Source organism: Blastococcus xanthinilyticus (assembly GCF_008124835.1).
Classification (GTDB): domain Bacteria; phylum Actinomycetota; class Actinomycetes; order Mycobacteriales; family Geodermatophilaceae; genus Blastococcus; species Blastococcus xanthinilyticus.
This window is the reverse complement of record NZ_VNHW01000003.1, coordinates 115,344-173,014: the sequence shown is the minus strand read 5'-3', so window position 1 is coordinate 173,014 and position 57,671 is coordinate 115,344. Positions and strand designations below refer to the sequence as shown.

Below are 57,671 nucleotides of genomic sequence, written 5' to 3'. Positions count from 1 at the left end.
CAGTGTTCACCGGGCATCGGCCGCGGAGCCACAGCTGAGCAGCAGGGCGGACAGCAGCCGGGCGGTCGCCGTCCCGAGGTCGTCGAGCGCCGCGAGCTGCATGCCCGGCAGTGCGCTGGCCGCCAGCGATCGCACGTGATCGCGAGCGAGCTCGTACAGGGAGCTGCGGTCCAGCCGGGGCGCCGCGGCCCGGGCGCCCTGAGCCGTCGTCCCCGACGTGAGCAGGTCCAGCTGGACGACGCTCAGCACCCCGGGCCGGCCGCGGTAGTCGTAGGGCGCCCCCACGTCGACCAGCGCGAGCGCGTCGGCGTCCAGCCGGCGGAGCCGACCGTCCTGCCAGAGCGTCGACCCGGCGCACCCCGGGACGACGAACGCCAACCGATCCGCGGGCCACGCCTGGACGTCGGCGTCCCGCCGGGTCAGCCGCACCGCCGAACCCGCGTACCGGCCGACCTCGGTTCCCGGTGACAGCTCGCAGCACGACCAGCGCGCCTCGACCGAGGCCAGGTCGCCGAGGATGCTCACCCGGCACCGCACCGACTCGGTCAGCCGGTCGACCACCAGGCGCGCCCGCTCCGCGGTGGGCACGCGCCCCGTGTCGAACCCGTGCACGCCCGGCTCCTAGAAGTGCCCGCCCACGGGGACCTCGGTCATCGGTACCGGTGCGTCCCAGCGGTGCGCAGGCTCGGCCGGCACCGGCGCCTGCCGGACGCCGATCAGGTTGCCGAACGGGTCGCGCAGCTGGCACAGCCGCTCCCCCGTGCCGACCGTCGTGGGTCCGCGGTGCACCGCCGCGCCCTGCCCGATCCACTCCTCGGCGACCCGGTCGACGTCCTCGACGTCCCAGTAGGCGACGCAGCCGTCCGGTCCCCCGCTGTTGTACCCGTCCGCCACGTGCAGGGTGAGCCGTGAGCCCCCGAGGTCGAAGCTGACCAGCCGGCGCGACCGCCGTGCCGGAGGGGCGCCGAGCCGCGCGGTGTACCAGGTGGTGGCGGCGGCGAGGTCGGGGACGAAGCAGAAGACGTCGACGACCGGACCGAAGGGTGTGTCCACGGCGCTCCTCGGATCTCGATGACAGGGGAGGTGGGGAGGCAGAGCTCGACGCCCGCCGGGACGGCCCGCCGGGAGCGGGGGGCTCCCGGCGGGTCGTGCCGGTTCAGGCGGTGGTGGCCCGCACGGCCTCGCGGATCAGGTCCGCGACCGCCTTGGGCTGGGCCAGCATCACCAGGTGCGAGGAGTCGACCTCGCTGACCGTCATGCCGGCGCGGGTGTAGCCGAAGCGCTCGACGTCGGGGTTGATGGTGCGGTCGGCGGAGGAGACCAGGCCCCAGGAGGGCTTGGCCTTCCACGCCGCCACCGGTGCCTTCTCGCCGAAGGCGGCACCGGCCAGCGGGCGCTGGGAGACCGCCAGCACCCTGGCGAGGTCCGGGTCGACGCCCTCGGCGAAGACGGCCGGGAACGCCGCGGCGTCGACGTACACGTCGGTGCCGTCCTCCGCCCCCTCGACCGGGTACGGCCGGTAGACCAGGGCGGTGGCCAGGTCGGAGTCGGGGAAGCGCCCCTGCAGCTCACCGAGGCTCTCCCCCTCCTCGAGGGCGTAGCCGGCCAGGTAGACCAGCCCGACGACGTTCTCCTCGACTCCGGCCACGGTGATGACCGCGCCGCCGTAGGAGTGGCCGACGAGCAGAACCGGCCCCTCGATCTGGCGGACGACGGAGGCGATGTAGGCGGAGTCGCCTATCAGGCTGCGGTTGGGAACGGCGGGGACGACGACGTCGAGGCCGTCGCCGAGCAGTTCGGGGACGACGGCGGCGAAGCTGGCCGAGTCGGCGAAGGCGCCGTGCACGAGGACGACGGTGGGGGTGCGGCTCACGGGGTGCTCCTGGGCTGGCAGGTGGATGATCACTCGGCGTGCAGCGCGGTGCGGAGGAAGTCCGCACCCTGGGCGGTGGCGGCCTTCGCCGCGAACGTGTCGCGCAGGCTGTTGACCATCACGAAGTCGTGGATGGTCCCGCCGTAGCGCACCGCCGTCACCGCGACCCCGGCGGCGCGCAGCTTGGCGGCGTAGGCCTCGCCCTCGTCGCGCAGGACGTCGGCCTCACCGGTGATCACCAGGGCCGGGGGCAGCCCGGCGAGGTCCTCGGTGGTGGCCCGCAGCGGGGAGGCGGTGATCTCCGCGCGCTGGGCGGGGTCGGTCGTGTACTGGTCCCAGAACCACGGCATGGCGTCGCGGCGCAACCAGTACCCCTCGGCGAACTGGAGGTACGAGCCGGTGTCGAAGCTCGCGTCGGTGACCGGGTAGTACAGCAGCTGCCCGGCCAGGGCCGGGCCGCCGCGCTCCTTGGCCATCAGCGTGATGGCGATGGACATGTTGCCGCCCACCGAGTCACCGGCGACGGCGATCCGGCTGCCGTCGAGCTCGTGCTCGGCCCCCTTGGCGGCGACCCACTCGAGCGCCGCGTAGATCTCCTCGATCTGGTCCGGGTAGCGGGCCTCCGGGGCGCGCACGTACTCGGTGAACACCGTCGCGACCCCGGCCCTGACGGTCAGCTCGCGGACCAGCCGGTCGTGCGTGTGCGCGTTGCCGAACACCCAGCCGGCGCCGTGGGTGTAGAGCACCACCGGGAGCGGGCCGCTGCTGCCGGCCGGGCGGTAGATGCGGATCGCGACCTCACCGGTCGGGCCGCCGGGGATCGTCAGGTCGGTGACGTCGACGGCCGGCGCCGGGACGTCGCCGTCCTGCACCGAGTCGACGGTGCGGCGCCCCTCCTCGATGGGCAGGTCGAACAGGAACGGGGGCTGGGCGGTCGCGTCGGCGAACTCCTGCGCGGCGGGCTCCAGCACGGGGACGACGTCGGTCATGAGCTTCCTCTTCTCGGGACGGTTCTCGTGGGTGCGCCGGCGTGCGCGGGCACGGCGTGGGGCCGTGCGCGACCGGCCGGTGCGGGGGGTCGCGCCTCGTCGAGCGACATCTCCGAGCCTGGCGGCGCGGATGCGGCGGGGGAACCGTGCCGCCCGGTCCGTGCAGATCCAGCACGGAGCCGTGCACGGGGAGACCGACCTCGACGGTCTCCGCCCGGCCGGCACGGCCGATGCGACGGGGAGGTCCTCCGGTCACTTCGTGGTGTAGGCCTGCTGCCGGATCGTGCCGCCCTCGCACACCGGCCCGAGGGACCACGCGACCGTCACGGCGTCGGTCTCGTCCGGCGGGATCACCGTCAGGGTGGCCGGGCTCGGCTGGCACTCCCCCGACGCCGCGTCGCCGTCACCGGGCACGACGCTCCACTGCAGCTGCGAGACGACCGCCGCGCCGGGGGCCACCGTGACCAGCCCGGGCGCCGGTGTGGGCACCCGCACCTGGTCGGTCGGCAGCGGACGCCCGCTGCCGTCGAGGAGCCCGACCCCGCCGTAGCCCTCGACGCGGCACGCCGACCCGCTGACGTTCGTCAGGGTGAGCGTGGCCGAACGCTGCCCGGCTCCGGCTGCGCCCGACGTCAGCCCGGCGGTCAGCGCCGAGGTGGAGCAGCGCCCGGGGTCGGCTCCGCCCGTGCCCGTGCCGCCGTCGGAACCGGATCCGCCGGGGGCCGTGGACGGGCGCGGATCCGGCGTGTTCCCGGTTCCGCCCGCGGCGGGCACCGAGGTCGTCGCGGCGGGGTCGGACCCGGTGGCCGGGCCGGCCGAGGCGTCGTCGGAGGAGCATGCGGAGGAGCCGAGGAGCACCAGGGCGAGCACGGCACCGGCCGCCCTGGGCCGGCCGGTCGCGTCCGCGGACTTCCGGGCGGCGGGTTCCGTCATGGGGACGGCGTCGGTCATGAGCTTCCTCGTCCCGGGCTGGGGAGGTCCGGTCCTCCCGGGTGCGCCGACGAGCTGCCGGCACGGGCATCGGACCCACGGGCGACCGACCGGTGCGAAGCGGTCGCGCCTCGCCCGGGGGACGTCGCCGAGCCTGGCGGCGCGGATCGGGCGGAGGAACCGCACCGTCCGATCCGTGCAGACCCAGCACGGAGCCGTGCACGGGGAGACCGGCCCTCTCCGCCCATCCCGCGGCGGCAGGACCGACGTGCGGTGCAGCGCCCCGTGCAGCGGGTCAGGAGTGCGCGGCCACCTGCGGATCCGGGCCCGTGCGCCGGGAGGAGGCCAGCACGGTCGTCAGCACCACCGCCGAGGACACGGCCGCGGCGGCCCACACGACGGCAGCCACACCCAGGAACCCCGCGCCCAGCGGGAGCAGCAGGACCACACCGGCGGCGCCCAGCGTCAGCCCGGGGTGGATGACCGGCCGGGACAGCAGCGGGACGTGCACCGCCCACAGGAGCACGAGGAAGGAGCCGACGGGGAGGCAGACAGCGGCGGCGACGGCGCCCGCCGAGACGTCGAGGTGGTGCGCCGTCCACTCGAGCGCCACCTCGAGGCCGGCGCCGACGGCGGCGAGTGCGGCGAAGACGCCGAAGTGCCCGTAGCCCCAGAGGAAGGCCGCGTGACGCCGACGGGCCAGCCCCTCCCCGGCGGGCTCCAGGAAGTAGAGCCACCAGAGCGCGAAGAGCAGGACCAGCGCGGCGACGGCGACCGACACCACCCGCCAGTCCAGGTCACCGCTCTCGACGGCCGCCCGCAGGCCCGTGGATGCGGCGAGGACGCTCTCGCCCAGGATGATGATCGTGAACAGGCCGTACCGCTCGGCGATGTGGTGCGGGTGCCAGTCGGTCCGCCGGTTCGCCTCGGCCCAGCGCGGCACGGCGAGCTCGAGGGCGACGAGGACGAGGAACACCGGCAGGAGCGATCCCTCCGGCAGCACCGCCGTCTCCACGAGGAGGAGCCGGAGCAGCCAGCCCACCTGGACCAGCGAGATCCCGGCGGCGTAGCGGAACGCCGTGGCCCGCCCGTCCGGGTGCTCGATGCCGGCGCGCAGCCACTGGGCGACGAGGCCCAGCCGCATGACGAGGTAGCCCACCGTGATGGCCCGGTAGTCGGCGTGCTCGACCGCCGCCGGCACACCCGCCGCCAGCACCAGCACCCCGGCCATCTGGAGCATCGTCAGCAGCCGGTAGGGGACGTCGTCGGTGTCGTAGGCGGAGGCGAACCAGGTGAAGTTGACCCAGGCCCACCAGATCGTGAAGAAGACCAGCAGGAAAGCGGCCACGGATGGATGCCCCTCGGCGATCCCGTGGGCCAGCTCCAGGGTGAGGCTCGCGATGGCGACGACGAACGTGAGGTCGAAGAGCAGCTCCAACGGGCTGGCGGCCCGGTGCGGCTGGTCCGGTGCCCGCCCGGTCATCGGTATGCGGATGCCTCTGCTCACGGATCCACCGTCGGCCCTCACGCGGTGAGCTTAGGAAGCAGGAACCTCCGCGGACAGCTTTCCTCGCGCGTCATCAGGGCGCGGTGGCGCCCGGGCCGCGGTGACGCGCGACGCTCCGACACGCCATCCGTCCCCCGGGCCCTCGGCGGTGGCGACGGCGCCCGTCGCGACGTCCGCGAGAAGGGCCGCCAGGTCGTCGACGTGCACCAAGGCCCAGGTCTGCGCCGGGTTCGCCCGACGATCGCCGTCCCGGACCGCCTGCGGGCGCGGCGTGTTCCGGACCGACGTCTTGCCGGCGCCCGGGATCGCCGGCGGGCGGGCCAGCACCGTCGTGAGGCCGTCCACCTGCGCCAGCGCCGCGTCGGCGCCGTTCTTGGTGTGGGGGTAGGCGGCCGGTCGCCGGGGAGGTCGAGCGGTCCACTACCGTGCCGTCACCGGGTCGAGAGGCGCGGAGGCGGACGGGCGCGGGGCATGGTCCGCGAGGTTCGCCTCGGTCCCCGGGACCGCAGGGCCTGCCGCCCACCTGCGGGCCGGCGGTGGCCCGACCGACTCTCCGGAGGCTGGAACGACGTGGTCAGCACCTCAGCGCTGTTGGGGATCGCGGCCGTCGAACTGGGACTGGTCCTCACGCCTGGCCCCAACATGGTGTACCTGGTGTCCCGCTCGATCACGCAGGGACGCCGCGCAGGCCTGATCTCCCTGCTGGGCGTCGCGGTCGGCTTCCTCGCCTACCTGGCCGCTGCGGCAGCCGGCCTCGCGGCGGTGTTCGTGGCCGTGCCCGCCGCCTACACCGCCCTCAAGTTCGCCGGTGCCGCCTACCTGCTCTACCTGGCCTGGCAGGCGGTGCGCCAGGGCGGCACGTCGCTGTTCACTCCGAGGGAACTGCCGGCGGACAGCTCCCGCCGCTTGTTCACCATGGGACTCGTCACCAACCTGCTCAACCCCAAGATCGCCGTCCTCTACGTCACGCTGCTGCCGCAGTTCATCGATCCGGACCGCGGCTCGGTGGCCCTGCAGAGCTTGGTGCTGGGCGCCACGCAGATCACGATCGCGCTGACGGTCAACGGCCTCATCGTCGTCTTCGCCGGCGCTCTCGCCGCCTTCCTGACCGTCCGACCTTCGTGGCCGCGCGTGCAGCGTTACCTCATGGGCGGCGTCCTCGGGGCCTTGGCCGTGCACCTCGCCACGGACAGGACCCGTCCCGCCATCTGAGGACCACCAACGCCCCGGGACATGGACATGGCGGTCGGTCGTAGCGGCAGCCCTTGACAGGGCTCGTCGGTAAGTCAAAGCTTACCGTTCGTGGCAGCTAACCAAGCGGACGACAGCTGGGTGGCGCTCGGCGACTCCACCAGACTCGCCATCGTCAAGGTCCTGGCCGAGCGTCCCCGTGCGGTCGGCGAGCTGGCCGCCGAGCTGCCCGTGAGCCGCCCGGCGGTCTCGCAGCACCTCAAGGTGCTCAAGGACGCCGGACTGGTGACCGAGCGCACGGCTGGGACCCGCCGGATCTACCGACTGAACCCCGCGGGCGTGGCCGCGCTGCGCGATCAGCTCGAGACGTTCTGGAACCGCGCCCTGGCCAACTACGCAGACGCCGTCGACGACGCAGAGGAGATCCCATGACCCAGGCAGCGAGCCCCGTGGTCCGCCTGCAGATCATCGTGGAGGCACCGCTCGAGCGGGCCTTCGCCGTGTTCACCGAGAGGTTCGGCGACTTCAAGCCGCCCGAGCACAACCTGCTGGCGTCGGCGATCACCGAAACCGTCTTCGAACCGCGAGTCGGCGGCCACATCTTCGACCGCGGGGCGGACGGCAGCGAGTGCCGGTGGGCCCGCATCCTGACGTACGAGCCACCGCAGCGCGTCGTGTTCAGTTGGGACATCGGACCGCAGTGGCAGGTCGATACCGACCCTGATCACAGCAGCGAGGTCGAGGTGCGATGGATCGCCGAGACCCCTGGACGCACCCGGGTGGAGCTCGAGCACCGCAACCTCGACCGGCACGGTCCCGGCTGGCAGGCCGTCAGCGACGGCATCGCCGACGACGCCGGATGGCCGCTCTACCTCGACCGGTATGCCGCACTCTTCTCCGAGGGCAGTCGCGAAGTGGCGCCCGGGAGCGTGGCCGGCGCATGAACGCGATGGCGATGGCCCGGGGGGAGCGAGTGGACCTGGCGGACTTCCTCGACACGCTCCAGCCGCAGCAGTGGGACGCTCCCACGCTCTGTGCGGGCTGGCGGGTCCGCGACGTCGTCGCCCACGTCGTCAGCTACGAGGAGCACGGCCTGAACGACCTCGTCAAACGGCTGGCACGAGCACGTTTCGCCCCGCACCGACTCAACGACGTCGCCGTCCTCGAGTACAACGAGCGCACTCCGCAGGAGCTGCTGCGGTTCCTGCGCGACCACTCCGAGCCGCGAGGAGTCACCGGCGGTCGAGGCGGCGGCGTCGGTCTGGTCGACGCGCTCATCCACCACCAGGACATCCGACGCCCCCTCGGCATGCCGCGGACGATCCCTGCTGAACGCCTGCTCCACGCCCTGCCGTTCGCGGTGACCGCGCCTCCGCTGCGAGGGTTCTGGACGGCCCGAGGCGTGCGCCTCGTCGCCACCGACCTCGACTGGTCCCGAGGCCGGGGCCCTGAGGCCCGCGGTACGGCCGAAGCGATCCTCATGACCATGGCCGGCCGTCCCGCAGCGGCTCGCGACCTCGACGGCCCCGGCGCCACGATCCTCCAGCGCCGTCTCGGCATCCAGGCCGCTGCGACCCCATCCGCGGCCGCGCCGGAGCAGGGTGGAAGCTCACGACCTCGCCGTCGGCGGGACCCACCGCCTGCACCGTGACGCCGCCGGGTTCACGTCGTCGTCGCCCCCCGGGGCGTCGACCGCCGGCTCAGCACCGGCCGGATGCCGGGTGGGCCCGATCCGCTCCGGCCGCGCTCGACCCGCGACGGCACCTGGCGGCCGGCTCCGTACGGCGCACGAGGCGGTCGACCACCAGGCCCAGCACCACGGCGAAGGCGATCCCCGCCAGCGCTTTCAGCAGTGGCTGATCCTCCACCCAGTGCCCCACCGAGTGCGCCCACCGCCACCGAGTAGGCCCCCCATGACGACGCCCCGAGAGCCGTCAGCGCGACGAACCGGCGCCGCGGAAGCCGGTGGCTCCGGCTGTCAGGTTGACCGCGACCCTGCCGACGGGGATGTATCGCGCCACGAGAACGATGACCGCGCCACGCCGGGCCAGTCCGCCGGCGGCCCACTCCAGCGCTTGCCGCAGCCGGCCACCCCGGCCCTCGACCAACCGGCGGAGACCGGCGCGTCGGCCCAGCGCGTAGCTGAGCTTGTCCCGAGGAGCGCCCCCAGCGCAGCGGTAGGGACCAGCAGCCCCAGCTGCGGGCCGTTGCCCGCCGAGCTGAACGCCGCCACCGCGATCACCACCGACTCGCTCGGCAAGGGCGGGAGCAGCCCATCGAACACCGCGAGCAAGAACACCACCGGCAGCACCGCGTCAGCCGCGCGGACGGGGAGACGGCGTCGCCGCATGCCCCGTCGAGGGGTCAGGACGCGTCTGCGGGCGCCGGCGTCGTCAGGCCCTGCCGCAGCTCGTCCATGGCCTGCGCCAGGCCCACCCGCGGCGCCCAGCCCCACCCGCGGGCGCGGTCGGCCCTCAGCTGGCCGGTCCACACCGGCTCGTCGGTCCACTCCGGGGCGACGCCGACCGCATCGGCCACCGTGCCCAGGTAGTCCCGCCACGTCGCCGGCTCCCCCGCCACGATCACCGGGGTCGTGCTCCCGGCGACCGGGCCCCGCTCCGGGTCCTCGGCGGTCGCGACGGCGCCCGTCGCGACGTCCGCGAGAAAGGCCGCCAGGTCGTCGACGTGCACCCAGGCCCAGGTCTGCGCCGGGTTCGCTCGGCGATCGCCGTCCCGGACAGCCTGCGGGCGCAGCGTGTTCCAGACCGACGTCTCGCCGGCGCCCAGGATCGCCGGCGGGCGGACCAGCACCGTCGTGAGCCCGTCCACCTGCGCCAGCGCCAGGTCGGCGGCGTTCTTGGTGTCGGGGTAGGCGCCGCTGCCGTCGGGCAGGAGCGCGCCGTCCTCGGCGACGTCTCCCAGGCCGGCCGACCGGTCGTACACCCCGGCGGTGGACACGTGCACCAGCCGGGCCACCCCCGCGTCCCGGGCGGCCCGGGCGAGCACCGGGGTGCCCTCGGCGCCCACCCGGTGCTGCACCTCCCGGGGCGAGCCCATCGGGTGGACCGTCGTGACGGCCGCGTCGGCGCCCCGGGTCACCTCGCGGGCGAACGCCTCGTCGGCGAAGTCGCCGACGTGCTCGGTGACCCCGTCGAGCGCCGGCGCGCTGCCGGCTCGGCGGACGACGGCGCGGACCTGCGCCGACCGCTCGACGAGCGCCCGGCACACCGCGGTGCCGACCAGTCCGTTCGCACCGGTCACCACGACGACGGGAGAGGAGGAAGCCATGCCGCCCACCCTGCCAGCGGCGACGCGACGGCGCCCGCTGCATGACCCGCGCCGGGCCCTGGGCGGGGGCCCGACCTCCCCGGCGCCGTCCATCCGGCGCCTGAACGCGACCGGTCGACCGCGAGGAGTAACGGCACGACTCCGGCCGGATTCGGCCCGTCATACCCCGTTGGCCCGCCTTTATCACAGCGCTATACAGCTTCCCGCACCGGGGTGCCGACGAGAGCGGAGATGCGTCGTGACTGCAACCCACGAGCCGCCCGAGCACTTCGACGCCGTGATCGTCGGCAGCGGGTTCGGTGGATCGGTGACCGCCTACCGGCTGGCCTCCGCCGGGCTCCGCGTCTGCGTGCTGGAGCGCGGGAAGACCTACCCTCCCGGCTCCTTCGCGCGCAGCCCGCTGGAGATGCAGCGCAACCTCTGGGACCCCAGCGAGGGCTTGCAGGGCCTGTTCGACGTGTGGTCGTTCCGGGGGCTGGAGGCGGTGGTCTCCAGCGGCCTGGGCGGCGGGTCGTTGATCTACGCCAACGTCCTCATCCGCAAGGACGAACGCTGGTTCGTCGAGGAGAGCCCGCTGCCCGGCGGCGGCTACGAGCACTGGCCGATCAGCCGCGCCGACCTCGACCCGCACTACGACGCCGTGGAGCGGATGCTGCGGGCGCGGCCGTACCCGGTGGGGTCCGAGCCCTACGCGTCGACGCCGAAGACCGTCGCGATGCGGGACGCCGCGCGGCGGCTCGGCCTGGACTGGGACCTGCCGAACCTCGCCGTGAGCTTCGCCGGGAACGGCGGTCCGCCCGTTCCCGGGGAGGCGATCGCGCCGTACGAGTACCCGAACCTGCACGGCCGGCTGCGCACCACCTGCCGGCTGTGCGGGGAGTGCGACATCGGCTGCAACTACGGCAGCAAGAACACCCTCGACCACACGTACCTGTCCGCCGCCGCCCACGCCGGTGCGGTGCTCCGCACCCGCAGCGAGGTCCGCCGCATCGCGCCGTCCGGCGGCGGCTACCGGATCTCCTACGTCACCCACGCCCCCGAGGCCGAGGGACACCGCACCCGGACCGCCCGGTTGCCGGTGACCGAGCTGACCGCGGACCGGCTCGTGCTCGCGGCGGGCGCTCTCGGCACGCCGTTCCTCCTGCTCCGCAACCGGGCCGCGTTCCCGGCGCTGTCGCGGGCTCTGGGCACCCGCTTCAGCGGCAACGGCGACCTGCTCGGTTTCGTGCTGGGCGCCACGCACGCCGACGGCACCCCCCGCCGGATCGAGGGCAGCCGCGGACCGGTCATCACCAGCCGGATCCGGGTCCCCGACGAGACCGACGGCGCGGCCGGCCGCGGCTCCTACGTGGAGGACGCCGGCTACCCCGCCTTCGCCGAGTGGATGGTCGAGGCGGCGGGCGCCCCCGCCGCGGCGGCCCGCATGGCGCGGTTCGCGGCCGGCCGGATCTGGGCCCGGCTCAGCGGCTCCCCGCGCTCCGGCCTCGGGTCCGAGCTGCAGGCGCTGCTCGGCGACGCCGCGTTCTCCGCCGGGTCGCTGCCGCTGCTCGGCATGGGCCGGGACGTCCCGGACGGCGTGCTCTCGCTGCGCCGGGGCCACCTGCAGGTCGACTGGACCAGCGCGACGTCGACCGCCTACTTCGAGGGCGTCCGCGGGGTCATGCGGGACCTCGCGGGCGAGCTCGGCGCCGGGTTCCGGGACAACCCGATCTGGCACCTGCGCCGGCGGGTCATCACGGTCCACCCGCTCGGCGGCGCGCCCATGGGGCGGCACCCGCGGGAGGGCGTCGTCGACTCCTACGGCGAGGTCTTCGGCCACCCGGGCATGTACGTCGCCGACGGCGCGGCGATGCCGGGGCCGGTGGGCGCCAACCCCTCGCTGACCATCGCGGCCTTCGCCGACCGGCTGGCCGACCACCTGCTCGACCAGCACGCGCGGCGCGGCACCGTGGTCCGCTCCACCGCACCGCAGGACGGGCACCGGCCGGCCGCCCCGGCGATCCCCCGGCCGGCACCGGCCCCGGAACGCGCGCCCCGCCTGTGGTTCACCGAGGAGATGAAGGGCTTCGTCGCCCTCGGCGAGGACGACTCCCAGCGCGGGTACGACCGGGGCCGCGCCGAGGGCACCGCCCTGTCCTTCCGGCTGACGATCACCATCGAGGACGTCACCCGGTTCCTCACCGACCCCGACCGGGCCGGCACCGCGGTCGGCCACGTCGACTGCGACGCCCTCGGCGGGCGGCTGCCGGTCGAGCGGGGGATCTTCAACCTCTTCGTGCACACGCCGGCCGACCTCGGGGACACCCGGCGGGCGCGGATGCTCTACCGGCTCCTCCTGCGCGACGGAGCCGGCAACCCGGTGACCCTCTCCGGCGTCAAGGACGTGCACGACGACCCCGGCTGGGACGTCTGGCGGGACACCTCCACCCTCTTCGTCCGCCTGTACGCCGGGCACGCCGAGTCCGACGAGGGCGCTGCCCTGCTCGGCAGCGGGATCATCACCATCCACCTGCCCGACTTCCTGGAGCAGTTGACCACCCTGCGCGCCACCGGCCCCGAGCCCGGTGACGCGGTGCGCGCCCTGCAGGCGTTCGGCTCGGTGTTCCTCGGCGAGCTGTGGACCATCTACGGGCCGCGCGTGCTCGACACCTCCGGGAGCGGGGCGTGACGCTCCCGACCAGGCCGCCCGGGGGCCGCCACGCCTCGGGTGGCTCGTCGACCGAGCGGGTCGCCGGCCTGCTCCACCGGCGCCGCTGGTGGGTACTGGCGGCCTGGGTCGTGCTGCTGGCCGCCTTCGCGGTGATCGGCCGGCCGCTGCCCGGCCTGCTCACCGGCGGCGGCTGGTACGTCGAGGGCTCGCAGTCGCACCAGGCGGTCGAGGAGGTGCGGGAGGGGTTCCTCGCACGTGGCGCCGCCGCGGTCACCGTGCTGGTGCAGGACACCCGGTTCACCGCCGACGACGCCGAGTTCGCCGAGCGCGTGCGCGACGTGACCGCCGACGTCACCGGCCGCGGCGAGCTCGAGGTCAGCGGCGCCTACGGCTGGACGACGCTGGGGAATCCGGCCCGGGAGGCCTTCGTCGGCGAGGACCGGAGCACCGTGCTGACCCTCGTCTCGCTGGACCTGGACGACGGCCGCGCCCGGCAGCTGCTGCCCGAGGTGCAGCAGGAGCTCACCGAGCGCTGGGCCGACGAGGGCCTGCAGGTGTCGCTGGTCGGCTCGGCCTCGTTCTGGGGAGAGGTCACCGAGCTCAGCGAGCAGGGGCTCACCCGGGCCGAGCTGGTCACCCTGCCGCTGATCCTGCTCATCCTGCTGCTGCTGTACCGCAGCGTCGTGGCGTCGGTGGTCTCCCTGGTCGTCGCCGTCACCGGGATCGTCCTGGCCTTCGGGATCCTCACGGTGGTCACGAACTGGCTCGAGCTGTCCGTGTTCGTGCAGAGCGCGGTGACGATGCTGGGGCTGGGCGTCGGGGTGGACTACGCGCTGTTCGTGATCAGCCGCTACACCGCCGAGCTGCACGGCGGCGCGACACCGGTGCGGGCGGTGGCCACGACCCTGCGCACCTCCGGTGAGACGGTGCTCTCCTCGGCGCTGGTCATCGTCCTCGCGATGTCGACGCTGTTCGTGGTGCCGCTGGGCGTCGTCCACTCCATCGCGCTCGGGGCCATGGTCGTCGTCGCCATGGCCGCCCTGACCAGCGTGCTGGTGCTGCCCGCCATCCTGCTGCTGCTGGGCCGGCGGATCGACGCGCTGCGGGTACCGCTCCCCCGCCGCCGGTCCGCGGCGCAGGGCTCGGCCTGGGAGTCCTTCACCCTCCGCATCATGCGGCGGCCGTGGACGGTGCTGCTGGCCAGCGTCGCGGTCCTGGCCGCCGTGGCGTGGCCGGCGCTGCACCTGCAGGTCTTCACCGCCGACGCGCGGATCGTGCCCGAGAGCTCGCCGGTGCGCCAGGGTTACGACCTGCTGCAGGAGCAGTTCGGCGCCGGCGCCGCCTCCCCGGTGTCCGTGGTCGTCCAGAGCCCGGAGCCGCTGGCCGCGACCGACCTCGGCGACGAGCTGACCCGGCTGCAACAGCGGCTCGCGGACCTCGACGGCACCCTCCGCGTCGACTCGGCCCTCGGGGTGCTCGGCCAGGCCGGCTCCGGCGACCCGCTCGCCGCCCTCGACCCCGCGGTGCGCGGCGCGCTGCCGGCGGACGCGCGGGCGACCGTCGACCACTTCGTCTCCGCCGACGGGCGGCGGCTGGTGCTCGACGTCGTCCCCGCCGACCCGGCCGCCAGTGCCCCGACCCGCGAGCTGGTCGGCGAGGTCCGGGCCGCGGCCGCGCAGGCCGTCGAGGGGACGGCGGCCGCGGCGGTCGTCGGCGGCGAGACCGCCGAGGGCGTCGACAGCAACCAGGCGATCACCGACCGGCTGCCCTGGGCGGTCGCGCTCATGCTCGGCGTGATCTTCGTGGTCCTGCTGCTGGCCTTCCGGTCGCTGCTCCTGCCGGTCAAGGCGATCGCGGTCAACCTGCTGTCGGCCGCGGCCGCGTTCGGGCTGCTCGTGCTGGTGTTCCAGGACGGCGTCGGGGCCGGCCTGCTCGGTGTCGAGCCGTCGACGCACCTGCAGAACATCGTCCCGGTGCTGCTGCTGGCGCTGCTGTTCAGCCTGAGCACCGACTACGAGATCTTCCTGCTCAGCCGGGTGCGGGAGGAGTGGCTGGCCACCGGGGACGGCACGGCGAGCGTGGCGCGCGGCGTCGCGCGCACCGGACCGCTGATCTCCGGTGCCGCCGTCCTCATGGTCGCGGTCTTCGGCGCCTTCGCCTTCACGTCGATACTGCCCCTGCAGCAGCTGGGCCTGGGCCTCGCGGTGGCGATCGCCCTGGACGCGACCGTCATCCGGCTGCTGGTGGTGCCGGCCAGCATGCGCCTCATGGGCGCCTGGAACTGGTGGCTGCCCGGCCGGCGGCGCCCCGGCCAGGCGGTCCGGGTCCCGGCCGGCGTCCCCGCCCCGCGGCCGGGACCGGCCGTCGAGACCACCGCCGCCCCACCGACCACGCCGACACCCACGCCGACACCCACGCCGACCACCGCGTCGCCCGCCGACGACACCAGGAGCCCGGTATGACCACCACCGCCGAGCCACCCCGGTCACCCGACCCCGGGCCGGTGGAGCGGGAGACCGTCCCCCGTCCGTCGCAGGACGAGGACCCCGCCGACACCTTCGAGCAGCGGAAGGGCACCCGATGGCTCGAGCCGCGCCTGCTCCTCCAGACGGCGAAGCAGGTGGCGATCAGCGGCGTCCTCGGCCAGTACAACGACAAGCGCGAGCTCATGGGCGGCATCTCCCCCGGCGGCTACCTGGACCTCGGCGGCGCCGGGACCCGCGACGACGACGGCAACCTCTGGCTGGACTACGTCTCCGACCTCGGCGACAGCTTCGAGGCCACGTACTCGGTGGCGGCGCTGCTCTCCCGCCCCACGCTGGACCTCGCGCCGCAGGAGGGCGAGGCCACGACGACCCGGCGGGGCCGGCTCCTGGTGATGGGCGGGGACGAGTGCTACCCCGCGGCGTCGGTCGACGAGTACGAGAACCGGCTGATCGGCCCGTACCGGGCCGCCCTCCCCGGCAAGGAGCCCGACGCGCCCTTCCTGCAGGCCGTGCCCGGCAACCACGACTGGTACGACGGGCTGACCGCGTTCATGCGGACCTTCTGCCAGCGCCGGTGGATCGGCGGCTGGCGGACCCGCCAGGCCCGCAGCTACTTCGCCACCCGGCTGTCGGACCGGTGGTGGCTGTGGGGCATCGACATCCAGTTCGACACCTACCTCGACGAGGCCCAGCTGGCCTACTTCACCGAGATCGCCCGGGAGCTGCAGCCCGGCGACGCGATCCTGCTGTGCACGGCCAAGCCCAGCTGGGTCGCGGCGACCGACGAGGACTGCGAGGCCTACGCGACGCTGGACTTCCTGGAGCGGACGGTCATCCGGCCGCGGGGCGCCGGCGTGCGGCTGGCGCTGACCGGCGACCGGCACCACTACTCCCGGTACGAGGCGGCCGACCTCGCGCAGCGGATCACCGCCGGCGGCGGCGGCGCCTACCTCTCCGCGACGCACCACCTCCCGACGTCCATCCAGGTGCCACCGCCGACCAGCAGGGCGCGCAGCAAGAGCCCGTCCGTGCGGTACACCCAGGGTGCGGTCTACCCGACACCGGAGGACTCCCGGCGGCTCCGGTGGGGCATCCTGCGGCTGCCGTTCACGACCCCGGCCTTCGCCGGGCTGCTCGGCGGCATCTACGCGGTGCTGGCCGTCGCGCTGGGCGCGGCGCTCCGCGAACCGGCGCGCGGACTCCCTGCCGACCTGAGGGCCGTGGACGCCGCGCTGCGCGACGCCGGCTGGGCTCGCCTGGCCGGCGGGCTCGCCGACAGCATCCTGGCTCTGCTGCTCGGCCTCGTCGTCGTCGGCGGCGCGATCGCCTTCACCCAGGACATGGGCCGCTGGCGCGGCCGGACCGTGGGGCTGCTGCACGGCCTGGCGCACCTGGCGCTGGCCGTCTCGGTGATCCGCCTGGCGGTGACGCTGACCGCCGAGGTGCTGGCGGTGCCCGCCCCGTGGTCGCTGGCGCTGGTCGTGCTCCTGGTGTTCGTCGGCGGCGGGATCCTGGCCGCCGAGCTCGTCGCGTGGTACCTGCTGCTGGCCGACCGGGCCCGGCTCAACGTCAACGAGCTGTTCGCCGGCCAGGCGATCCCCGACCGCCGCAACTTCCTGCGCCTGCGCCTGGAGCCCGACGAGACGCTGACCGTCTTCCCCGTCGGGCTGCCCCGGGTGCCCCGCGGGTGGGAGCGCCGGCCGGACTGGCGGGCCGGCGAGCGGGAGCGGTTCCAGCCCGCCGACGGGCAACTGCACCCGTTCCTCATCGAGCCACCCATCCGGATCCCGCGCACCCCGCCGGCCACCGGCGCGGCGACATCGCGGACGGACGAGGCGCACCGGATGGACGAGGCGCAGCGGATGGACGAGGCGCACCGGATGGACGAGGCACTGCCCGGAGGGATGGCATGACCGGCGGCGCGGGCGAGATCCGGTCCTCGGCCGAGCTGCCCGGCTCGGCGGAGCGGGTCTGGCAGGAGCTGACCGCCTTCGCGACGTTCCCCGCCTGGAACCCGTTCATCCGCCGGGCGGAGGGCGCGCTCGTCGTGGGCAGCCGGCTGCGCATCCGGCTGCGGCTCGACGGCCTGCCGGTCCCCTTCCGGCCGACGCTGACGGTGGTCGACCCCCCGTACTCGCTGCGCTGGCTGGCCGCCCAGCCGATCCGGGGCCTGTTCGACGTCGACCGGCGGTTCGAGATCACCCCGCTCGGGCCGGACCGGTGCCGCCTCACCCAGTCCGAGACCGCGACCGGCCTGCTCGCCCCCCTGCTCCTGCCGCTCGGCCGCCGCCCGATCCTGGCCGGCTACCGCGCCTTCGAGGCCGCCCTGCGCACGCGGGTCGCCGCCCCGCCGTCCCGCCCACCCCACCTCCGAGAGGACGCCCCCATGACCGACACCCGCCGCCGCGTGAGCAACGGCCTGCCCCACCAGAGGAGCGACTCCTCGTCGGCGGAGAACCCGCCGCCGATCGCGCCGGCCGGCGGGGCGCCCCTCTGGAAGCGGCGGATCAGCAGCCACGAGACCTTCGCGCACGACAGCATCGACAGCCTCGGCTACGACTGGGAGCGCATCTCCAACCCGACCATGCCGCCGAGGTTCCCCCGGAAGATCTACCTGCCCCAGACCACCGAGGACATCGTCGCCGCGGTCCGCGAGGCCAAGCAGCTCGGCGAGCGGCTGTCGATCCGCAGCAAGGGGCACTCGAGCAACGACCTCGTGCTCACCGAGGGCGGCAGCATGCTGCTCACCGAGAAGCTGGACGGCATCCTCGAGGTCGACCGGGAGGCGATGACCGCGACCATCCAGGCCGGCGCCGTCTCCGCGCAGGTCGACGACCACCTCTCCGAGCTGGGCCTGGGGCTGCCGGTCATCGGCGACCACAACCACATCACCGCCGGCGGCTTCGCGTCCGTGGGCGGGATCAGCCCGGCGTCGCACCGCTTCGGGCTCTTCGTCGACCAGATCGAGCGGCTCCAGTACGTCACCTGGGACGGCGACCTGGTCGCCTGCAGCCGGGAGGAGAACCGCGACGACTTCCACAAGGTGCTGTGCGGGCTGGGCCGGCACGGCGTGATGGCCACCCTCACCGTCCGGCTGATCGAGATCGACAAGTACCGCACCGTCCTGAAGAACCACCAGCAGCACCACTGGGACGTCGAGGCGTTCATCTCGGGGGCCGCGCACGCCATCCGCAACCCCGGGGAGGCGCAGTACGAGCGGGGGGTGTGGATCGACTTCCCGCGCAGGGGCGGCGGGAGCTTCGGGATGGGCCAGTTCTCGGCCTACCACCCCACCGACCAGACCGCGTACGCGAAGGCCCGGGACCGCCTGTCCTACGACGCGCTGCACGGCCTGGGCTACGTCGGCGGCCGGCTCCCGGCCCGGGTCGACCGGGCGCTGAAGCTGGCGGGGATGACCGGCGTCCTGTTCAGCCCGATGTACGCCACGGTCAAGAACGTCGAGTTCTTCACCGACAAGGTGCTCGACTCGACCGTCGGTGACCCGACCCGGATGTTCATCGTCCTGGCGCCGCTGGACCGGTTCGAGCAGCTGTTCCGCGAGACCTACGAGCTGATGCGGCGCTACCGCACCGAGCGGGACTGCTTCACCTTCATCTCGGTGTACGTCAAGAGCATCACCAGCGAGTACCTGGCCACCGGCGGCCGCGGCAACCAGTTCTGCGAGCTGATGTTCTACCAGGGCATGAGCGCCGGGGGCATGGACGAGCAGGTGCTGGAGGAACTGGTCACCGAGCTCGACGACATCTGCATCGCCCACGACGGCTTCCGGTACATGCACACGAAGACGTCGAAGGACCCGGCCCGCCGGGACAAGGTCGACCCCAACGTCCACTGGACCCGGCTCGCCGAGCAGCGGTCCGCCACCACCCAGGAGGAGGTCCTCGGTGCGTGAGATCCCGCTCTACACCCTCGACGGAGTACCGGACGCCGACGTCCGGACCTACTCCTTCTCCACCGGGGACGGCCTGGGCATGGGCCTCCACCGGTTCAGCCGCGGCACGCAGGCGACCGAGTCGGTGCTGATCGTCCACGGGCTGACCACGTCGACGGACATGTTCATCATGCCGGAGCACCGGAACCTGGTGACCTACCTGCTCGACAACGGCTACCGCGACGTCTGGACCATCGACTTCCGGATGAGCAACCGGTACTCGTACAACCTGTTCAGGAACCGCTACACGATGGACGACATCGCGCTGTACGACTTCCCCCCGGCGCTGGAGCTGATGCGGCGGGAGACCGACGGCAAGCCGATCCACGTCATCTCCCACTGCCTGGGCGCGGTGTCGTTCCTGATGAGCCTGTTCGGGGGCGCGGTCGACGGGGTCGCCAGCGTCATCGCCAACAGCGTCGGCCTGACCCCGCGGGTACCGGGCTGGTCGCGGGTGAAGCTGCAGCTGGCGCCGGTGCTGGTGGAGGACGTCATCGGGCTGCCCTACCTCAACCCCCGGTGGTACGCCGACCCGGGCCCGTCGCGCGGCAAGCTCTTCTCGAAGGCCGTCTCGGCGTTCCACGGCGAGTGCGACCAGCCCGACTGCCACATGCTCAGCCTGATGTGGGGCAGCGGCTGGCCGGCGCTCTACAGCCACGAGAAGCTCGCCGACGTGACGCACCGGCGGGGCGGCGACCTCTACGGGGCGACGAGCATGCACTACTACCGGCACGTCAGGAAGATGGTCGCGGCCGGCCGGGCGGTGAAGATGACGCCCGGTGACCCCCGGTACGACCGGCTGCCCGACGACTACCTCGCGAACGCCGCCGCCATCGAGACCCCCGTGCTGCTCGCCACCGGCGACCGCAACAACGTCTTCCGGGACTCGAACATCGTCTGCCACCGGGAGCTGGAGAAGCGGGCGCCGGGCCGGCACGAGCTGGCGGTGCTGCCCGGCTACGGGCACCAGGACCCCTTCATGGGCGAGCACGTGGCCGACGAGGTCTTCCCGACGTTCCTGGACTTCCTCGACCGGCACCGCTCGGCTCCCGGTGCACGCACGACCGACGCACCGCCGATGGCGGTCGCCGGCTGACCGGCCCGCACCCGTGGCCCCACCACGCGTGCGACGGCCCGTCGCCCGCCCGGGCACAGGAGGCTCCGCCCACGGTTCCGGCGCCGCCCTAGGGGCAGAGCCTCCTGGGCCGGGGGTGCTGGGCGGGCGGTACGGTTTCGTGGCGGTCGACACGTCGGGGTAGACCGGCACCCCGGCGGGGTACGGCGTGCCGAACCGGGCGGCCAGCGGAGAGTCGGCCCGACTCAGAGCTGGAAGCTGGACATGACGGGCAACACGACTCATCGCTTCGCCAACACCGCCGTCCTGGCGGTCCAGACGGCGGATGCGTCGCAGGTGATCAGCTCCGACGACTTCGACGAGCGGCTCCGGGAGACCTACCAGCGGGTGGGGCTGCGCGGCGGCCTGCTCGAGCGGCTCGCCGGGATCCGCGAGCGCCGCTGGTGGTCGGAGGGGACGACGTTCGTCGACGGCGCCGCCATGGCCGGGGCCAAGGCGATCAGCGAGAGCGGCGTCGACCCGGCGCGCATCGGGGTGATGATCAACACCTCGGTCAGCCGCAAGCACCTGGAGCCCTCGACCGCCGTCGCCGTGCACCACGAGCTCGGCCTGCCGCGGTCCTGCCAGAACTTCGACGTGACCAACGCCTGCCTCGGCTTCATCAACGGCATGGAGCTGGCCGCGGCGATGCTCGACTCCGGCATGGTCGACTACGCGCTGATCGTGAACGGGGAGGACTCCCGGATCGTGCAGGAGCGCACCATCGACCAGCTGAACCGACCGGAGACCGTGTCGCGCGACGTGCTGGCGCAGTTCGCCACGCTGACGCTGGGCTCCGGCGCCGCCGCGATGGTCCTGGGCCGCGCCGACCGGCATCCGGAGGGACACCGTCTGGTCGGGGCGGTGAGCCGGGCCGGAACCGAGCACCACGAGTTGTGCATCGGCGACAACGACATGATGCGCACCGACCTGAAGGGCCTGCTGGACGCGGGGCTGGCGCTGTCCGAGGACCTCTGGGCGGACGCCGCCGGGGAGTTCGACTGGGCGGCGGGCATGGACCGCTACATCATCCACCAGGTCTCCAAGGTGCACACCCAGGCGATATCCGACCGGTTCTCGATCGATCCCGCCCTCGTGCCGACGACCTTCCCGACCAGGGGCAACCTGGGGCCGGCGTCGGTGCCGTTCACGCTGGCCGCCCAGCAGGACACGCTCGCCGACGGCGACCGGGTGCTGCTCATGGGCATCGGCTCGGGCCTCAACGCCTCCTGCCTCGAGATCGCCTGGTGACGGCGGGCAACGCGACTCCCGTGCCCCCGGCGCTGCCCGGCCTGGACCCCGCGTGGTCCCGGCACCTGACCGTCGCCGACCGGACCGGCACCGAGCACGACTGGCACGTCCTGGACAACGGCGTCGAGAACCCGGTGGGCACGCTGCTGTGCGTGCACGGCAACCCCACCTGGTCCTACCTCTGGCGCCGGCTGCTGGCCGGCGCGCCCGCGGGGTGGCGGGTGATCGCTCCCGACCAGCTCGGCATGGGCTGGTCGCAGCGGCTGCCCGGTCTGCGGTCGCTGGAGCAGCGGGTCGCCGACCTCGGCGACCTCACCGCGGCGCTCGGGGTGACCGGCCCGGTGGTCACGGTGGGGCACGACTGGGGCGGCGTCATCTCCCTGGGCTGGGCGCTCGAGCACCGGGCGCAGCTGCGCGGCGTGGTGCTGGCCAACACCGCGGTGGCCATGCCGCCCGGCGACCTCGGCCCGGCGCTGATCCGCCTCGCGCACGCCCCCGGCGTGCGATCGGCCGTCACCGTCGGCACCCCGGTGTTCGTGCGGGCCACGACGGCGCTGTCCCGCCCGCCGCTCCCCCGCGACGTGCGCGACGCCTTCGCCGCGCCGTACGGCTCCGCCGCCCGCCGGCGTGCCGTGGGCGACTTCGTGGCCGACATCCCCTTCTCCACGGGGCACCCCTCCCGACCGGCGCAGGAGGCCATCGCCGAGGGCATCCGCAGCCTTCAAGTCCCGGCGTTGCTGCTCTGGGGCCCCCGCGACCCGGTCTTCGGCGAGCGCTACCTCACCGACCTGCGCGGCCGGCTGCCGCACGCCGCGCTGCACCGGTACGAAGGCGCCTCGCACCTCCTCCCCGAGGACGCACCGCAGTACGCCACCGCCGTCGCGCAGTGGGTGGCGGAGCTGCCGGACCCGTCGCTGCCCGGCTCGGCGCTGCCGGGCCCGGCCGACGGCGGCCGCCGCCCGACCCCGGCGGCGGACGAGGACCCCCGCCCGCCGTGGGCCGCCCTGACCGAGCGCGCCGACGACGCCTCCCCCGCCGTCGTCGAGGTGGGCGGGAGCACCGTGAGCTGGGCGGAGCTGAACCGGCGGGTCGAGCGCCTCGCTGCCGGGCTGGCGGCGACCGGGGTCCGGCCCGGGCACCGGGTCGGGCTGCTCGTGGAGCCCTCCGCCGACCTCACGGCGGCGGTCTACGCGGTCTGGCGCGCGGGCGCGGTGGTGGTCGTCGCCGACAAGGGCCTGGGCTTCCGCGGGATGCGCCGGGCGCTGCGCGGTGCCGCGGTCGACCACGTCGTCTGCGGCACCGCCGGGCTGGCCGCCGCCCGGCTCATGGGCCTGCCCGCCACCCGCATCGCCGCGAGCTCCGTGCGCCCGGCCGCCCGGCGGGTGCTCGGCGCCGTCCGCACGCTTCCCGAGATCGAGGACGCCGGCCGGGACGCCCCCGTGCCCGCGGTCCCGTCCGGGGACGCCGACTGCGCGGTCCTGTTCACCTCCGGTGCCACCGGCCCGGCCAAGGGCGTCGTCTACACCCGGCGCCAGGCGTCGGCCCAGCTGGCCCTGGTACGCGCCACCTACCGGCTGACCGGCGAGGACCGCCTGGTGGCGGCCTTCGCGCCCTTCGCGCTGCTCGGCCCGGCGCTGGGCATCGGCTCGGCGGTGCCCGACATCGACGTCACCGCCCCCGGCTCCCTGACGGCGTCCGCGCTGGCCGAGGCAGTCTCCGCCGTCGACGCGACGGTGGTGTTCGCGTCACCGGCCGCGCTGCGCCGGGTCGTGGCCACCGCGCCGGAGCTGACCGCCGGCCAGCGGTCCGCGCTGGGCCGGGTCCGGCTGCTCATGTCGGCCGGCGCGCCGGTGCCGGTCGGCCTGCTGGCGGCGCTGCGCGACGTCCTGCCCTCGGCCGAGGCCCACACGCCCTACGGCATGACCGAGGCGCTGCCGGTCACCGACGTCTCGGCGGCCGAGATCGCCGAGGCCGGTGACGGGAACGGGGTGTGCGTGGGCCGGCCGCTGCCCGGGGTGGAGGTGGCGATCAGCCCGTTCGGCCCGGACGGCGCCGCCGACGGCGCGCTGACCGGTACCCCGGGCACCGCGGGAGAGATCTGTGTCCGCGCCGCGCACGTCAAGGATCGCTACGACGCCCTCTGGGCGACCGAGCGGGCGGCCGCGCGGCCGGCGGGCTGGCACCGGACCGGCGACGTCGGGCACCTGGACGCCGAGGGCCGGCTCTGGGTCGAGGGCCGGCTGCCGCACGTCATCTCGACGGCCGAAGGGCCGCTCACCCCGGTCGGCATCGAGCAACGGGCCGAGCGGGTCCCCGGCGTGACCGCCGCCGCGGCCGTCGGCGTCGGCCCCCGTGGCGGGCAGGTCGTCGTGGTGGTCGTCGTCCTCGACGGGTCCGAGAGTGGCGCCTCCGGCCGGCCGCGCGCACGCCAGGCGAGGCGGCTGCGGATGGCCGTGGCCGCGCCCGACCTGGCCGACGCGGTGCGGGCCGCTGCCGGCGTCGACGTCGCCGCGGTGCTGGTCGCCGACCGCCTGCCGGTCGACATCCGGCACCAGTCGAAGGTGGACCGCCGCCGCGTCGCCGAGCAGGCCGGCCGGCTGCTGGCCGGCACCCGGCGGAGGGCCGCGGGCGACCGATGAGGGTCCTGGTGACCGGGGCCAGCGGGATGCTCGGGCGGGCCACCGCCGAGGCGCTGCTGGCGCGCGGGGACGACGTCACCGTGCTGCAGCGCCGGCCGTCGGGGCTGCCCTGCGCCGAGGTGCTGGGCGACGTCGCCGATCCGGCCGCCGTGGCGCGGGCCGTCCGCGGTCAGGACGCCGTCGTGCACCTGGCCGCCAAGGTCGACGTCACCGGCCCCCGGGCGGAGTACGAGCGCGCGAACGTGCACGGCACCCGCACCGTCGTCGGCGCGTGCCGCGCCGAGGGCGTCGGCCGCCTGGTGCACGTCTCGTCGCCGTCGGTCGCCCACGCGGGGGCGGCGCTGACCGGGGTCGGCGCCGAACCGGCCGATCCGGGGACGGCTCGTGGGCACTACTCCCGGACCAAGGCGGTCGCCGAGCTCGACGCGCTGGCCGCCGACTCCGCCTCGCTCGCGGTGCTCGTCGTCCGTCCGCACCTGGTCTGGGGGCCGGGCGACACCCAGCTCGTCGGGCGGATCGTCGAGCGCGCACGCGCGGGGCGGCTCCCCCTGATCGGGTCGGGCGCGGCCCTGATCGACACCACCTACGTCGACAACGCTGCGGCCGCACTGGTCGCCGCGGTGGACGCGTGCGGGCCGGTGCACGGCGAGCCGTTCGTCGTGTCGAACGGCGAGCCACGACCGGTCGGCGAGGTCCTCGCCCGGCTGTGCCTGGCAGCGCGGGTGCCCGGCCCCCGGCGCGGCGTCCCCTTCGCCGCGGCCTGGCTGGCCGGGGCCGTCGTCGAGGGGGCGTGGGCGGCGTCGGGCCGCCGCTCCACCCCACCGGTGACCCGCTTCCTCGCCGAGCAGCTGGCCACGGCGCACTGGTTCGACCAGGGCCGCACGCGGGAGGCGTTCGGGTGGGCTCCGCACGTTGCCCTGGACGAGGGGTTCGCGCGCCTCGCCGCCTGGTACGCCGCGGCGAACGGGACCGACGCCGGCGCCCGGTAGGCCGGGTCAGGCGGGCGGTGCCGTGGGCCGGGCGGTCCCCTCCTCGGCCCGGACGTCGCCCGCCCGTGGCGTGCTCCCCGGCGGCGTGCTTCCCGGCTCAGAGCCGCCGGCGACGCTGCGCCCCTTCAGCACGACGACCGCCACCCCGAGCGCGACCACGGCGGCCAGCAGCCCGAGGCCGGTGCTCTCCGTGAAGCCGGAGACCAGGTAGCCGACCGCCGACGCCGAGGCGGCGACGAAGGCGTAGGGCAGCTGGGTGGTGACGTGGTCGACGAGGTGCACGCCCGACCCGATCGAGGACAGGATCGTGGTGTCCGACAGCGGCGAGGTGTGGTCGCCGAAGATGGCGCCGGCGAGCACCGCGCCGAAGACCGGGATCAGCAGCGCGCTGTCGAGGGAGAGCGCGATCTCCGCCGCGATCGGCAGCAGCAGCCCGAAGGTGCCGAACGTGCTGCCGATCGAGAACGCGATGAACGAGGCGAGCACGAAGAGGATGACCGGCAGCAGGGCCAGCGGGAGGGCCTCGTCGATCACGCCGGCCAGGTACTCGCCGATGCCGAGCTCACCGATGATCTCGGCGGTGATCCAGGCGAGGAAGAGCACCGCGGCCGCGAAGAACATCGACCGGATGCCGGACACCGCGGCCTTGCCGATCACCCGGCCCGAGGTGCGCCGGGCCAGCAGCATCCCGGCGGCCACCAGGCAGGCGACGATGGTGCCGTAGAACAGCGCGAGGATGACGTCGGTGGCGGCCAGGATGTCCATGGGCGCCAGCGAGCCCTCGGCCCCGTCGATGCCGATCCACAGCGCGCCGGCCACCGTGACCGCGATCAGGGTGACGATCGGCAGGACCAGGTCGCGGACGCGGCCGTCCTCGCGCACCGGCAGGTTCCGGTCGGTCTCGCCGGGCGGCAGGCCGTGCGCCGCGTCGTAGAGCACGTTCTGCTCGACCGCGGTCCGCTCGTGCCGGCGCATGGGGCCGATGTCGATGCTGAACCACGCCACCGCGATGACCAGCAGCAGGGCGGTGATCGGGTACAGCATGGCCGGGATCGACTGCAGGTAGGCCTCGTAGCCGTTCAGCCCGGCGACCTCGTTCTCGTCGAGGATGCCGGTCATCGTCGCGGCGATGAAGGCGGCCCAGCCCGAGATGGGCACCAGGATGATCACCGGCGCCGCGGTGGAGTCGACCAGGTAGGACAGCTTGGCGGGGGGACGCGGTGCTGGTCGGTGATCGATCGGCTCACCGTGCCACCGACCAGGCTGCTGAACGCGTCGTCGAAGAAGATCACGATGCCCGTGATGACCGGGACGAACTGCGCCTGGCTGCGGCTGCGCACCCGGCGGACCGCCCAGGCGGCGAAGGCCAGCAGACCGCCGGAGACGTAGATGAGCGAGGTCAGGACGCCGATCAGGACCACGGCGACGAGGATGTAGACCTCCTCGGCGATCTCGCCGTCGGCGATGATCAGCCCCGACGCCGCCTCCCAGATGAACTCGAGCGCACCCATGACGTCCCACTCGGCGTACATGAGCGCACCGAGCACGATGCCGACGCCGAGGGAGATCAGGATCTTCCGGGTGGCGATCGCCAGGACGATCGTGACCAGCGGTGGCAGCAGCGACAGGATCGACGGTTCCACGAGCCCTCCTCGGTGGTGCGGGTGTGGTCGGCCCCTGGTCTACGGCGGTGCTGCTGGCCGGCGGCCGCGGAGCGGGACAGCGCTCAGCCGGGGTCGGCCACCAGGGGGGTGACCAGACGCCCCAGGCCCTGGATCTCGCAGACGACCTCGTCCCCCGGCTGCAGCCAGACCTGGTCGGCCATGCCGAGGATCACGCCCTCCGGCGTGCCGGTGTAGATGACGTCGCCCGGCTCCAGCGTCATGATCCGGGACAGGTCGCTGACCAGCTCGGCCACGGAGAACACCATGTCCCGGGTGTTCGAGTTCTGCCGGAGCTCGCCGTTCACCCGGGTCTCCAGGTCCAGCGCCTGCGGGTCGGGGACCTCGTCGCTGGTGACCACGTAGGGGCCCAGCGGCGCGAAGCCGTCGATGGCCTTGCCGTACATCCACTGCGAGCTGCGCATCTGCAGCTCCCGCACGGACAGGTCGTTGCCCGTGGCGTACCCGAACACGTGCTCCAGCGCCCGGTCCTCGTCGACGTTCCTGGCCCGCTGCCCGATCACGGCGACCAGCTCGACCTCGTAGTCGGCCTTCGCGGTGACGGCCGGGATGACCACCGGCTCGCCGGATGCCGCCAGGCTGTTGGCGTACTTGGCGAAGTAGATCGGGCGGTCGGGCACGGGCATGCCGCCCTCCGCCGCGTGCTTGCGGTAGTTCAGCCCGACGCAGATGATCTTGCCCGCGTCGGGGACGGCCGGCGCGAGCCGGAGCTGGTCGAGGCGCACGACGTCCGACGCCGAGTCCGCCGCGCGCCGCACCCGCTCCAGCGCCTCCGCGCCGCCGCCGGCGAGCGCCCGCACCGAGGCCGGGCCGCCGTCGCCGGCCGCCTCGGTGACGTCGGCGATCCCCGCTCCGGTCTCGACGCCGAGCCGCAGCCCGTCGGTGCCGTGGAAGGAGACCAGCCTCATCGCCCGGCCCCCGGCCCGTGGACGGTCGCGGTGCGACGGCGGCACGGCTGGGTGCATTGGGTGATCTGGATCACGTGCGGCATCATGGGGTCCGCGCCGGCGGAGGTCAAGCAGTTGTCCGACAACAACGGTCCCGCGGTCCGGCCGGCGACCGTCGTCCCGTGGACGGGAGGTGGTGCGGTGCTGCCCGGCTGGCCGGTGGACGTCGACCCGCACCTCTCCCCCGAGCCGGACCGCGCCGCCCTCCTGGTGATCGACACGCAGGTCGACTTCCTCGACGGGGGCAGCAGCACGATCGCGGGCACCAGCGCCGTCCTGCCGACCCTCGCGCGCCTGGTGCGCGGCTTCCGGGCGGCCGCTCGGCCGGTCGTGCACGTCGTCCGCCTCTACGAGGGCGCGGATGTCGACCTGCCGCGCCGCACGCTGATCGCCTCCGGGGCGCCGGTGGTGCGCCCGGGCTCCCCCGGGTCGGAGCTCGCGCCCGACCTCCGGCCGGCCCCCGGTGCGCTGCTCTCGCCGCGCGAGCTGCTGGCCGGGCAGCTGCAGCCCCTCGGCGACCGGGAGTGGGCGATGTGGAAGCCGCGCTGGGGCGCCTTCCACCGCACCCCGCTGGACGCCCACCTCCGCTCCCTCGGCGTCAGCACGGTCGTGGTGGCCGGCTGCAACTACCCCAACTGCCCCCGGGCGACCGTGTACGGGGCCAGCGAGCACGACTACCGGACGCTGATCGCCCGGGACGCCGTCTCCGGCGTGGCGCCGCTGCACCTGGAGGAGGCGGCGCGCATGGGCGTGCTGCACGCCGCCACCGCCGACATCCTGGCGCGCCTGCCGGCGAGCTGATCGCCGGTCGGGACGCCCCCTCCGTCAGCCCCGGTGGACCAGGCGGCGGAGCAGGCCCCGGCCCCGCGGCGGCTCCTCCGCGGGCGGCCGGGGACGGGCGACCTCCCGGGCCGCGGCGTGCGATCCGGCCGGCCGCGGGCGGATCCCCTGGGTGAGCCGCTCGTGGGCGACGTAGTGCTGCACGACGTCCGGCGCGGCGCGGGACCCGCGGGCGGCGACGTCGTGCCGCGCCTCCCACTCGGCGATCCGCTTCTCGACCTCCGTCATCTGCAGCGGATCGGGGTCCCGGCGAACGCGGCCGGACCCGGGTGCTCGCTGCAGGTTCTCGTCGGTGCTCATCCCGCCTCCTCGAGGCCGCCGGTGGGCACCACGGTCCTCCTCCCGGAGCTCCGGGGGGAAGGGCGATAGGTCCCTGCCCCGCTGCCCGGGGCGCGTGCCGGTACCGGGGCGCCCGACGCCCCGGCCGGGCGCCCGGTCAGCCGTGCGCGGCCGCGCGGTGGCGGGCCAGCACGTCCAGCCCGAAGTCAACCTCCGGGTCGCGCCAGACCGAGTGCGCGTGGTTGGCCCCGTTCTGGGTGTTGTCCCACTCGATCAGCAACCGGGGGCCCTGCACCCGGTAGTAGTGCGGCGCCCCGGGCTCGGTCGGCCCCGCCCAGGCGATGTGCACCGCGTCGAGGGCGGCATCGTCGTACCGGCGCAGTGGGGAGATCTCGCCCGGCACCCGGTCGAGGTAGGTGCCGAGCAGGGCGCGCAGCAGCTCCCGCTGCTCGGCGTCGAGCTCGGCAGCCGCGACGCCGCGGGGTTCGGCGCGGTACGCCAGGGCCGAGTGCTCGGCCTCTCCGTCCCCCGGGGCGACGGTCGTCCGGTTGGCGGTCACCACGTCCGACGGCGCCCGGTCCAGCAGCACCGCGCGGGGAGCGAGATCGCGCGGCAGCGAGCGGACGAGGTCACGGGCGAGGTCCTCGGCCCGCCCCAGCGGCCGGTTCACCGCGCCCCCGAGCAACGGCGACGCCGCCGGGTTGGCGCCGAGGAAGCACGGGGTGGTCGCCACCACGGCGCCGTCGACGACGAGGTTGTTCAGCGAGACGTGGTGCCCGCCGAACCGCCATCCCCAGGTCGAGCGCTCCCCGGGCTCGCCGAAGACCCGGAGGTAGTACAGGCCCGGGTCCCGGCCGCGCTCCCGGTCGAACCGGGCGACGAATCCCTCGGCCTGGTCGAGGACGTTCTCCAGACCGATGACCGTCGCGACGGTGACGTACGCGGGCGTGGACAGGCCCGAGGCCACCAGCCGCATCGCCGCCCGCTGCTGCGCCGGCCGCTGGTCGTGGAAGGTCAGCCCCCCGTGGTCGGTGGGCGTGTAGAACCAGCGCCGGCGCTCGGCGTCGGACGGGCCGTCCCCCGGGCCCGGGCCGGTGGCCACCCGCCGCTGGTCCGCGTCGAGGCCGTCGAGCCACTGCGCCGCCGCCTCGGCCATGCGGGAGGCCACCGCCCGGACCGCGCCGTCGTCCCGGGCGAGCTCCCCACCGGCCATGAGGGGATGCTCCTCCCCCGCGGAACGCGCCGCCCGCCGGGGCCCGGGAACGGGACCGCTGGCCCCGTTCCCGGGCGCCGGCCCGAACTCAGGCCGGGGTGAGCTCCGTGGTGTGCAGGACGGCCCCGGCGGTGTTCCGCAGCTCCACGGTCATGACCCCGCTGGCCCCGTCGATGCGGACGTGGCCGACGAACTGCAGCCCGTCGCTCGGAGGCTGGTTGGGCCGCTCCGCATGGCGGGAGAACACGACCTCCGGCCCGAACGTCCCGTCGAGCTCGTTCGGGCCGAACGTGCCGGCGTGCAGCGGGCCGGAGACGAACTCCCAGAACGGGTCGAAGTCGGAGAACGCGGCCCGCTGCGGGTCGTAGTGGTGGGCGGCCGTGTAGTGGACGTCGGCGGTGAGCCAGACGACGTTGCGGACGCCGTCCCGCTTGAGGGTCGACAGCAGGCGGGCGACCTCCAGCTCCCGGCCCAGCGGCTGGCCGGGGTCCCGGTTGGCGATGCCCTCCTGGTCCACCGGCCCGTCCGGCACCACCAGGCCGAGCGGCATGTCGGAGGCGATGACCTTCCACAGGGCCCGCGACGAGCGCAGCTGCCGGGCGAGGTTGCCCAGCTGGCCGCCGCCGAAGATCCGCGCCTCCGGGCCACCCGCCGCCAGGTTGGCCGAGTTGGGGCCGCGGTAGGTGCGCAGGTCCAGGGCGAAGACGTCGACCAGCGGCCCGTAGGGCAGGGTCCGGTCGATCCGGTTGCCGGCGATGGGCATGTACTCGAGGAAGGCCCGGCGGGCCCGGGCGGCCAGCGTGTCGACGTTCTTCACCGTGTACCGGTCGTCGGTGAGGACCTCACCGGGGTACCAGTTGTTCGTCACCTCGTGGTCGTCCCACTGGACCAGCTGGGGCACCTCCGCGGCGAAGCGGCGCACGTTGTCGTCGAGCAGGTTGTAGCGGTACTGGCCGCGGTACTCGTCCAGCGTCTCGGCGACCTTGCTCTTCTCCGGGGTGACGACGTTGCGCCACACCGAGCCGTCGGGGAGGACGACCTGCTCCTGCAGCGGCCCGTCGGCGTAGACGCTGTCGCCGGAGTGGATGAAGAAGTCCGGACGCAGCCGGCGGATCGCCTCGAACCCGGTCATGCCCCCCAGGTCGGGGTTGATCCCCCAGCCCTGGCCGGCGACGTCGCCGGACCAGGCGAAGCTGACGTCGCGCCGGTCGGCCGGTGCGGTGACCAGCCGGCCGACCAGCGGCTCGCTGGCGTGCCCGGCGTGGCTCAGCTCGGTGAACTGCACGCGGTAGAACAGCTCGGTGCCGGCCGGCAGGCCGCGGAGCACCACCTTCCCGGCGTGGTCGCTGCCCGGGCCGACGTCGACGGCCCAGCGCCCGCGCGTCCCGCGGAAGCTCTCCGTCGCGGCGACCTCGACGGTCATCCGGGCGGGCCGGTCGGTCTTGGACCAGACCACGGCCGAGTCCGCCGTGACCTCGCCGCTCTGCACGCCCCAGCGCGCCTCCGGCCGGGACGCCCGGAGGCCGGGCGCACCGAAGGCCCGCGGGGCGGGGCCGAGCAGCGTGCCGGCGCCGACCCCGGCACCGGCGACGGCGGCGGCCTGCAGCAGCCGGCGCCGGGAGAGAGCCGCCGTCGCGGCGGAGCCGTCGTGGGGAACTGATGGGTCGGGCATGGCGCCTTCCTTCCCTCGGGTGTGGCGCCCACGATCGGGGGCCGGGCGGGCCCCCGGACGACGCCAGGTGGAGGGCCGGGTGAGCATCCGGTGAACGGCCGTACCGGACACGCCGGTGGCGCACGCGGGAGGAGGCGGCCCCGGGAGCCCGGGACCGCCTCCTCCTGGGTGCGGAGTGCGTCAGTGCGGATGCGTCGGTGCGGAGTGCGTCAGTGCGACGTGCAGGTGAGGTAGGCGAAGCCCTCCCGCGCCGCCTCGAAGGGGTCGAACGTCGGGTCGCCGAAGCGGGGGTCGTGCTCGACGACGTAGTACCGCGTGCTGCCACCGGCGGTCCGGAAGATCGGCCCGAAGTCGATGTCGCCGCGGCCGACGATCTCGATCCGCCGGTCCAGCTCCTCGTTGAGGTCCTTGACGTGGAAGAGCCGGATCCGGTTGCCGTACTCCCGGATGACGTCGATCGGGTCGGCGCCGGCGAAGACCGCCCAGTACAGGTCGAGCTGGGACACCAGGTGCCGCCGCTCGCTGTGCTGCATGAGGATGTCGAAGGCGGTGCGGTCGCCGAAGGTGGTCTCGAACTCCCAGTTGTGGTTGTGGACCATCAGCCACTGACCGGCCCGACGGGCCTGGGCGCCGACCGCGTCGAGGTACTCGGCGTAGGCGACCCATTCGGCCTCGGTCGTGTACTGCGGGGTGCCACCGGAGCCGAAGTACTCGACGCCGAGGACGCGGTTCTCCGCGAGGATCTGCGCGATGTCCGCGGGCTCCTCGGGCGTGCCCACGCCGACGTGCCGGGCGGGGGCCCGGAGCCGGTACTCCCGGAGCAGCTCGGCGTACTCCTCCGCGCTCATCCCGCTCAGGGTGAACGGTTCGACGTTCCGGTAGCCCATCTCGCTGAGCCGGCGCAGCACCTCCTCGTGGCGGGCCTGCGTCGCCGCGTCGGTGCCGAAGCCGATGTACTCGGCGAAGGTCCACAGCTGGATGGACACGGCGCGCGCCGGCACGGGCCGGTCGGCGCAGGTGGAGCTCCCGCGCTCCCCCGTGGTAGCCGGTGCCGCGCCCGCTGTGCCGACGAGCCCCAGGGACAGGAGCACCGACAGGGCCGCGATCAGCACCCCCCTCAGTGCCGTACGCGAACTTCTCATCACCTTCACGGATCCCCCTCGAATGGTGTGCCGGCGCGGATCGTCCGACCGCTCCGAGCGCGCCGGCTGTGAGCCAGGTCACGAAGCTAGCAAGGCTTCTGCGCACGCGGAAGCGGAAGTACGTCAGCGCCGAGCACATCTCCCGGCCGTCCGCCGTGTCGTCCGGGAACCGCGGGAGGGAGGAGGACCGTTGCCCCTTCAGGACGCCAGCCCGGAGGGCGCCGGCCCGCCCGAGACGAGGGAACCCATGACCACTCCCCTGCCCATCGGCTCCGCCGGCGACCTGGACCTGCGGGCCGACGAGGAGCTGTCGTGGCTCCTGTCGCTCGACCCCACGGTGCTCGCCGTCCTCGGAGGGGTGCTCCTGCTGCTGCTCGTGATCGGCGTGCTCGCCGGGTGGCTGCTGGTCCGGCGCGTCCGGCGGAACCCGCTGGTGGCCCGCGCCCGGGAGCTGGGCGTGCAGGGCGCCACCGCCGTGGCCGCCCGGCGCCTGCCGCCGGGCTCGCGGCGCACCGCCGCGGAGCTCCAGCTCGAGCTCGCCCGTGCCCGGGGCCGGTTGCGGTCGCAGATCGCCTCCGCCCGGGCCGCCGGTGCGCACCTCGGCGACGTCCCGGCGCTGCTGCCCTCGATCGAGGCCGAGGGCGACCGGCTCGAGCAGCTGCTGCGGCAGCGGGCGCTGACCCCGCAGCCGGGCGACCGCACGGATCTGGAGCCCGCCGCCCGCGAACACCTCGAGATGCTCGCGGACGTCTGCGCGGCGGTGCTGGAGGCGGAGCGGGCGGCGGCGACGGCCGGCCGGGTGTCCGGCGACGTCGCCGACGCCGTCTCCGCGCTGCGCGCCCACACGACCGCCTACCGCGAGCTCACCAGCCCGCCGGTGGATCCGCCGCTGGTCCCGCTGCCGCCGACGTCACCCGAGACCCGGGTCCGTGAGGGCACCCAGGGCTGAGGGACGCGGGCCCCGTCCCGGGTCCGCGCGGCACCCGGGGCTCAGGCGCGGCCGACGCGGAGCACGGTCAGGAAGCCTGCCAGCCCCAGGGCCAGGCACCCGGCGATGACCGGCGTGTAGGAGCCCGACGCGTCGACGGCCGCGCCGGCCAGCGGTGCGCCCAGGGCCGAGCCGAGGCCGGCGCTCGTGTAGAGCACCCCCAGCAGCCCGCCGAGGCGGGTGGTGCCGAAGCGCTCGGCGACGACCGCGGGACCGAGGGCGACGAAGCCGCCGTAGCCGACGCCGAGCACCACCGCGAAGGCGAGCAGCACGCCGTACCCGCCCCCCAGGCCCCAGAGCGTGAAGCTCAGGCCCATGGTCAGGAAGCACGCCTGGAAGACGCGCAGCGCGCCGGACCGCGCGGCCAGCACGCCCAGCAGCAGCCGGCCCGCGATGCTCGCCGCGCCGATCACCCCGACCAGGGCGGCCGCCGCCACCCGGTCCGCGCCCTCCTGCACCGCGTACCCGGGGAGGTGCACGAACGGCACGAACAGGGCCACCGACAGCAGGCCCGACGCCAGGTACAGCCGCCGGTAGTCGCGGTTGCGCACGGCCTCGCGCAGCGTCAGCGCCGCCGGGCCGGTCTGCACCGGCGGCGGCTGGACCACCAGGGCGCAGCCCCCGAGCACGACCGCACCCGCCAGACCGAGCACGAGGTGGGTCTGGCGCCAGCCGATCGACGCGATCAGCGCTGCCGCCAGCGGTGCGACGGCGAGCGTGCCCAGGCCGATGCCGGTCACCGTCACCCCGACGGCGAGGGTGCGCCGCCGCTCGAACCACCCGCTGACGACGGCCACCATGGGCACGTAGGCGCAGGCGACCCCGATGCCCACGCCCAGGCCGTAGGTGAGCAGGCCGATCCACAGCTCCCCGGCCACGGACGTCGCGGCCAGGCCGGTCCCGAGCGCGACGGCGCCGACGAGCAGCACCCGCCGGGGGCCGTAGCGGTCCACCGCCACGCCGCTGAGCGCGCCGAGGCCGAAGTACGTGAGCGAGGTCAGCGCGAAGAAGGCCGACGTCGCACCGCGACCCGAGCCGAACTCCTCCGCCATCGGCCCGAGGAACGCACCGAACGAGTAGGCGATACCGAACGAGACGAACATGCCCGCGAACCCGGCGGCCACCATGCCCCAGCTCCGGACCGAGTCGACGGCTGGCGCAGGGCGCATGCCGCCGGACGATACGAGACCGCCGTACCCGTCGATCCGGTCCCCGCCGGGACGGCAACCGGAAACCGGTGCCGGGAGCCCCTCCCGCTGGTCAGAATGGGAGCATGACGACCCGGCCGACCCTGCCCCCCGCAGTCGCAGCAACCGTCAGCGGAGCCGCGACCGCCCTCTACTACGCCCTCCCCGACGTCGTGCCCTCGCGCCTGGCCCGCGGCTGGGTGAAGGCGGCTGTCGTCACGGTGTCCCTCGCGGCGTCGCTGCCGGGGGCGCGCGCGGCGTGGAACCAGCGACCGGAGGGGCAGGAGGCCGACCAGGACGGCGAGGGCACGCCCGGCCTGACGACGGCGTTCCGCGCGATGCCGGCCGGGAAGAAGGCCGTCGCGCTCGCGCTCCCCACCGCCGTCATCGCCGGCGGGGTGGGCGGGATGCTCGCCGCGGAGCGGAAGATCTACCGCCGCGGGGAGGCCCGGGCGGCCGCCGGCAAGCGGCTGGCGCACACCGGCCCGGCGCTGCTGTACGGGCTGCTGGCCGGCGTGCTCCGGCTGGTCCAGGGACCACTGGACTCCCGCTGACCGGTCGCCGTTTCCTCAGCCCTCCAGCACCGCCCAGCCCCGCGGGGGCAGCTCGACCCGGTCCGACGCCAGGCGCCCCGTGCCGCACGCCACCGCGCGGGCGTCGGCGGCGGGCACCGTGACCGGCGCGTCGGCGAGGTTGAGGGCGACCACCACGGCGGCGCCGGCGGTGCCGGAGCGGAGGACGACGTGCTCGTTCGCCAGCTGCACGACGTCGGTGTGCGCCCGCACCAGCCAGGGGTTGCGGCGGCGCAGCGCGATCAGCTCGCGGTGCACCCGCAGGAACTCGGCCGCGGTCGCCTCCCCCGCCGCCGGAGCCGGGGGGCGGGGCGGGAACTCGGGCCGGACGGCGTCGTCCCCGCCGGCCCGCTCCTCCTTGACGGCGGTGTAGGCGTACTCGTCGCCGGCGTAGACGCTGGGCACTCCGGCGACGGTGAACAGGACGGCGAGGGCGTGCGGCAGCAGCTCGGTGCCGACGGCCGAGGCGATCCGGGTGACGTCGTGGTTGCCGAGGAAGGTGGACGGCACGAACGTCGCCAGCAGGCCGTTGTGCCGCTCCAGCGCGTGCGCCAGCTCGAAGAAGTTCCGCTCCGCGATGCCGTGCCAGACGCCCTGCCACAGCTCGTACTGGGTGAGCGAGTCCATCGTGGAGGCGCGCACGATCGCGGGCGCGTCGCCGTGGATCACCTCGCCGGTGAACCACGCGTCCGGATGGGTGCTGCGCACCTGCGGCAGGACCTGCGCCCAGAAGGCCGGGGGTACCGCGTACGCGGCGTCGAGGCGCCAGCCGTCGGCGCCGCGGTCCAGCCAGTGCCGCAGCACGCGGACCACGAGGTCGGCGACCGCGGGTGACCCGTGGTCCAGCGCCACGAGCTGCTCGTGCCCCTCGAACACCTCGGCCCGCACCGGGTCCCCGGGCCGCCACCCGCTCCAGTCGACGCGGAACAGGTCCGCCGTCCCCGCCGCAGGGCCCTCGGCCTCCAGCTGCGCGAAGGCCGGGTGGCCGCGGCCGACGTGGTTGAACACCCCGTCCAGCAGCACCCGGATGCCGCGATCCCGGGCGGCGGTGAACAGCCGCCCGAGGTCGTCCTCGTCGCCGAGCCGCGGATCCACCCGGAAGTGGTCCACGGTGTCGTAGCCGTGGGTCTGCGCGGCGAACACCGGCCCCAGCGCCAGGCCGTTGAGCCCGAGCTCCACCACGTGGTCGAGCCACGCCTCCACCCGGCCGAGCCGGTGCGCGGCGCCGGCACCCGAGCCGGCGTCGGCCGGGCGGATCGGGGCGCCGGTGAAGCCGAGCGGGTAGACGTGCCACCACATCACGGTGTCCGGCCACGCCGTCATCGGGTCGGGCCCGTCGCGCCGGCGGGACGGTCGGGGTGCGGGCGGGCTCCGGGGCGGAACGGCGGACGGAGCATGGGGGGTCGGGCCTCCAGGAGTGGATCGGGAGCGGGTCTCGCGGAGCGGTGTCTCAGTGCGGCATCGTCAGGATGGGCTTGACGACGGCGCCGCTGTAGGACGCCTCGACGGCGTCCTCGATGCGGTCGAGCGGGAAGTACTGCACCAGCTGGTCGAACGGGAACCGGCCCTGGGCGTGCAGGTCCATCAGCGCGGCGATCAGGTGCTGGCCGTGCCCGCTCCCGCCGAGGGTGCCGCGGATCGTCTTTCCCCACAGCGTGGTCAGGTGGTCGGCGCTGAACTCCGCCCCCGCCGGGGCCCCACCGATCAGCAGCGCGGTCCCGAGCATGCCGACCGAGTCGATCGCCTGCCGGATCACCGCGATGTTGCCGGTGCAGTCCATCGCGGCGTCGGCCGGGCCGCCGCAGATCTCGGTCACCGCCTGCACCGGGTCGGTGTCGGTGGCGTCGACGGTGTGCGTGGCCCCGAGGCCCTCGGCCAGCCGCAGCCGGCCGGCGTGCCGGTCGACCGCGATGATCGTGGTGGCCGCCGAGTTCCGGGCCGCCATCACCGCCGCGAGGCCCACCGTGCCGGCCCCGTAGACCACGACCGAGCTGCCCGGCTCGGGGCGCAGGGTGTTGAACACCGCACCGGCCCCGGTGGCCAGCCCGCACGCCAGCGGGCCCATCAGCTCGACCGGCAGCCCCGCCGGGACGGGGACCAGCGAGGAGGCGGTGGTCATGGCGTAGGTGCCGAACGAGGACTGCCCGAAGAAGTGGCTGGCCATCGGGGAGCCGTCGGTCCCGCGCAGCGCCGAGGGCCCGTCCAGGCGGTGCCCGCCGCCGACCAGCTCCCCCATGCGCAGGCAATAGCGGGGCTCGCCGGCCAGGCAGTTGCGGCAGCCGCCGCACCACGGCCAGCCGAGGACGACGTCCTGCCCCTCGCGGACGCCGGTGACGCCCTCGCCGACCGCCACGACCGTCCCGGCCCCCTCGTGCCCGAGGACCCCGGGCAGCGGGAAGGGCAGGTCGCCGTCGCGGGCGATGCCGTCGGTGTGGCAGAAGCCGGTGGCGGCCACCTTGACCAGGACGTCCCCGGGGCCGGGGTCGTCGAGGTCCACCTCCCGGACGACGAACGGCCCCTGCAGCTCCTCGACGACGGCGGCGGTGATCCTCATGCGTCTCCCCCTCGGTGGTCCGGGACGGGCCCCGGGCGCGGTGCCGCCCTCCGGCGACCACCTGAGCATTTCGCCCCGGGCTCCCGGCCGCGACCCGCCGTCGATCCCGGCCCGGCAACCCGGACGCCGGGGAGGAGACCGCGGTCCGGCTGACCTCCCCGGGGCGCGAGCCCCGCACCGCCCGCGCTCAGGCCAGCAGCTCCGCGAGCCGGGCGTCGGAGTCGGCCAGCGCCGTGCGGTCGTAGGTCGCGCCGCTGGCGAGCAGCTCGTCGGCGGCCGTCCGCTCGGCGAGCTGCTCGAGGCGGCGGCGGACCGTGGCCGGGCTGCCGGCGACCACGGCGTCGAGCCCGCGCGCCACCCGGTCGGCGTCCAGGTCGTCCCAGCGGCGGTCCCGGATCCCCGCCACCGGCTCCAGCGGCCCGAAGCTCCCGGTGCGCCGGGAGCGCACCATCGCCCACACCTCGGGCAGCGCGAGCTCGCGGGCCGCGGCGTCGGTGTCGGCGACGAGGGCGTCGAGGGAGACCGTGACGTGCGGGCGGCTGTCCCCGTGCGGGCGGAAGTCACGGCGGTAGCCCGCGAGCAGCGTCCCCAGCTCCGCCCCCTGCAGCACCGGTCCGCCCAGCACCACGGGGAGGCCGAGCCGGGCGGCGACCTCCACGCCCCGCCCGGTGGCCAGCACGAAGACGGGCACGGGCGCCTCGGTGACCGGGCGGGCGGTCACCGGCGCGGTGCGCTCGAGGTAGCCGCGGAGCTCGGCGATGTCGTCGGCGAAGGTGTCCGGCTCGTCCCCGGAGCGGCGCAGCGCGCGGCGGACGGGCGCGGTGAAGCCCAGGGACCGGCCCAGCCCCAGGTCGATCCGCCCGGGGTGCAGCCCGGCGAGCATCAGGAACTGCTCCGCCACGACCAGCGGCTGGTGCTGGGGCAGCATCACCCCGCCCGAACCGAGCCGGATCGTCGTGGTGCGCTCCCCCACCGCCGCGAGCAGCACGGCCGGCGCGCCCGAGGCGATGCCGGGTACGGCGTGGTGCTCGGCCACCCAGAACCGGGCGTACCCGGACCGCTCCGCCGCGACCGCGCGCTCCACCGTGTGCCGCAGCGCCGTCCCCTCGGGGGAGCCGGCACGGGTGCGGGAGCGGTCGAGCAGCGAGAGCCTCACACGGGGGCCAACCGGGAACACCCCGGTCGCCTTCCGGGACCGGGCCGACCGCTCAGCGGGCCGCCGTCACGGGCTGGCGCAGGACGGTGCGCAGCCTGGCCGGCTCGGTCCGGCGGGGGTCGGAGAGGTAGATCTCGTGGTGGCGGCCGGTCATGGCGAGGCCGTGGGCGGGCAGGAACTCCTCGTGCAGCCGGGCGAGCACCGGCCCCTCGTCGTCGTACGGTCCGAGGTGCAGGGTCTGCACGCTGGTGCCCTCGGTGACGCGCTCGAAGCGGAGCAGCTCGAGCGCGGGCAGCTGCTTCTTCCCCCGGACGCCGGCCAGGGCACCGTCGACCAGCCCGGGCTCGATCCAGTCGGGCTGGGCGATCATCATGGTCCACTGCCAGGCACCCTTGTCCCGGGTGCGGAAGACCGACAGGTCCGCCGCCGACCAGAGTCCTTCCAGCGGCGCCACCGTGTGCACCCGGCCCAGCGTCGCCTTCGCCGCGGCCCGGATCGCGTAGGACGCCGTGTACAGCGCCTCCACCGCCGCGCGGTAGTCGGCGGAGGTGTTCGGATCGCCCGCGCCGTCGACCGCGAGGAACGCCAGCTCGGGCACGTCGACCACCTCGAAGCCGCCCGGCTTCGGCGCGTAGAGGCGCCGGTGCGCCTTCTTCACGTCGTAGGTGCCCGCCGGGCCCTCCGGGCGGGTGCCCGCGGCCGCGGTCACAGCGCGCCGTAGATCGCGGTCTCCACGTCGAGGTAGACCTGGTGCACGTCGGGGGCGACGAACGGCAGGGTCTGGGTGTAGACCGCCGCGGTGATGCCGGTCGTCCGGTCGACCCAGAAGTGGGTGTTGCACAGCCCCGCCCACGCGCCGCTGCCCGCGCGCCGGCGCCCGGGGAGGTCCGCGGTGTTGAGCAGCAGCCCGTAGCCCCACTTGTGGCCCGGGCCGGCACTGAAGTCGGCCGTCGAGCCGGGGTCCGCGCTGGCGATGGTGGCCGGGAAGTCGAGGTCGCCGATCTGGTTGCGAAACGCCGCGTCGACGGTCTCGGCCTTCAGGATCCGGACGCCGTCCACCGCGCCGTTCCCGAGCAGCGCGCGCTGGAAGCGCAGGTAGTCCCGCGGCGTCGAGTACAGCCCGTGGCCACCGGCGAAGTACTCGGGCTCGGGGTGCAGGTCCAGCTCGCTGGGCTGCCAGGCGCCGTCCGGGCCGCGCATGTGCACCGGCACGCAGTTCGCCCGCTGCTCGGCGCCGGGCGAGAAAGAGGTGTCGTCCATGCCCAGCGGCCCGGTGACGCCCTCCTTCACCGCGACGTCGAGGGCCAGGCCGCCGGCCGCCTCGACCACCTTGCCCAGCCAGTCGGTGTTGATGCCGTACTCGAGCCGGGTGCCGGGGTCGGCGAGCAGCGGCGCCCCGAAGACGACGTTCGACCCCGAGAGCACGTTGGGGGTGCCGGTCACCGTCTCCCAGCGCAGCAGGTCGGCGTTGAAGAACCAGTACCCCAGCCCGCTCGTGTGGGTGAGCAGGTGGCGCACCGTCGCCGTCGCGGCGGGCGGCCGCAGGCGCGGCACGTCCCCGTCGAAACCGTCGAGCACCTGCAGCTGGGCCCACTCGGGGCAGTACTCCGCCACCGGGGCGTCGAGGTCGAGCGCGCCCCGCTCCACCTGCTGCAGCGCCACCACCGTCGCGACCATCTTCGTCATCGACATGATCCGGAAGTGGGTGCCGGCGGTGACCGGCTCGTCCGTCCCGGCGACCCGCGGTCCGGCGGCGCTCTCCAGGACCGGTCCGTCGCGGTCGGCAGCGACGACCACGGCGTTGGGCACCGCTCCGCGTGCCACGGCTTCGGTCAGGACGGCGTCGACGGCTCTGGGGTCCATGCCAGCTCCCGGGATCGGACGGCGGCCGGGCTCACCTCGGCCGGCGCCGTGACCGGCGTCACGGCGGCGTCGGACACCCTTCCGGTGATCGCCCGCCACGACAAGGCGCCGGCGCACGGCCGCCCCGCTCCCGCCCACCGTGGACGGCGAGGCGTCAGGCGCGGACGCGGCTGCCCGGCCGCCGGCGGCGGGCGAAGAAGCGCTCGACCCGGCGCCACCGGTTCGGCGTCTTCTCCGGGTCCATCACCTCGGACTCGGCGAGCGCCCGGTCGGCCGGGCCGAGCCGGGGAGGCTCGAACGGGACCAGCGAGCGGCCGGTCGGCCGGCGCAGCCGCTCGATGCCCCGCACCAGGGAGCCGGTCTCGGCCACCGCGGCGGTGACCTCGGCCGGCGTGCAGCCCAGGTGCTCGGCGAGCAGCCCGTCGCGGAAGCCGACGATGGTGGCGGACAGGTCGTCGGCGCCGGGGCGCCCCTCGACCGCCTCGATCGCCAGGTCGCACTCGGTGTCCAGGCCCATCGAGCGGTTGTTCAGGTTGCTCGACCCCAGGCGCAGCAGGCGGTCGTCGACCACGGTCACCTTGGCGTGCACGTAGATCGGCTCGCGCCGTGCGGTCACCGGCGTGTAGAGCCGGAACCGGTCGTGCACGTCGGCCTCCCGGACCAGCTCGAGCACCCGGGCGCGCGCGGTGCCCATCGCCTTCTCCGACAGCCAGCCGTCGGCGGTCTCGGGGTTGACCACGACGACGTCCGGGCCGTCCGGCTCCCGCAGCCGCGAGGCGATCGCCTCGGCGATCCGGTGCGAGGCGAAGTACTGGCTCTCCACGTACAGCGACCGGCGGGCCGCGGCGATCGTGGCGAGCCACAGCAGCTCAATCTCGTGGACCAGCGCAGCCTCGCCGTGCTCCGGCCGGGTGCGCGCGATGGCGACGTCGACGTCGGTGAGCAGCGGCTCGACGTCCGCGGGCCAGCAGTCCCGCGCCTCGGCGATCGGCTCGAGCCGGTCCCCCGTGCCGCTCTCCCACCGGTCGCGGGCGAGCTCGGCGACCGCACGGGCCGCCGGGCCGGTCATCATGCTGGTCGCGTCGTGCCACGGCCCGGTCGCCCGGCCCTCGGCGCGGCCGGCGGCCGGACGGCGCCGGTGCGGGTTGTCGTCGGCGTGGTCGGAGGTGTCCCAGCGGTCGGCGGTGACGTCGATGCCACCGGCGAAGGCCAGGCAGTCGTCGACGACCACGATCTTCTGGTGGTGCGCGCCACCGACCGGGTGGTGGGTGTCGACGGCGAACGTGAGCCGGTCGGGCGTGCGCCGGTCGAGCAGCACGATCGGCTGCAGGCCCCGGCCCAGGGCCCGCAGCATGCCCAGGTCCCACTGGAGGACCCGGATCTCCAGCCGCGGGTTGCGGGCCACGGCCTCCTCCAGCACCGCGCCCAGGCGGTCGTCGTCCGGCCGCCCGCCGGCGAGCGGGTCGAGGCGGATCCGCGGATCGAAGTCCCACCCGATGAACAGCACCCGGCGCTGCGCGCCGGCCACGGCCCGCTTCAGGGTGGCGAAGTAGCCGGCCGCGTCGACGAAGACGGCGAAGCGGTCGGCCCGCTCGATCCGCCAGCAGGTCTCGCCCGGGATGAGCAGCGGCGCCCCCTGCTCCGGCCCGCCCTCGTCCGCCGCACCGCCGGGTACGACCACCGGCAGGCCCGGATCGGTCGCGGGCTCGGTCGTCGCCTCCCCACCTGCCGTCACACCGGCAGTCTGCCCGCCGACGCGGCCGGGGACCAAGGCGGCGCCCCGCGGGGACCCGGAGCCGGGGTCGGCGACGGAGCCGGCCGGCCCTGGAGCCGCCGCGCGACGGCGCGCAGGTCCAGTTCCGGGAGCAGCCGGGGATCCTCGCCCACCCGGACCAGCGGGGCCGACCGCAGGCTCGCGCCGCGCTCGGCGGCCGGCCCGCGGACGACCTGCTCCGGGTCGGTCCAGGTCAGGGGCGCGATGGTGCGGAGCGCATCGACGGCGAACGCGACCGGGCAGCCGGCCACGTCGACCAGCAGCAGGCAGGTGGCGGCGCCCACCGGGCGCTCGGTGCGGCCGAGCAGCGTGGCCAGGCACAGCACCGGGACGGCAGCCCGGCGGTGCGTGACCAGGCCGAGCACGCCCTCCACGGCGGTGGCGGTCAGGGCCCCCGGGAACGGCAGGATCTCCGCGACCTGGTCCAGGGGTGCCACGAGGTCCACGCCGATGGAGAAGACCAGGTAGGAGGGCGCCCCGCCGGCCACGGCCGCCGCCACCGAGGGCACGTCGTCCTGCTGGACGGGGCCGCTGGTCAGCGCGGTGTTCACCGAGGCGAAGCCGGTGAGATCGGGATCCGCCAGCAGCGCGGGCCCGTCGAGGACCAGGCAGTCGCCCAGGCCGTCGACGGCCAGCATGCCGGCGAGGACGTCCGGCCGCGGCGTCGCGAACGGCGGTGTGGGCAGCACGTCGTCGTCCGGTACGTCGACGAGCTCGAGGAGCTCGCTCAGCGCGAGGGCCACGTAGCCCGGCCCCAGGTCGAGCACGAGCCCGGCGCCCATCTCCTGCGGGGCGAGCTCGCCGAGTCCCAGGAGGGCCAGCGGGTCCACGACCGGCACCTCCCGGTCGGAGAAGTCGACCACCCCGCGGCACAGCCGGCCGGTCAGCACCGAGGGCCGCAGGTCCGGCGTGGGCAGCGTGGTGTGCACGTGCGCGGCGTCGACGGCGAAGCGGTAAGGCCCGCAGCGCAGCACCGTCAGGGTCCGGCGGCGCACGCCGTTCCCGGCACCGCCGACCGAGGTCGGGTCCCGGGTCACGTCGGTCACCGTGGGGACCCCCGGGAGTCCGAGGATCGCCGCCGCGTCCAGGACGCTGTACGCCTGCCCCGTCCCGGGGTGGCGGAAGGTGGCGGAGAAGAGCAGGCCGCCGGTTTCGGTCCGGGCGGCGACCAGCGCCTCCCCGGGGACCTGGCAGATGCCGCGCACCTCGTCGGCGAGCAACCCGAGCACCTGCCCGCCGGAGGAGGCGACGACGACGACCTGCTCGGGTCGCCGCGGAGCCGGCCGGCCCAGCACCGCCGCCAGGTCCAGGACCGGCAGCACCAGCCTGCGCAGCTCCAGCGCCCCCAGCAGTCCCGGGGCCGCGGCCGGCAGCCCGGAGAGCTCCAGGGGGCACGGGACGACCTCGCGCAGCGCCGACAGCGGCAGGGCGACGTCCATGTCCGCCATCCGGAGGAGGCCGTACACGACCTCGCCGGAGGACGGCCCGTCCGGCGGCGTCACGCCACGTCGGCCGACGTGAGCTCGGCGATGAGCTCGTCGACCTGGCGGGACGCGGCCTGCTGCTGCTGGGTCGTGGCCGAGATGCTCCGGATGGTGTCGTTGGTGCGGGTGACGCTGTCGACGATCCGCTCGAAGGCGGCCTCGGCGCGGCGGGACACCTGCGAGCCCTGGGCCACCCGGTCGGCGGACTCCTCGATCAGCCGGCCGATCTGCTGGGATGCCTCGAACGACCGCTCGGCGAGCTTGCGGACCTCACCGGCGACGATCGAGAAGCCCACCCCGTGCTCCCCGGCGCGGGCGGCCTCGATCGAGGCGTTGAACGCCAGCAGGTTGGTCTGGTTGGCGATCTCCCCCATCACGCGGACGATCTCGGTGATGGAGTTGGAGGACTTCTGGATCAGGCCGATGGCCTCGAGCGACGCCCGCAGCGCCTCCACGCCCTGCTGTGCGTTCTCCTGCGTCTCGCCGGCCAGCCCGGTCGCGGTCTGCGAGCTGCTGGCGATCTCCTCGATGGAGGTGGCGAGGTCGCCCACCGACGCGGTCATCGCACGGGTGGCGCGGGCGATCCGCTCCTCCCGCAGCACCTCGGCGGTCACGTCGTAGGCGAACTTGACCACCTTGAACGGCCGCCCGGACAGGTCGAGGACCGGGTTGTAGGTGGCCTGGATGTGCACGTCGCGGCCGTACTTGCCCTTGCGGTGGAAGCGCCCGGCGAGGACCTCGCCCTTCCCGAGCCGGATCCAGAAGTCGCGGTACTCGGTGGAGCGGACGTAGTCGTCGTCGCAGAACTCGCTGTGGTGGTGGCCCAGGATCTCCCGCATCGAGTAGCCCATGGTCCGGAGGAAGTTCTCGTTGGCCGACAGGACGTTGCCGTCGAGGTCGAACTCGATGACCGCCTGCGCCCGGTCGACGGCGGTGATCCGCGCTTCGACCTCGGCCGCGCGCAGCTTGCCCGCGGTGATGTCGACGGCGAACTTGACCACCTTGAACGGCTTGCCGTCCGCGTCGAGGATCGGGTTGTAGGTGGCCTGGATCCAGATCTCCCGGCCGCCCTTCCCGACCCGGCGGTACTCACCGCTGGAGAACTCGCCGGCGGCGAGCTTCTCCCAGAACTGCCGGTACTCGACGCTGTCTGCGTGGGCGGGATCGCAGAAGATCCGGTGGTGCTTGCCCTTCACCTCGGCGAGCGAGTACCCCATGACGTCCAGGAAGTTGGGATTCGCGGTGAGCACCGTGCCGTCGAGCTGGAACTCGACGACGGCTTGCGCCCGCTCCATCGCCGCCACCTTGCCGGTGAACTCGCTGTACTGGCGCTTGGCCTCGGTGATGTCGGTCGCGAACTTCACGATCTTCACGACCCGACCGGAGTCGTCGAGGATGGGGTTGTAGGTCGCCTGCAGCCACACCTCGCGCCCGTCCTTGTCGCGGCGCTTGAACTCGCCCGTCTCGTACTGCCCCTGGCCCAGGCGCCGCCAGAAGTCCGCGTACTCCTCCGACGTGGCGTGGCCAGGGTCGCAGAACATGCGGTGGTGCTTGCCGCGGATCTCGGCCACCGCGTAGCCCATCGTGTCGCTGAAGTTCTGGTTCGCGGTGAGCACCCGGCCGGCGAGGTCGAACTCGATGACCGCCTGCGCCCGGTCGATGGCGGCGACCTTGCCGCGCGCCTCGGCACCGGCGAACTTGACGTCGGTGACGTCGCTGGCGAACTTCACGATCTTCATCGGCTTGCCGGCGTCGTCCAGGATCGGGTTGTAGGTCGCCTGCAGCCAGATGTCCCGCCCGTCCTTGGTGAGCCGCTTGAACTCCCCCGCCTCGTACCCCCCGGCGCCCAGCCGGGCCCAGAACTCCGCGTACTCGTCGCTGGCCGCCAGCACCGGCTCGCAGAAGATCCGGTGGTGCTTGCCCTGGATCTCGTGCAGGGCGTAGCCGGTGGTCTCGCAGAAGTTCTTGTTCGCGGTCAGCACGGTGCCGTCGAGGCGGAACTCGATCACCGCCTGCGCCCGGTCGATCGCCGCGACCTTGCCCCGGGACTCGGCGTCGGCGAGCTTGGCGACGGTGATGTCCTGGGCGAACTTCACGATCGTGAGCGGGGCGCCGTCCTCGTCGAGGATCGGGTTGTAGGTGGCCTGCAGCCACACCTCCCGGCCGCCCTTGGCCAGGCGCTTGTACACCCCACCCTCGAACTGGCCGCCGGCCAGGCGCTGCCAGAACTCGGCGTACTCGGCGCCGGCGACCAGCGCCGGCTCGCAGAACATCCGGTGGTGCTTGCCGCGGACCTCGGCCAGCCGGTAGCCCATGGCGTCCAGGAAGTTCTGGTTGGCGGTGAGGACGGTGCCGTCGAGCGCGAACTCGATCACCGCCTGCGAGCGGTCGATCGCCACCGCCTGGCTCTCCCGCTCGAGGGCGGCGAGCTTGACCTCGGTGATGTCGGTGCCCAGGGCGAGCACCTTCACCGTGCTGCCCGCCGCATCGGTGATCGGGATGTAGGTGGCCCGCAGCCACACCTCCCGGCCCCCCTTGGCCAGCCGCTTGTAGACGCCGCTCTCGAACTGCCCGCCGCCGACGCGTCGCCAGAAGTCGGCGTACTCGTCGTCGGCGACCAGCGCGGGCTCGCAGAACATGCGGTGGTGCTGGCCGCGCACCTCCTCGAGCGTGTAGCCCATGGCGCCCAGGAACGACGGGCTGGCGGTCAGCACGGTGCCGTCCGGGGAGAACTCGATCACCGCCATGGCCCTGCGGACGACGTCGACGATGCCGCGCAGCTCTGACAGCTCCTGGGTAGACGGGGCGGACGAGCTCGGCGCCATGCAGCACTCCTCGATAGGTCGGGTCCGACCGAACGGGGCCACGCCGACCCCGTCTCCTGTTTCGTCCGCGGAGCCGTGAAGTCCACCGGAACCGGTCCCGGCCGTCCGCTCGTCCCACCCGCCACAGGCGTCCCGGGCCGGGTGGGGTCAGGGGCTCCCGGGGCGCGCCGGGTCCCCGGCGCGCGTCGCCTCGATCCAGTCGTCGATGGTCGCCCACCAGCCGTAGAGCCAGTCGGTCTGCTCGGCCTCCCCGCGCGGCACCTCGGCGGCCGGGACGAACCACCAGCGCAGGTGCAGGGTCTTGTCCATCGGCAGGGCCCGCCAGACGTCGCGCACCGTGCTCAGGTGCTCCAGCCCGGTGTGCGCGACGAAGACGACGTCGGCGTGCGGTGCCGCGCGGAGCGCGGCCGTGACGCCCGCGGGACGGGGCGGCAGCACGTGCCGCATCGCCTGCGCCCGGCGCATCGCCCCGAGCAGACCGCGCTCGCGGAGCCGCTGGATGGCCCGGACCCGGCGCCGTGCGGTGAAGTTCGCGCCCTCCGGGAAGATCAGCAGCGCGTCCTCCTCGCCCAGGTCGGAGGCGAGGTCGGTGATCGCGGCGACGGAGCTGCGCCCCGCCCCGGGGCCCGCCGCCACGAAGTGGTTGGGCAGCCGGTTGAGGTAGACGTCGATCAGCGGGTCCAGCTGCAGGACGTCCTTGAGCACGATCCGCGGCCGGCGCAGGTGGTCCCGGCTCATCAGCGTGTGCACGAGGAGGAGCGAGTCCCCCGGGCCGGCGTGCCGGGAGAGCACCACCATGGCGTTGGTCGAGCCGGGCAGCCCGTCGTCCAGCGGCGACCAGGACGCCCCGTCGGTGACCAGCCGCAGGGCGAACAGCCGCTGCGCCACCCGCATGAGCACGTCGAGCAGTAGGCGCAGCACGGTGTAGTGGGCCGCCCGGGACGTCGGGCCGTCCGCTCGGCGGCCGAAGCCGCCGAGCACCCAGAGCACCGCCGCCGCGACCTGCCCGGCCACCTCCAGGGCCAGGTAGACGAGGGCGAAGCAGAGCAGCCGGAGGGCCCGCCAGCGACCGGGCAGGAACGCCGAGGCGACCGCCGCGACCAGCACCAGGGCGGGCAGCAGCACCACCGAGCCCAGCAGGACACCGAGGAGGAGCGGACCGGTCAGCCGGCGGACCCGGCGCGGGGGCAGCACGTCAGGCGCCCGTGCTTCCCGGGGCGGCGATCCCGTCCAGGTGGCGGCGGGCCGCGACGTACGCCCGCTCGATCCTCTCGGGGGCCCCGGAGAAGTCGCGGTAGCGGAGGTTGCCCGTGCCCGGCGGCTCCGCGTCCCCGGCGGGTAGCACGTGCACCGTCACGTCGGCGGGCAGCGCCGCGAGGTCGGCGGCGAACCGGTGCCGGCGGGCGATCTCGAAGGCGACCAGGGCGACCTCCCACGGCTGCGCCGGTGGCCGCAGCGGGCGGTCGATCCGCCCGACGTGCAGCACGTAGATCGTCCCGGCACCCAGCGCGACCGCCCGGCCGACCGGGATGCTGTGCACCAGCCCGCCGTCGACGTAGTGCTCGCCGGCGAGCTCCACCGGCGGCAGCAGACCGGGGACGGCGCAGGAGGCGAGCACCGCATCGACCAGCGCGCCGTCGCTGAACCACCGCTCGGCGGCCCGCTCGATGCTGGCCGCCACGCACTGGAAGGGCACGGCCAGCTCGGCGAAAGTCCGGACCGGCAGGTGGGCCAGCAGCAGCTCGCGCAGCGGCTCCCGCGCGTGCAGGTGGGTGCGGGTGCGCACCAGCGTGCTCATCCGCCGCAGCACGGACCCCGCGAACACCCGCTGCGAGGCGAGGTCCCCCCAGACCACGCGCAGCCGGTCCACCGCGTCCGGCGTGGGATCGGCGGCGACGACGGCGCCGTTGATGGCGCCCACCGACGTCCCGACGACCAGGTCGGGGCGGATGCCGCGCTCGAGCAGCGCCTGGAGCATCCCCACCTCGGCCGCGCCGAGCACTCCCCCGCCGCCCAGGACGAACGCCGTGCTGCCGCGCCCAGCCGGCACCGGGGTCTCCGCCATGGGGGCATCCTGCCGTGGCCGGCTGCCGCCGTCGGCCGACGGGGTGGTCGGCTCAGCCGCGGGAGCCGGGCAGCTAGCCGGCGGAGAGCATGCGCAGCGCGAGGCCGGCGTAGAAGTCGCCGAGCTGCTCCGGGGAGTCCGAGCCGTCGAGGCGGTACCAGCGGATCAGGTCGATGCTCATCGAGAGCATCGCGCGCACGACCCGGTTCACGTCCACCGACGCGAAGACGCCCTCCTCGACGCCCCGGGCGACCGCGTCCCGGAAGATGTCGTTGGTCGCGTGGCGCAGCTCCAGGATCTCCGCGTAGTGCTCCGCCGACAGCCCGCTGAGCTCGTACTGGGCCACCCGCGCGGCGACGTGGTGGCGGGCGTGCCAGGCCGTGTACCGGGAGACGATCGCGCGCAGTCGCTCCGACGCGTCCCCGGCCTGGTCGATCCGGGGGTCGCGGACGTAGGCCAGGGCGTCCTCGTGGCTCGCCCGCACGATCTCGAAGAGGACCAGCTCCTTCGACGGGAAGTGCACGTAGAGAGCCGCCGCACTCAGGCCCACGCCCTGGGTGATGTCCCGAGTGGTGGTCGCGTGGTAGCCGTTCGAGGCGAAGCAGCGGACCGCGGAGGTCAGCAGCCCGCGCGGCACCTCACCGAGCTCGTCCCCCCACAGGTCCGGGGACCCGTCCTGGAGCCGCGGGTCCCCCTCGAGGTCCTGCGGCGTGAAGCGGGCCTGTCGTCTGGCCATACCGAGACCGTCTCCCCATCGTCGCGACCGGCGGCACAGTTTCGCAGGCAGCACCCCCTCGCGCTGCGGTGAGACCGGCGCGGCCTGCGCCCTCGGCGGGTCCGACGGCCGCACGCGGTTCGCCTGCACCGCCCGGGACTTCCACGAACCGGTGCGACGCGCCGCCCGCAAGGGCGCCGTGATCGCCCTCCCGGTTCCCGTGCCCGCGGCCTAGGTCCCGGCCCCGGGCGCGACGTCCGCCCTCAGGCGCGCAGGGCGTCGGTCAGCAGGGCGACCAGCGCCTCGTGCTGCACGTCGGCGGAGGACTGGACCTCCTCGTCGGAGCCGTCCAGCGCCCGGGCGGCGAGCCCGGCCTTGCTGTCGATGAGCTCGGCGATCCGGCTGTCGATGGTCTGCGCGGCGATGATCCGCCACGCGGTCACCGGCTCGGTCTGCCCGATGCGGTGGCTGCGGTCGATCGCCTGGGTCTGCTCCGCGTCGGTCCAGGAGAGCTCGGCCAGCACGATGTTGGACGCCACCTGCAGGTTCAGGCCCACCCCGGCCGCGGTCAGCGAGCAGACGGCGACCGCGACGTCGGGGTCGTTGACGAACGCGTCGATGTGCCGCTGCCGCGCCGAGGGCGTCTGGTCGCCGCGGACGGAGGCGAACCCGATCCCTTGCCGGGCGAAGGTCTCCTCGGCGGCGTCCATCACGTCCACGTGCTTGGCGAAGAACACGACCTTGCCCGCGCTGCGGGCCAGCTGCGCCGCGTAGTCGGCCGCCGGCCCGGCCTTGGCCTGGCCGATCCGCCGCATCATCGTGAAGACGTTCTCGCCGGTCTGCGTGGCGGTCGCGTCCTTGAGCTCCCAGCGGGCGACCTTGCGCACCAGCTCGACGTCGATCTCCTCGACGACGTCGGCGGACTCGCGGGCCGCGAGCGCGCTCTCGTACCGCTTGACCAGCCGGCGGGCCAGCTCCCGCTCGGCCGCCCGGATGGAGCGGCCGGCCTTGTCGTCGAGCTCGACCGGGAGATCGGCGATGCGGCGGGCGGGGATGTCGGCGGCGACGTCGACCTTGCGCCGGCGCACGATGCCGAGGTCGATCACGCACCGGCGGGCCGCGGGGTAGAACCCGGGGTCCGCGGGCGTCAGGCCGGTCTCCTCGAGGGCCTCCATGAGCTCGCCCAGCGGCTTGCTCTCGTCGATCCAGCCGAGGAACTGCCAGATCGCCCGGAAGTCCTCGATGTCGTTGATCAGCGGCGTGCCGGTGAGGGCCATCAGCAGGGGCCGCAACGTGCGGGTGCGGATCCGGTCGGAGAGCTCGAGCACGTGCTGCGAGCGCTGCGAGGTCCGGTTCTTGATGAAGTGCGCCTCGTCGACGACCATGCCGCGGAAGCCGAAGCCGCCCAGCCAGCCCACGTGCCGGTCCAGCAGCTCGTAGTTCACCACCACGATGTCGGCGAAGCCGTCGATCGTGTCGCCGTCCCCGTGCACGACGGTGGCCGTGCGGTGCGGGGTCCAGATCCCGGCCTCGCGCGCCCAGTTGGTCTTCACCACGCTCGGCACCACGACCAGCAGCGGGTAGGCGTCGGCCGCCTCCGCGGCCAGCAGCGACTGGGCGGTCTTGCCCAGACCCGGCTCGTCGGCGAGCAGGAAGGTCCGGTGGCCCTCGGCGGCGGCGGCGACCACCTGCGCCTGGTGCGGCATGAGCTCCCGGCCACCCGCCGCGCGCAGGGACGCCGGCGCCGGCAGCGGCATGCATGCCGGTGCGCCTCCGGCGGCCCGCTCGAACGAGTTCAGCAGCGGGTTCAGCAGCTCCCAGCCGGCCAACCGGCGCGGCCGCGCGACGGGCGGGGGTGCGGCGGAGAAGTCGGGGGCGAGGAAGGGGTTGGCCAGCTGGCGGGAGACCACCGACTGCGGGACGACGCGGCGCTCGGCGACGGCGACGTCGGCCACGGGCGCCGGCGGCGCGACCTCCTCCGGCTCCTGCTCGATGCCGATGGCCTCGAGCATCTCGCGCTTGAGCGCGCGGGCCGCGTCCGACACGACGGCGTCCTCGGCGAGCAGCGCCAGCAGACCGGAGTCGCGCACCGCCGTCTTCGCGAGGATCGTCGCGACGCCGTCGAGGCGCTTGAGCTGCTCCGCCCGCTGGGCCGGCGTGCTGCTCTCCTCCGCCCGGACCCGGGCGTGCTCCTCCCGCACCAGCAGGGCCACGACCTGGAACTTGGTCCGGACCGCGGGCGTCACCCGGCCCCGCTCGGCGGCCGCCTCGACCTCCCGGACGGCGCGGGCGATCACGGACATGACGTCGCCGTCGCGGACCCGGCGCTGGTTGCGCGGGGCGGTGCGGCGGGTGCGCGTCGAGCGCTGCCCTGGTCGAGCCACGAACTCCTCCTCCTCGATGCCCGGCACGAACACCGAGGCAGGCACCGCCACTTCCCCGCGGCCGGGGCGGTGGATGCCACGAGCAGCGCGCCGGGAAGCGGCCACGGCGCACGACTGCGCTCCGTGGCGATCAGGAGGTCGACGCTGGGGGCCGACAGCCCCCCGGGAAACCCGGAGCCGCCCGTCGAGCTGGGCCGACGAACGCGCCTGGGAGGTCGTCGCCGGTTGCGCGTCGTCGCCCTGTGATCGGTGCCGGACCCATGCTAGCCCTCCCGGGGCCGAGCGGCCGGGCCGGTGCCCGCGAGGGCACCGGCCCGGCCGTGGTCGCTGGTCCGCCGGTCAGCGGCTCAGCGGGTGCGCCGGCCGCTCAGCCGGCTCAGCAGCCGCTTGAGCAGATTCGCCTTGATCAGTCCGGAGAGGATTCCCATGTCAGCACCTCCTGCCTGTGCTCGGTCGTGACGTGCGCTCTTCCCTACCCGCCGGGCCCCGGGTCGATACCCGAACCACGGATCCGACCGGCGGTCCCGGTGCCGGCGGCCGCCCCGCCGGGGCGTCTAGCAGGATCGGGGGCACACGACGGGCCGCACGGAGGTCCGTGCCCCGAGCAGATCGCGAGCGACCATGCACGAGACGGTGTCCACTCCGCCCGCGGGCGGCTCGCGACCGGGGACCAACTGGGCCGGCAACCTCACCTACCGGGCGGCCCGGCTGCACCGGCCGGCGAGCGTGGCCGAGCTGCAGGCCGTGGTCGCCGGCAGCGAGCGGGTCAAGGCGCTGGGCTCCCGGCACTGCTTCAACGACATCGCCGACACGCGCGCCGACCTGGTGGCCCTCGACGGCCTTCCCGGCGAGGTGCAGCTCGAGCCCTCCCCCGACGGGTCCGGCGGAACCGCCTGGGTTCCCGGCGGCGCGCGGTACAGCGAGCTGCTGCCCCGCCTGGCCGAGCGCGGCTTCGCGCTGCACAACCTCGCCTCGCTGCCGCACATCACCGTCGTCGGCGCCACGGCCACCGGGACGCACGGATCGGGCAACCGGAACGGATCGCTCAGCACCGCCGTGACCGGCCTGGAGATCGTCCGGTCCGACGGCGAGCTGGTGCGGCTGCCGGCCGGGCACCCCGACCTCCCAGGCGCGGTCGTGCACCTCGGCGCCCTCGGGGTGGTCACCCGCATCGGGCTGCGCTTCCAGCCGACGTTCCAGGTGCGCACCACCGTGTTCGTCGGGCTGACCTGGGACCGCCTGTTCGCCGACTTCGACGCGGTGGCCGACGCCGCCTACAGCGTCAGCGTGTTCACCGACTGGCACGAGGTGACCCAGGTGTGGGTCAAGGCGCGGACCGACGAGCCCGAGGTCACCCCGGAGGAGTTCTTCGGCGCCCGGGCCGCCACGGTCCCCACCCACATGCTCCCGGGCACCCCGGTCGAGAACCTCACCGACCAGCTGGGCCTGCCCGGGGAGTGGCACGAGCGGCTGCCGCACTTCCGCACCGGCTTCACCCCCAGCAACGGCGACGAGCTGCAGACGGAGTACTTCGTGCCGCGCCGGCACGGGCAGCAGGCGTGCGACGCGCTGCGCCGCCTGGCGCCGCGGATCGCACCGCTGCTCCAGGTCAGCGAGCTGCGCACCGTGGCCGCCGACGAGCTGCGGCTGAGCCCGGCGCAGGGCGGCGACGTCCTGGCGCTGCACTTCACCTGGCTCCCCGACGAGGAGCGGGTGCGGGCGCTGCTGCCGGAGATCGAGGCCGCGCTGCGCCCCTTCGGTGCCCGCCCGCACTGGGGCAAGCTGTTCACCACCGGCGCCGACGAGCTCGCCGCGCGGTACCCCCGGATGCCGGAGTTCCGCGAACTCGTGCGCCGCTACGACCCGCGGGGCGCCTTCCGCAACGACTACCTCGACCGGACCGTCGGCGCCTTCGACTGACCGCGGCGGGAGTGCGCCGCGCGCTCACATGAGCGGCGAGGTCTCCTCGGCCGTCGCGCCCGCGCGCCGCAGGGCGGCCGGCACGAGGGCGTCGAGCAACCGGTCGTCCAGGACGGAGCGGTCACCGGAGACGACCACGGTCGCCGACCACTCCGACAGGCCGGTCCCGTGGTGGTCGGTGCGGCGCGCCGGACCCTCCACGCGCAGCGTCGACCAGTCCGGATCGGCGCCAGCCGCCGCGGCCATCACGCTGAGCTGCCCGCGGAGCCCGGCGGTCACCCGGTCCCGGTCGTCGAACGGCAGGGCGGCTGCGGCGCGGTACATCACGGGATGGTTCCGTGCCCGTTCCACGGCGGGCTACACGGCCGTCGCGCGATCGTGACCCGATCGCGTCCTGGGCCGGGCGACGCGTGCGGGGAGCGGCCCGGCCGGCGCGGGGGCGCTCCACTGGTCCATCGCCGCCTCCCGGGTGCCGTCGGCCGGCGCCCACCATGGCGCAGCAGCGCCGGTTCCGCCAGACCCCGGCGTACGACGGGTGAAGGACGACGTCAGCCGCCCGGCCGGCCCCGGGCGACGCCGAGGTGCTGCGCCGCGGCCTCGCCCAGGAAGACCGCGTCCATCCCGACCGTCACGATCGTGGCGCCCTCGGCCGCGTAGCCGGCCGCCTCCTCGCCGGTGCGCGCGTGCACCCCCACCGGCACCCCGGCGGCGCACGCCCGCGCGATGATCGAGGACAGGACACCGCGCAGCTCGGCCCGGTTCCCGGGACCGGCCAGCTGCAGGGAGAGCCCCAGGTCCCCCGGGCCCACGTACAGCCCGTCCAGGCCCGGCACGCCCAGGACGGCGTCCAGGTCGGCGAGCATGGAGGCCGCCTCCACCATCACGACCACCAGCGGCTCGTCCGCGCCGCCGGAGAGGCGGCCGATCGACCGCCCCCCGGCCGGCGCGTACCGGCCGGCGGCCACGACCTCCCGGGCGTGCTCGGCGTCCCGGACGTTCGGCACGATGACGCCGCGGGCACCCAGGTCCAGCGGCCGGCCGACGTCGGGGAACAGCGGGCTGCGGGTGCGCACCAGCGGCACCGAGCCCGCGGCCGTGATCGCGGCCGCCGTCCCCGGCAGGTCGTCCTCGGCCGTGGCCCCGTGCTGCAGGTCGACGACGACGAAGTCGGCGCCGGTCCGCGCCAGCACCTCCCCCGTCACCGCCCCGGGCAGCATGTGCCACAGGCCGTGGCAGGCCTCCCCGCGCGCCCACCGCCGCCGCAGCTCGTCCTCGCCGATCGCCATCCGGACCGCCCCTCCGCCGACTCCGCACCGCCCTGGCGCGGCACCTGAGCACTCTGCCCGGACGATCCTGCGCGGGACCGCCCGCGCGCGCGACCGTGGGGCACCGCACGCGTTGCGCCGTTCCGGACGCGGGTGTCTGATGCGGCATGGCCCTGGCCCGGAGGGACCGCCCGGCCGCCGCCGACGCCGGACCCGACCCCGACGCCGGTTCCCGGCGCGAGGCGAGCGACGCGGACTCGCCGCGGGCGATCTCCGCGCGCGGCTGGCGCCGGCTGCTGCGCCGCGTGCTGGCGCACGTGACCGGCGACCGGCTCATGGTGCAGAGCGCCGGGGTGGCCTTCTTCGCCGTGCTCTCCATCGCCCCGGTGCTGGTGACGGCGGTGTCGGTCTACGGCTTCGTGAACACTCCGGAACAGGCGCGCGAGCAGCTGTCCGACGCGGCCGGCATGCTGCCGCCCGAGCTGCGGTCGGTGCTGATCGACCAGCTGACCACGATCACCGCCGCCTCGGGGCAGGTGCTGACCTGGCGGGGGCTCACCGGCCTGCTCGTGGCGCTGTCGACGGCGACCACCGCGATGACCTACCTCATCGACGGCCTGACGCTGGCCTACCGCGAGGAGGAGACCCGCGGGCTGCTGCGCCGCACCGGCCTGGCCCTCCTGTTCGTACTCGCGGGCGCGGTGCTGATCGCCGGTCTCACCTTCGCCAGCGGCGCCGTCTCGTCGGTGCTGTCCGGGCTGTCCGGCCCGCTGCGCGCCGTCGGCTCGGTGGCCGCGTGGGTGGCGCTGGCCCTCGTGGTCGCCGTCGCGCTGGCCGTCCTCTACCGGTTCGCCCCCGACCGGAAGCAGGCCCGCTGGCGGTGGATCACGCTGGGCTCGGGGGTCGCGACGCTCGCCTGGCTGGCCACCACCCTGGCCTTCTTCACCTACGTCGGGAACCTGGGCAGCTACCAGTCGACCTACGGCTCCCTCGCCGGCGTCGCGATCAGCATGTTCTGGCTGTGGACCACCGTCTTCCTGGTCATCGTGGGCGCCGCGGTGAACGCCGAGGCCGAGCGGGAGACCGTCTGCGACTCGACCGTCGGCCCCGACCGCCCCCCGGGCGCCCGCGGCGCCGTCGTCGCCGACAGCACGCCGCCGTACCCCCGCGGGTGACCGGCCGGGGCCCCTCACCCCGCGGCGAGCCGGTGCGCCGCGGCCGCGGCGAGCAGCCCCAGCGTGTTGGTCGCGAGGTGCACCAGGACCGGCGCGAGCAGGCTGCCGCTGCGCAACCGCAGCCAGGCGAACAGCGCTCCGGCGACGACGGTGACCAGGCAGCCCGCGGCCACCACCAGCACCGTCCCGGGCCCGCTCCCGGTGAGGTCGTTGGCCGCCGCCGCGCTCAGCGTCGGACGGATGTGCCAGACCCCGAAGACGGCGGCCGAGCCCCAGACCGCCCGCGGCCGCGGCAGCAGCCGGGCCAGCGCGGCGAGCAGGACGCCCCGGAAGGCGACCTCCTCCCACAGCACGGTGCCGACCGGGATCCGGACCAGGAGCTCGACGGCCAGGGCCCCGGCGCCGGTCCCGGCGGCGCGCGCATCGGCGAGCAGCGGCCGGAGCGCGGGGACCGCCACGCCGACCGCGCACCCGGCCGCGACGAGGCCGGCGCAGACCACACCCCACCGCAGCCCCGCCCCCAGCCGGCCACGAGCCAGGCCCAGCTCGGCCCAGGAGAGGCCGGCCCCGCGCGCGGCGACGAGGACCAGGACGGTGGCTACCGCGTTGCCCGGCACGTAGGACGCCGGGTACCCCGGCAGCCGGGTCACGACGACGTTGTTCCACACCGCCAGCACGAGGACCAGCACGACGGCGAGGAGCAGCACCCTCGCGTTCCCGACCCGGCGACCTCCCACCGGTGAGGTCTTCCCCGTGGGCGCGCCGGCTCACCTCCGCGGTGGCGGCGGCCGCCTGCGCGCTCGCCGTGGCCGTCGCCGTGGCGGTGTCGGGCGAGCTGTCGGCGGGCGCGCTGCTGGCCGTGGGGCTCGCGGGGTCGGCCGTCGTCGTCCTCGCGGCGGCGCGGCGGTCCGGAGCGGCCGCGCCCCCGGTGGGCCGGCGCGGCCTGCCGTGGCTCGCCTGGTGCGCGGCGGCGCTCGGCTGGGAGCTCGTCGCGCTGGCCGGCGACGGCCAGCCCTCGCTCAGCGACCTGGCCGACCCCCTGCTCGCGCACCCGGGAGTGCGCGGCGCGGCGACCCTCGGCTGGCTGGCGGCCGGCGCCTGGCTGATCGC

Annotated in this window: 48 protein-coding genes (1 of these 48 only partly in view); 18 read left to right on the top strand and 30 right to left on the bottom strand. The window is 74.9% G+C overall.

Annotated features, from left to right (window positions below; all coding sequences use genetic code 11):
- Positions 1-6: 6 nt before the first annotated feature.
- The 6 genes from BD833_RS05970 to BD833_RS05945 form a co-directional block, all read right to left on the bottom strand.
- Positions 7-612: a hypothetical protein gene (locus tag BD833_RS05970; protein ID WP_166532211.1), complete on the bottom strand. Its 606-nt coding sequence runs from the start codon at positions 610-612 to the stop codon at positions 7-9.
- A gap of 9 nt (positions 613-621) precedes the next feature.
- A complete protein-coding gene (locus BD833_RS05965; protein WP_166532210.1) occupies positions 622-1,053 on the bottom strand; it encodes a VOC family protein in 432 nt (143 codons plus the stop codon).
- A gap of 103 nt (positions 1,054-1,156) precedes the next feature.
- On the bottom strand, positions 1,157-1,873 hold the full coding sequence (locus BD833_RS05960; protein WP_166532209.1) for an alpha/beta hydrolase: 717 nt from the start codon (positions 1,871-1,873) through the stop codon (positions 1,157-1,159).
- Between the two features lie 29 nt (positions 1,874-1,902).
- Entirely contained in the window at positions 1,903-2,862 is a 960-nt protein-coding gene (locus BD833_RS05955; protein WP_166532208.1) for an alpha/beta hydrolase, read from the bottom strand.
- A 252-nt stretch (positions 2,863-3,114) separates the two neighbouring features.
- Positions 3,115-3,813: a DUF4232 domain-containing protein gene (locus BD833_RS05950; protein ID WP_166532207.1), complete on the bottom strand. Its 699-nt coding sequence runs from the start codon at positions 3,811-3,813 to the stop codon at positions 3,115-3,117.
- A gap of 274 nt (positions 3,814-4,087) precedes the next feature.
- Positions 4,088-5,299: a low temperature requirement protein A gene (locus tag BD833_RS05945; protein ID WP_208092374.1), complete on the bottom strand. Its 1,212-nt coding sequence runs from the start codon at positions 5,297-5,299 to the stop codon at positions 4,088-4,090.
- Between the two features lie 570 nt (positions 5,300-5,869).
- Here BD833_RS05945 and BD833_RS05940 point away from each other — a divergent pair.
- From BD833_RS05940 to BD833_RS05925, 4 genes are all read left to right on the top strand, one after another.
- A complete protein-coding gene (locus BD833_RS05940) occupies positions 5,870-6,511 on the top strand; it encodes a LysE family translocator (RefSeq protein ID WP_166532206.1) in 642 nt (213 codons plus the stop codon).
- A gap of 90 nt (positions 6,512-6,601) precedes the next feature.
- Complete coding sequence (locus BD833_RS05935; protein ID WP_166532205.1) at positions 6,602-6,922, top strand: ArsR/SmtB family transcription factor; 321 nt, start codon at positions 6,602-6,604, stop codon at positions 6,920-6,922.
- Positions 6,919-7,434 carry an SRPBCC family protein gene (locus tag BD833_RS05930; protein WP_166532204.1) on the top strand — a complete coding sequence of 172 codons (516 nt, stop codon included), beginning with the start codon at positions 6,919-6,921 and terminating at the stop codon, positions 7,432-7,434. The genes BD833_RS05935 and BD833_RS05930 overlap by 4 nt, the downstream gene beginning before the upstream one ends.
- Positions 7,431-8,141, top strand: coding sequence for a maleylpyruvate isomerase family mycothiol-dependent enzyme (locus BD833_RS05925; RefSeq protein WP_166532203.1), 711 nt, complete (start codon positions 7,431-7,433; stop codon positions 8,139-8,141). The genes BD833_RS05930 and BD833_RS05925 overlap by 4 nt, the downstream gene beginning before the upstream one ends.
- Positions 8,142-8,854: 713 nt before the next feature.
- On the opposite strand, the gene BD833_RS05920 is transcribed toward BD833_RS05925, so the two are convergent.
- On the bottom strand, positions 8,855-9,778 hold the full coding sequence (locus BD833_RS05920) for an NAD-dependent epimerase/dehydratase family protein (protein WP_166532202.1): 924 nt from the start codon (positions 9,776-9,778) through the stop codon (positions 8,855-8,857).
- Between the two features lie 238 nt (positions 9,779-10,016).
- Between BD833_RS05920 and BD833_RS05915 the strand changes: the two genes are divergently transcribed.
- The 8 genes from BD833_RS05915 to BD833_RS05880 all read left to right on the top strand — a co-directional run bounded on the left by BD833_RS05915 (position 10,017) and on the right by BD833_RS05880 (position 24,859).
- Positions 10,017-12,446, top strand: coding sequence for a GMC oxidoreductase (locus BD833_RS05915; protein WP_208092373.1), 2,430 nt, complete (start codon positions 10,017-10,019; stop codon positions 12,444-12,446).
- Entirely contained in the window at positions 12,443-14,890 is a 2,448-nt protein-coding gene (locus tag BD833_RS05910) for an MMPL family transporter (protein WP_166532200.1), read from the top strand. Before BD833_RS05915 ends, BD833_RS05910 begins: the two co-directional genes overlap by 4 nt.
- Positions 14,887-16,827: a metallophosphoesterase gene (locus BD833_RS05905; RefSeq protein WP_166532199.1), complete on the top strand. Its 1,941-nt coding sequence runs from the start codon at positions 14,887-14,889 to the stop codon at positions 16,825-16,827. The genes BD833_RS05910 and BD833_RS05905 overlap by 4 nt, the downstream gene beginning before the upstream one ends.
- The gene (locus BD833_RS05900) at positions 16,824-18,827 is read left to right on the top strand and encodes an FAD-binding protein (protein ID WP_166532198.1); all 2,004 of its coding nucleotides are present in this window, start codon (positions 16,824-16,826) and stop codon (positions 18,825-18,827) included. Before BD833_RS05905 ends, BD833_RS05900 begins: the two co-directional genes overlap by 4 nt.
- Positions 18,820-19,962: an alpha/beta hydrolase gene (locus BD833_RS05895; RefSeq protein ID WP_166532197.1), complete on the top strand. Its 1,143-nt coding sequence runs from the start codon at positions 18,820-18,822 to the stop codon at positions 19,960-19,962. The genes BD833_RS05900 and BD833_RS05895 overlap by 8 nt, the downstream gene beginning before the upstream one ends.
- Positions 19,963-20,205: 243 nt before the next feature.
- A complete protein-coding gene (locus BD833_RS05890) occupies positions 20,206-21,231 on the top strand; it encodes a 3-oxoacyl-ACP synthase III (protein ID WP_166532196.1) in 1,026 nt (341 codons plus the stop codon).
- Positions 21,228-23,870 carry an alpha/beta fold hydrolase gene (locus BD833_RS05885; protein ID WP_208092372.1) on the top strand — a complete coding sequence of 881 codons (2,643 nt, stop codon included), beginning with the start codon at positions 21,228-21,230 and terminating at the stop codon, positions 23,868-23,870. The genes BD833_RS05890 and BD833_RS05885 overlap by 4 nt, the downstream gene beginning before the upstream one ends.
- A gap of 8 nt (positions 23,871-23,878) precedes the next feature.
- Entirely contained in the window at positions 23,879-24,859 is a 981-nt protein-coding gene (locus BD833_RS05880; RefSeq protein WP_243737472.1) for an NAD-dependent epimerase/dehydratase family protein, read from the top strand.
- Between the two features lie 6 nt (positions 24,860-24,865).
- Here the strand turns inward: BD833_RS05880 and BD833_RS05875 are convergent, their stop codons facing one another.
- From BD833_RS05875 to BD833_RS05865, 3 genes are all read right to left on the bottom strand, one after another.
- Positions 24,866-26,029, bottom strand: coding sequence for a Na+/H+ antiporter NhaC family protein (locus BD833_RS05875; RefSeq protein ID WP_166532194.1), 1,164 nt, complete (start codon positions 26,027-26,029; stop codon positions 24,866-24,868).
- On the bottom strand, positions 26,026-26,502 hold the full coding sequence (locus tag BD833_RS05870; protein WP_166532193.1) for a hypothetical protein: 477 nt from the start codon (positions 26,500-26,502) through the stop codon (positions 26,026-26,028). Before BD833_RS05870 ends, BD833_RS05875 begins: the two co-directional genes overlap by 4 nt.
- 83 nt (positions 26,503-26,585) lie before the next feature.
- Positions 26,586-27,449 (bottom strand): fumarylacetoacetate hydrolase family protein, encoded by an 864-nt coding sequence (locus BD833_RS05865; RefSeq protein WP_166532192.1) that lies wholly within the window; start codon positions 27,447-27,449, stop codon positions 26,586-26,588.
- A 60-nt stretch (positions 27,450-27,509) separates the two neighbouring features.
- Here BD833_RS05865 and BD833_RS05860 point away from each other — a divergent pair, with 60 nt between their 5' ends.
- Positions 27,510-28,289 carry a cysteine hydrolase family protein gene (locus BD833_RS05860; RefSeq protein ID WP_208092371.1) on the top strand — a complete coding sequence of 260 codons (780 nt, stop codon included), beginning with the start codon at positions 27,510-27,512 and terminating at the stop codon, positions 28,287-28,289.
- A gap of 24 nt (positions 28,290-28,313) precedes the next feature.
- On the opposite strand, the gene BD833_RS05855 is transcribed toward BD833_RS05860, so the two are convergent.
- The 4 genes from BD833_RS05855 to BD833_RS05840 form a co-directional block, all read right to left on the bottom strand.
- Positions 28,314-28,628 carry a hypothetical protein gene (locus BD833_RS05855; RefSeq protein ID WP_166532191.1) on the bottom strand — a complete coding sequence of 105 codons (315 nt, stop codon included), beginning with the start codon at positions 28,626-28,628 and terminating at the stop codon, positions 28,314-28,316.
- Positions 28,629-28,764: 136 nt separating this feature from the next.
- Positions 28,765-29,820, bottom strand: coding sequence for a DUF3500 domain-containing protein (locus BD833_RS05850; RefSeq protein WP_166532190.1), 1,056 nt, complete (start codon positions 29,818-29,820; stop codon positions 28,765-28,767).
- Between the two features lie 88 nt (positions 29,821-29,908).
- Positions 29,909-31,492 carry an alkaline phosphatase D family protein gene (locus BD833_RS05845; RefSeq protein WP_166532189.1) on the bottom strand — a complete coding sequence of 528 codons (1,584 nt, stop codon included), beginning with the start codon at positions 31,490-31,492 and terminating at the stop codon, positions 29,909-29,911.
- A gap of 209 nt (positions 31,493-31,701) precedes the next feature.
- Positions 31,702-32,604 (bottom strand): sugar phosphate isomerase/epimerase family protein, encoded by a 903-nt coding sequence (locus BD833_RS05840; protein WP_166532188.1) that lies wholly within the window; start codon positions 32,602-32,604, stop codon positions 31,702-31,704.
- A 277-nt stretch (positions 32,605-32,881) separates the two neighbouring features.
- On the opposite strand from BD833_RS05840, the gene BD833_RS05835 reads away from it, so the two are divergent.
- Complete coding sequence (locus BD833_RS05835) at positions 32,882-33,583, top strand: hypothetical protein (RefSeq protein ID WP_166532187.1); 702 nt, start codon at positions 32,882-32,884, stop codon at positions 33,581-33,583.
- A 41-nt stretch (positions 33,584-33,624) separates the two neighbouring features.
- Here BD833_RS05835 and BD833_RS05830 read toward each other — a convergent pair whose 3' ends face one another.
- Positions 33,625-34,791, bottom strand: coding sequence for an MFS transporter (locus BD833_RS05830; RefSeq protein ID WP_166532186.1), 1,167 nt, complete (start codon positions 34,789-34,791; stop codon positions 33,625-33,627).
- A gap of 104 nt (positions 34,792-34,895) precedes the next feature.
- Between BD833_RS05830 and BD833_RS05825 the strand changes: the two genes are divergently transcribed.
- Complete coding sequence (locus BD833_RS05825; RefSeq protein WP_166532185.1) at positions 34,896-35,363, top strand: hypothetical protein; 468 nt, start codon at positions 34,896-34,898, stop codon at positions 35,361-35,363.
- A 15-nt stretch (positions 35,364-35,378) separates the two neighbouring features.
- Here the strand turns inward: BD833_RS05825 and BD833_RS05820 are convergent, their stop codons facing one another.
- From BD833_RS05820 to BD833_RS05765, 12 genes are all read right to left on the bottom strand, one after another.
- Positions 35,379-36,704, bottom strand: a complete 1,326-nt coding sequence (locus BD833_RS05820) for an alpha-amylase family glycosyl hydrolase (RefSeq protein WP_166532184.1) — start codon at positions 36,702-36,704, stop codon at positions 35,379-35,381.
- A gap of 127 nt (positions 36,705-36,831) precedes the next feature.
- Positions 36,832-37,935: an NAD(P)-dependent alcohol dehydrogenase gene (locus tag BD833_RS05815; protein WP_166532183.1), complete on the bottom strand. Its 1,104-nt coding sequence runs from the start codon at positions 37,933-37,935 to the stop codon at positions 36,832-36,834.
- A gap of 187 nt (positions 37,936-38,122) precedes the next feature.
- On the bottom strand, positions 38,123-39,091 hold the full coding sequence (locus tag BD833_RS05810) for an MsnO8 family LLM class oxidoreductase (protein ID WP_166532182.1): 969 nt from the start codon (positions 39,089-39,091) through the stop codon (positions 38,123-38,125).
- Positions 39,092-39,143: 52 nt separating this feature from the next.
- Entirely contained in the window at positions 39,144-39,800 is a 657-nt protein-coding gene (locus BD833_RS05805) for a GyrI-like domain-containing protein (RefSeq protein WP_166532181.1), read from the bottom strand.
- Entirely contained in the window at positions 39,797-40,954 is a 1,158-nt protein-coding gene (locus tag BD833_RS22880; RefSeq protein ID WP_166532180.1) for a serine hydrolase domain-containing protein, read from the bottom strand. The genes BD833_RS05805 and BD833_RS22880 overlap by 4 nt, the downstream gene beginning before the upstream one ends.
- A gap of 154 nt (positions 40,955-41,108) precedes the next feature.
- Positions 41,109-42,689, bottom strand: coding sequence for a phospholipase D-like domain-containing protein (locus tag BD833_RS05795; protein WP_208092369.1), 1,581 nt, complete (start codon positions 42,687-42,689; stop codon positions 41,109-41,111).
- Entirely contained in the window at positions 42,686-44,230 is a 1,545-nt protein-coding gene (locus BD833_RS05790) for a chemotaxis protein CheW (RefSeq protein WP_243737471.1), read from the bottom strand. Before BD833_RS05790 ends, BD833_RS05795 begins: the two co-directional genes overlap by 4 nt.
- Positions 44,227-47,037: a methyl-accepting chemotaxis protein gene (locus BD833_RS05785; protein ID WP_166532179.1), complete on the bottom strand. Its 2,811-nt coding sequence runs from the start codon at positions 47,035-47,037 to the stop codon at positions 44,227-44,229. Before BD833_RS05785 ends, BD833_RS05790 begins: the two co-directional genes overlap by 4 nt.
- A gap of 147 nt (positions 47,038-47,184) precedes the next feature.
- Complete coding sequence (locus BD833_RS05780) at positions 47,185-48,231, bottom strand: lysophospholipid acyltransferase family protein (protein ID WP_166532178.1); 1,047 nt, start codon at positions 48,229-48,231, stop codon at positions 47,185-47,187.
- A 1-nt stretch (position 48,232) separates the two neighbouring features.
- A complete protein-coding gene (locus BD833_RS05775; protein WP_166532177.1) occupies positions 48,233-49,102 on the bottom strand; it encodes a patatin-like phospholipase family protein in 870 nt (289 codons plus the stop codon).
- Positions 49,103-49,175: 73 nt separating this feature from the next.
- The gene (locus tag BD833_RS05770; protein WP_166532176.1) at positions 49,176-49,838 is read right to left on the bottom strand and encodes a TetR/AcrR family transcriptional regulator; all 663 of its coding nucleotides are present in this window, start codon (positions 49,836-49,838) and stop codon (positions 49,176-49,178) included.
- A 242-nt stretch (positions 49,839-50,080) separates the two neighbouring features.
- A complete protein-coding gene (locus tag BD833_RS05765) occupies positions 50,081-52,246 on the bottom strand; it encodes a DEAD/DEAH box helicase (protein WP_243737470.1) in 2,166 nt (721 codons plus the stop codon).
- 588 nt (positions 52,247-52,834) lie between these two features.
- On the opposite strand from BD833_RS05765, the gene BD833_RS05760 reads away from it, so the two are divergent.
- The gene (locus BD833_RS05760) at positions 52,835-54,121 is read left to right on the top strand and encodes a D-arabinono-1,4-lactone oxidase (protein ID WP_243737469.1); all 1,287 of its coding nucleotides are present in this window, start codon (positions 52,835-52,837) and stop codon (positions 54,119-54,121) included.
- Between the two features lie 24 nt (positions 54,122-54,145).
- Here the strand turns inward: BD833_RS05760 and BD833_RS05755 are convergent, their stop codons facing one another.
- Both BD833_RS05755 and BD833_RS05750 read right to left on the bottom strand, forming a co-directional pair.
- Complete coding sequence (locus BD833_RS05755; protein WP_166532174.1) at positions 54,146-54,445, bottom strand: hypothetical protein; 300 nt, start codon at positions 54,443-54,445, stop codon at positions 54,146-54,148.
- Positions 54,446-54,669: 224 nt separating this feature from the next.
- On the bottom strand, positions 54,670-55,407 hold the full coding sequence (locus BD833_RS05750; RefSeq protein WP_166532173.1) for an HpcH/HpaI aldolase family protein: 738 nt from the start codon (positions 55,405-55,407) through the stop codon (positions 54,670-54,672).
- A gap of 146 nt (positions 55,408-55,553) precedes the next feature.
- Between BD833_RS05750 and BD833_RS05745 the strand changes: the two genes are divergently transcribed.
- Positions 55,554-56,561 (top strand): YihY/virulence factor BrkB family protein, encoded by a 1,008-nt coding sequence (locus BD833_RS05745; RefSeq protein WP_166532172.1) that lies wholly within the window; start codon positions 55,554-55,556, stop codon positions 56,559-56,561.
- A gap of 14 nt (positions 56,562-56,575) precedes the next feature.
- Here BD833_RS05745 and BD833_RS05740 read toward each other — a convergent pair whose 3' ends face one another.
- Positions 56,576-57,268, bottom strand: a complete 693-nt coding sequence (locus BD833_RS05740) for a CPBP family intramembrane glutamic endopeptidase (protein ID WP_208092368.1) — start codon at positions 57,266-57,268, stop codon at positions 56,576-56,578.
- Positions 57,269-57,300: 32 nt separating this feature from the next.
- On the opposite strand from BD833_RS05740, the gene BD833_RS05735 reads away from it, so the two are divergent.
- A protein-coding gene (locus BD833_RS05735) for a hypothetical protein (protein WP_166532171.1) crosses the window boundary here: on the top strand, positions 57,301-57,671 show its 5' portion. 28 nt of this gene lie beyond the right edge of the window; only the first 371 of its 399 coding nucleotides appear in the window; it begins with the start codon at positions 57,301-57,303; its stop codon lies beyond the right edge, outside the window.

Bases quoted from the DNA above. Each gene is read 5' to 3' on its own strand.
- BD833_RS05955 (WP_166532208.1), bottom strand. From the start codon at position 2,862: ATGACCGACGTCGTCCCCGTGCTGGAGCCCGCCGCGCAGGAGTTCGCC.
- BD833_RS05950 (WP_166532207.1), bottom strand. From the start codon at position 3,813: ATGACCGACGCCGTCCCCATGACGGAACCCGCCGCCCGGAAGTCCGCG.
- BD833_RS05930 (WP_166532204.1), top strand. From the start codon at position 6,919: ATGACCCAGGCAGCGAGCCCCGTGGTCCGCCTGCAGATCATCGTGGAG.
- BD833_RS05925 (WP_166532203.1), top strand. From the start codon at position 7,431: ATGAACGCGATGGCGATGGCCCGGGGGGAGCGAGTGGACCTGGCGGAC.
- BD833_RS05920 (WP_166532202.1), bottom strand. From the start codon at position 9,778: ATGGCTTCCTCCTCTCCCGTCGTCGTGGTGACCGGTGCGAACGGACTG.
- BD833_RS05905 (WP_166532199.1), top strand. From the start codon at position 14,887: ATGACCACCACCGCCGAGCCACCCCGGTCACCCGACCCCGGGCCGGTG.
- BD833_RS05900 (WP_166532198.1), top strand. From the start codon at position 16,824: ATGACCGGCGGCGCGGGCGAGATCCGGTCCTCGGCCGAGCTGCCCGGC.
- BD833_RS05890 (WP_166532196.1), top strand. From the start codon at position 20,206: ATGACGGGCAACACGACTCATCGCTTCGCCAACACCGCCGTCCTGGCG.
- BD833_RS05865 (WP_166532192.1), bottom strand. From the start codon at position 27,449: ATGAGGCTGGTCTCCTTCCACGGCACCGACGGGCTGCGGCTCGGCGTC.
- BD833_RS05855 (WP_166532191.1), bottom strand. From the start codon at position 28,628: ATGAGCACCGACGAGAACCTGCAGCGAGCACCCGGGTCCGGCCGCGTT.
- BD833_RS05850 (WP_166532190.1), bottom strand. From the start codon at position 29,820: ATGGCCGGTGGGGAGCTCGCCCGGGACGACGGCGCGGTCCGGGCGGTG.
- BD833_RS05845 (WP_166532189.1), bottom strand. From the start codon at position 31,492: ATGCCCGACCCATCAGTTCCCCACGACGGCTCCGCCGCGACGGCGGCT.
- BD833_RS05835 (WP_166532187.1), top strand. From the start codon at position 32,882: ATGACCACTCCCCTGCCCATCGGCTCCGCCGGCGACCTGGACCTGCGG.
- BD833_RS05830 (WP_166532186.1), bottom strand. From the start codon at position 34,791: ATGCGCCCTGCGCCAGCCGTCGACTCGGTCCGGAGCTGGGGCATGGTG.
- BD833_RS05825 (WP_166532185.1), top strand. From the start codon at position 34,896: ATGACGACCCGGCCGACCCTGCCCCCCGCAGTCGCAGCAACCGTCAGC.
- BD833_RS05820 (WP_166532184.1), bottom strand. From the start codon at position 36,704: ATGACGGCGTGGCCGGACACCGTGATGTGGTGGCACGTCTACCCGCTC.
- BD833_RS05815 (WP_166532183.1), bottom strand. From the start codon at position 37,935: ATGAGGATCACCGCCGCCGTCGTCGAGGAGCTGCAGGGGCCGTTCGTC.
- BD833_RS22880 (WP_166532180.1), bottom strand. From the start codon at position 40,954: ATGGACCCCAGAGCCGTCGACGCCGTCCTGACCGAAGCCGTGGCACGC.
- BD833_RS05785 (WP_166532179.1), bottom strand. From the start codon at position 47,037: ATGGCGCCGAGCTCGTCCGCCCCGTCTACCCAGGAGCTGTCAGAGCTG.
- BD833_RS05775 (WP_166532177.1), bottom strand. From the start codon at position 49,102: ATGGCGGAGACCCCGGTGCCGGCTGGGCGCGGCAGCACGGCGTTCGTC.
- BD833_RS05770 (WP_166532176.1), bottom strand. From the start codon at position 49,838: ATGGCCAGACGACAGGCCCGCTTCACGCCGCAGGACCTCGAGGGGGAC.
- BD833_RS05755 (WP_166532174.1), bottom strand. From the start codon at position 54,445: ATGTACCGCGCCGCAGCCGCCCTGCCGTTCGACGACCGGGACCGGGTG.
- BD833_RS05750 (WP_166532173.1), bottom strand. From the start codon at position 55,407: ATGGCGATCGGCGAGGACGAGCTGCGGCGGCGGTGGGCGCGCGGGGAG.
- BD833_RS05745 (WP_166532172.1), top strand. From the start codon at position 55,554: ATGGCCCTGGCCCGGAGGGACCGCCCGGCCGCCGCCGACGCCGGACCC.